This window comes from Acidiphilium sp. AL, assembly GCF_025499445.1.
GTDB lineage: Bacteria > Pseudomonadota > Alphaproteobacteria > Acetobacterales > Acetobacteraceae > Acidiphilium > Acidiphilium iwatense.
The window spans coordinates 1-50,241 of record NZ_JAIMBZ010000018.1 but is presented as its reverse complement, the minus strand read 5'-3'; the positions used below and the strand labels follow the sequence as shown (position 1 = coordinate 50,241).

Below are 50,241 nucleotides of genomic sequence, written 5' to 3'. Positions count from 1 at the left end.
GGTGCCGGAGCCGGCCCGCCCCTTGAAAGCTTGCTCCTCCTTTACGCCGTTGCGGCGTCTTTCGCCCAACGGAACTCGGTTGCGTCAACCCACATCCGGTGCAGCACCACCGCGAGCTTGCGAGCGAGCGCGACTTTCGCCCGCTTCATGCCACGCCGCTTTGCCACACCCATCGCCCATCGCTTCAAGGCAGAAAACCGCGTTGCCCGTGTCAACATGATGTGCGCCGCCTCAAAAAGCGCTGTCCGCACCATGGCATCGCCGACCTTGCTGACCCCGCCGTCGATGTCGGTTTCGCCGGATTGGTATTTCTTCGGTGTTAATCCGAAATACGCGCCAACCATCCGGGATTTGCAGAACCGCTCGGGTTCGTCGACCGCGGAGCGATAGGTGATCGCGACGAGGGCGCCGACCCCGGGCGCACTCATCAACCGCCGGCAGACATGGTCTGCCCGTGCGATCTTCAGCATCGCGCGGTGCAGGCGGGTGAACTCACTCCATAGCGTAGCCCTGGCCTGCAGCATTGCGCCGATCACCGTCTCGAGCATGGCATGCCCGTCAGCAAGCTCCCGGATACGAACTTCAAAACGCCCGCGACTGACCTCGCCAACTTTTAGACCGAAGCCACGCAGGATACCGCGAATGCTGAGCTCCACATCCAACAGCTTGGCTTGCAGCAGCTTGCGTCCGACAAGCAGGGCGCGCACTTCCTGAGCGCCGGCCGACTTGGCATGCACTGGCCGATACCACCCCATGCGAAGCAGCTGAGCGATCCCGCGCGCATCTTTCCGATCGGTCTTCACCGTCATCGCCGACAGCGCCGCCTTCACATGCCGCGTCTCCAGCAGCACCACCTCGAAGCCGGCATCCACCAGCCCCTCACGCAGCCATTGCGATAGCGGACCCGCCTCAAGACCAATCCGGGTCAGCGGCAAGCCGATCCCGCCGACAAGTCGGCAAAGCGCTTCAGGCTCACTCGCCACCTTCGCCTCGCGAACGATCTTCCCCTTGCCATCCACCACGCACACGCTGCTCTCTTTCAGCGAGACGTCAATTCCAACATAATACTCCATGGCTGTTCCTCGATGATGCTTGGGGCCGACCCATTCGGACCCCCGTTCAACACACCATCACTCTGGGGGACAGCCACCACGCCGCCTATAGCTCGGCCACAGGCCCATTACGGCATCTAATCTTTGACGGGAGAAAGCCCGGCGCTTGCGCGCCGGGTTGGAGCAAAATCAGCTCATTTTCATCGTCTTGAGGTCGAAGTTCACCACGCTCTGGGTGCCTTGCGTGCCGTCGTCCTTCATCGGGATGCTGACGAAGCTGATCGACGAATAGTTGAGCGAGAGGGATTCGCTCGGCTTATCACCGCCCGAGCTCATGCTCAGGCCCGACATGATGACGTCCTTCAGTTTCACTTCGAGATATTTATCGACGCCGGAGCCAGATTTGTTGGTACGGGTGAAGACGATATCGACATCCTTCGCACCGCCGCTCAGCCCTTCCTTCAGGAGGTCGGGGCTCGAAACGTCATAATCCTTGGTGACGGTCACTTCGGACAGACTCGGCAGGCTGGATTCGCGGCCTTCGCCGCTGCCCGACTGCATCGCGACACCACGGCCGACACCCCATTGCACGCTGTTCAGCTCGATATATTTCGAATATCCCTCGGTGGTCACATCGCCGTCGATCGATGCGTATTTCATATAGATAGCCATAGTCTCTCTCCTGCTGGGTTGTGAAAAGCCTAGCCAAGCTCGTAACGGAACGATCCCTGCGGATCGATGCCGACAGTCACGCGGGAAATCGTCTCGCCCTCCGCCAACCGGGCCAGCACCTCCGCCGACAGCTCCGGCAGCAGGCTGCGCGAGAGGATGTTTTCCACGTTGCGCGCGCCGGACGAGCTTTCCTTGCAGCGCGCCGCGATGGTCTCGACCAGTTCGGGAACGTAATCGAAGCTCGCCTTGTAGGATTCGCGCACCCGGCGCGCGATCCGGTTGAGCTGCAGCCCGACGATCTGGCGGATCACCGCGTCCGATAGCGGGAAATACGGCACGAGCGTCACCCGGCCGAGAAAGGCCGGCTTGAAATATTTCATCAGCTCCGGGCGCAGCGCCTCGGCCAGCCCCGCCGCGTCGGGCGCGGTTTCGGGATCGGCGAACAGCTTGTCGATCAACTCGGTGCCGGCGTTGGAGGTCATGATGATGACGGTGTTCTTGAAGTCGATGTCGCGCCCTTCGCCGTCCTTCATGTTGCCCTTGTCGAACACCTGGAAGAACACGTCCTGCACGCCGGGATGCGCCTTTTCCATCTCGTCGAGCAGAATGACCGAATAGGGCCGCCGCCGCACCGCCTCGGTCAGCACGCCGCCCTCGCCATAGCCGACATAGCCGGGCGGGCTGCCCATCAGGAGCGAAACCTTATGCTCCTCCTTGAACTCGGTCATGTTGATCGTGGTGACGTTCTGCTCGCCGCCATAGAGCAGGTCAGCGAGGGTCAGCGCGGTTTCGGTCTTGCCGGTGCCCGAGGTCCCGACCATCAGGAACACGCCGATCGGCTTGCGCGGATCGGTCAGGCGGGCGCGCGAGGTGCGGATCGCCTGGGCGACGGCTTCCAGCGCGTGCGGCTGGCCGACGATGCGGCGCTCCATCGCCGCGCGCAGGTTGAGCACCGTGTTGATCTCATCGGACTGCATTCGTCCCGCCGGAATCCCGGTCCAACTTTCGACGATTTCCGCGACCGCCTGGCCGTCGACCACCGGAAAGATCAGCGGTTCCTCGCCCTGCAGGGCCTTCAGCGCGGCGGTTCGCTCGGCAAGTTCGGCGCGCAGTGCGTCCTTGTCCTCGGCGGAATCAGGGGTTTCGAGCTTGCCGCGCAATTCGGCTATCTTGGCCGCGAGGGTCTTTTCCTCGGCAAAGCGCGCGGTGAGCGCGGCGAGTTCGTCGGTCAGTTTCGCGCGTTCCTCGGCGAGTTCGCCGCGCCGCGCCGCGTGGTCGCCGCCGCTCGCCATCTCGCGGTCGAGAATGCCGGTTTCGGTGTCGATCAGGGCAATGCGGCGCCGGCGATCCTCGATCGGCGCGGGCTCGGTCACCTGGCTCATCGCCACGCGCGCGCAGGCGGTGTCGATCAGGGAAATCGCCTTGTCCGGTAACTGGCGCGACGGGATGTAGCGTGCGGAAAGCCGCACCGCCTCGCTGACCGCTTCGTCGAGAATGCGCACTTTGTGGTGTTTTTCCAAAGTGCCGACCAGGCCGCGGATCATCGCGGTCGCCATCGGTTCGGCCGGCTCCTCGACCTTCACCACCTGAAAGCGGCGGGTGAGTGCCGCGTCGCGCTCGAAATATTTCTTGTATTCGGCCCAGGTCGTCGCCGCGATGGTGCGCAATTCGCCGCGCGCGAGGGCGGGTTTCAGGATATTGGCGGCGTCGTTCTGGCCGGCCGCTCCGCCGGCGCCGATCAGCGTATGTGCCTCGTCGATGAACAGGACGATCGGCTTGGGCGAGGCTTTCACCTCGTCGATCACCGATTTCAGCCGGTTCTCGAATTCGCCCTTCACCCCCGCGCCGGCCTGGAGCAGCGTCATGTCGAGCGTGCGGATGGTGACGGGCTTCAGCGCCTCCGGCACGTCGCCCTCGGCGATCTTCAGCGCCAAGCCTTCGACCACGGCGGTCTTGCCCACCCCGGCCTCGCCGGTGAAGATCGGATTGTTCTGGCGCCTGCGCGTGAGGATGTCGATCGCCTGGCGGATTTCGAAGTCGCGGCCGAGGATCGGGTCGATCTTGCCGACGCGCGCGCGGGCGGTCAGATCGTCGGTGAACTGGTCGAGCGCCGCCGAACCGCCGGGGCGCGCCGCGCCGTCCTCGCCGCCAGCGGCGGGCGCGCCGTCCGCCGCGAGGGTCGCGCTCTGCGCCTCGGCGGAATTGCCGGTAATCGCGGCGAAATCGCGTTTCAGCGCGTCGGGCTGGATTTTCAGCAACTGGCCCGATGCGTCGCGGGCGCGGCGGGCCAGCCCTTCATCGGCCAGCAGCGCCCAGAGCAGATGGCCGGAGCGGGTGCGCGACAGCCCGTGCTCGATGGAGGCGAGCAGCCAGCCCTGTTTCGCGAGATCGACGATGTCGGGCGACAAAGCGGGGGCGCGGGCATTGCCGGTTTTCATCCGGTCGAGCCCGCGGTTGAGATCGATCAGGAAGCGTCCGTGATCGATCTCGTAATGGCGCAGGATGAGCGGAATGTCGGTGTCGGTGCCGTCGGCGAGCTTGAGCAGCCAGTGCTCGATCTCGACATTGTAATGGCTGCGCGACAGGGTAAGCCCCGCAGCGGCCTCCAGGCTGCGACGGCAATGATCATCCAGCCGTGCGATCAACGATTTCAGATCAATCGCCGCCATGACCTCCCTCTCGAATTTTTGCAGACCGAAACCATCCCGCGTCGTTCCGGCGCAAGAATAGTCACGTTCGATGTTATGTGTTAATGGTCTGCTTGTCCAGATCGGATCGGAAAACTTCGCTTTCGTATGACCTGTGTTACCTTGGAGACGCGTGGGCATGGCGCTCGACCTTACCGTTTTGTTAGAACCGATCGAGGGCGATGCGCCCTGCGGCGCCGATCTGCGCGCGGATTACGCGCCTCAGTCGCTTTACTACCGGCTGCGCGACGCGCGCTCTGACGCGCGGGCCGCCGAACGTGCGGCGGACGCCGATCCGTCGCTGGAGCCGGATGCCGCGCAGCATTGGCGCACTGTCCTGCAAGTTTCACAATCGGTGCTCGGGAAAACCCGCGATCTCGAGGTCGCGGCGTGGCTGACCGAGGCGCTGCTGCGCGAGGAGGGGCTTGGCGGTCTCGCGCAGGGCGCGCGGCTCATCGAAGGGCTGGCGAGAGGCTTCTGGGACGGTTTGCATCCGCTGCCCGACGAGGACGGGATGGAGACGCGGCTTGCCCCGGTCGCCGGGCTGAACGGGGTGGGCGGCGACGGCACGCTGATGCAGCCCTTGCGCAAGCTGCCGCTGTTCGCGATGCCCGACGGGACGCCGGTGGCGCTGTTCCAGTTCCAGCAGGCGGAGGAAACCGCGGGGCTCGGCGACGAGAAGCGCAAGGCCGCGCGAATTGCCGCGGGCGTTCCCGAATTCGCCAAGCTGGAGGTTGCGGCGCGCGCCGCCGGTGCGGCGCATTTCGCCGGCCTCGCGCGCGCGGCGCAGGATGCGGCGACCGCATGGCGCGCCATGGCTGCGGCGCTCGACGAGGTGGCCGGCGCGGATTCGCCGCCGACCGGGCGGGTGAGCGAATTGCTCGACCAGATTGCCGCGATCGCCCGGCGTTACGCGCCGGCGGTCGTGCCCGAAGCGGCGGCGCCCACGGAAGCCGAGGCTGAAACGATGGCAATGCCCGATCAGGCCGGCGGTGTGCCGCAGGCGCGCGGCCCGGTGCGCTCGCGCGAGGACGCGCTGCGCCAGCTTAGCGAAATCGCCGAATTTTTCCGCCGCACCGAGCCGCAATCGCCGATCCCGCTCACCATCGACGAGGCGGTGCGCCGCGCGCGGCTATCCTGGCCGGAACTGATCGAGGATATCCTGGCCGATCCGGCGACCCGGCAGGCGATGCTGACGGCGCTCGGGATTAAGCCGGGGCAGTGAGGAAAATTTAGGATTTTATTAGATCGAAACTCGCTCTCACTGATCGGCTGTCGCGAGTTGGAAGTATTGCGAGCCGGAGGCGAAGCAATTTATCTTGCCAACCCCGGAATGGACCGCTTCGCTTTCAGCTCGCGATGACGCAACGCGGGGAAACGGCGGAAGGAGAGCATTTGTCATGAGAAAAATCCATTGGCCAAATGGTAACGCTATTATCAAATTTATTGATTCAGGGGGCGTTGAATCCATCATATTTGCATTTTCAACGTTGTCATTCTTTTTTGTGACATTCCGCTCAATAATTGTTCGTGGTGCTGTGTTTAACTATTTGGCCTACTCAATCAATTTTACAATAATCCTGTGGAGCGGCGCTTATGTATTAATTAAAAATGATATTACAGCCCAAAACAAATCAAAAATTTCTGAAAAACTACATCAATTAGAACTTCGTTTAGAAAAATTAGAAAAAACTAAAGAACAATAACAATCTTGGAATACCATTTCGGACTCGTCTCGTTCAAAAATATTGAACAAATCAACGAACGCGTCTTACCCAACGCCCGGAGCAGACAGTTCGGTGACCAGCCGGAACGAGGCGGCGATGTCGTCGAGCTGATAGTGCGGCTGCAACAGGATGGTGCAGCCGAACGAGCCGGGTTTCGCCGGCAGTTCGCGCACCTGGACCGACGCGTCGAGCAGCGGGTAGCGCGCCCTGGTTTCCGCCCCGGCATCGCGATTGGCATTGGTGTAGCGGCGCAGCCAGGCGGACAATTCGCGCTCGATCTCGGCGGCGGTGCGGAACGCGCCGGTCATGTCCCGGCCCATCACCTTGATGAAATGGGCGAAGCGGGCGACGCAGACGATGGTGTTGAACTGCGCGGAGAGGCGCGCATTCGCCTCGGCGGCCTCGCCGCGCGGACCGGCATAGCGGCGCGGGGTTTGCAGGCTGCGCGCGGCGCCCAGCACGGTCTGGCCGCCGAAGCCGAGGGATGACAGCGCCATCAGCCCGGCATCGACCAGGGCGCGCTCCTGCGCGTCGGTCAAGGCAAGCTCGGTCTCGAACCGATCGAGCCCTTCCGGCGGATCGGGCGAGAAATGCGGCGCGGTGCCGGCCTCGATCAGGCCGCTGCCCGGCCAGTCCTGGATGTAGCCGCGCATGTCGGCCGGCCACTCATAGGTCGTCATCGCGCGGGCGACGGCGAAGGCGATGGCGTAGCCGGCGGCGAACCAGACGATGTCGTCGCCCGTGTCCACCTGCTCGGCATAGCGAAAGCCGCGCTGCGCCGCCGGCGCCTCATCCCAGAGCGGGCGGGCGCGCAGGCGCGGCAGGGCGATGCCGACGAAGCGCATATCCTCCCGGTTGCCGAGATTGCGGAACCGCTGATAGTCGGGCCCGGCGAAAATCGCCGCCGGGTTGAGCACGCCGGACAGCTCGTCGATCCGGTCCACCCCTAACAGCGCGGGTGCCGCGCCGAACACCATGGGCGAGAACGCGGCGGCGGCGACCGCCGACAAGGCGGCGAGGGCGGCGACATCGTCGGTCGCGGCACCAGGGCCGGGACGGTGGCGGATATCGTAATCCATCACCATCAGCCCATAGGGCTCGCCGCCTGGGCTGCCGAACTCATCCTCGTAGATCCGGCGAAACAGGTTGCTCTGGTCGAATTCCGGCGCGCGTTCGAGGTCGCGGCAAAGCTCCGGCCAGGACGCGTGCAGAACGCGCAGCCGGACGCGCCCGTTCACCTCGATCCGCGATGCGAGCCAGTCGAGGCCGCGCCAGCTTCCTTCGAGCCGGGTGAGGCGCGGATGGTGCAGGATCGCGTCGATCTGGCGGTTCAGCATCGCGTCGATCGTCGCGATGTCGTGGTCGAGGATCGCGCCGAACCGGTCGGGATCGCGCAGGATGCCGGCGGTATCGGCGCCGAGCCAGAGCGACAGCGCCGCCGGGGCCGAGGCGGTGAGAAATCGCGCGAGATCACCGGCCGCCGCCTGATGCCGGTCGCCGAAATAGCGGCCGGACAAAACGGCCTCGCGCAGCATCTTGATTAGAGAGTGTTGGGGAATTCGCTCTGGCGAGTGAGCCGGCGGTGTTTTGCGAGCACCGGAGCGGAGCGTACGTCAGTACGTGAGCACCGGAGCGCGGCAAAACGCCGTCGGATCGCCGCCAGAGTAGGATTCATGCCTTTTGCGGGATGCGGGCGACCATCCGCATCGACGTGGTCAATTCCTCCATCTGCAGCCAGGGGCGCAGATAGGCGACCGCGTTGTAGGAGCCGGGCTTGCCGGGGATTTCCTTGACCTCGACCTTCGCCTCGCGCAGCGGATACTTGGCCTTCATTTCCGGCCCGGCATCGGGGTTGCCGTTGACATAGTTGCCGATCCAGCGATTCAGCCAGTTCTCGCAATCCTTGGCTTCCATGAACGAGCCGATCTTGTCGCGCGCCATGACCTTGAGGAAATGGGCGAACCGGCTGGACGCCATGATATAGGGCAGGCGGGCGGAAATCGCGGCGTTCGCGGTGGCGTCCGGCCGGTCGTATTTCTTGGGTTTCTGCGCCGACTGCGCGCCGAAGAACACGGCATAGTCGGTGTTCTTGTAGTGGCAGAGCGGCAGGAATCCGAGATTCGAAAGCTCGAACTCGCGCCGGTCGGTGATGCCGATTTCGGTCGGGCATTTGGCGTCCATGTCGCCATCGTCGGACTGGAAGACGTGGAACGGCAGGTTCTCGACCTTGCCGCCGCCCTCGGCGCCGCGGATCGCCACACAGAAGCCCGACGTGGCGAAGCTCGCGGTCAGCCGCTCGCCCATCATGTAGGCGGCGTTCATCCAGCAATAATCGTGATGCCCCATCGGCCGCGCCGCACCCGACGGGTCCTGCGGCGCTTCCTCGTAATTGAAGTCCTCGACCGGCGCGGTCGCGGCGCCGTAGGGCATCCGGGCGAGCACCCGTGGCATCACCAGCGAGACGAAGCGGGAATCCTCGGTGTCGCGGAAGCCGCGCCATTTCGCGTATTCCGCCGTGTCGAAGATCTTGGCGAGATCGCGCGGTTTCGACAGCTCGTTCCAGTCCGAGAAGCCGAACATGCCGGCGCCGGCGGCGGAGATGAACGGCGCGAAGGACGCGGCGGCGACGTTGGAGATCAGCCGTAGCGATTCGATGTCGTCCGGGTGGTTGGTCCATTCATAGTCGCCGATCAGCGCGCCATAGGGCTCACCGCCCGGCGTGCCGAATTCGTTCTCGTAGAGCTTCTTGAACAACTGGCTCTGGTCGAACTCGACCGCCTTGGTCAGGTCGCGGTTCAGCTCCCGCTTGGTCATATTCACGACCTTGATCTTGAGCGAGGTGCCGGTTTCCGAGTTCATCACCAGATGATGCAGGCCGCGCCAGCTTCCTTCGAGCTGAAGGAAGCGCGGATTGTGCATCACCTCGTTGAGCTGGACCGAAAGTTTGTGGTCGATCGCGGCGATCGCGCGGTCGATCGTGCGGGTCAGGTTCTTGTCGAAGGTGACGGTGCCGGTCAGCGCTTCCTGGACCAGCGTTCTCACCAATTCCTGCGCGCGATCGGGCTCGGTCTGCTTGGTCGCGCCCACCACCTGGTCGAGCAGGCTGACGGTTTCGGTCGTCGTCGTCGTGGCGGCGGCGGGGTCTGACTGGGTGCCGGACATCGATCAACCCTCCTGCTTGCCGAGGCCGAGTTCGCCGGACAGCGCCTTCAGCTCCGCATCGTTCTGCAGCACCTGTTCGAGCAGGGATTCGAGCTGCTCGGAACGGTCGGCCTTGCTCATCAGGTCGCGCAATTTGTTGCGCGTCTCCAGCAGCGCCTTGAGCGCCGGCACCTGCTGCACCACCCGCTCCGGGTCGAAATCCTCGATGCCGTTGAATTTGAGATCGACCGCCATCTGGCTGCCGTCGTCGGCGAGCTTGTTGTCGACCTTGAGCTTGAGGCCGGGCGTCATCCGCGCCATCACGTCGTTGAAATTGTCGCGGTCGATCTGGATGAATTTCCGGTCGGCCAGCGGCTTCAGCGGCTGGGTCGGATCGCCGGAGAAATCGCCCATGACGCCCATGACGAAGGGCAGTTCGCGTTCGATCTGCGCGCCTTCGGTTTCGACATCGTAGGTGATATGCACGCGCGGCTTGCGCACGCGTTTGAGTTTTTCATGAATACTGCCGCTCATCGTCCGGTCCCCCAAAAGGCGCCTGTGTCGCGAGCCGTCACTGTTTCGGGTGAAACATCGGCCATAAGTCGTGCCGGATCGCACGACCCGGCCGGTTCCGTTCTTTTGCCGGATCGTATGCCGCCGCCGCACGCAAGGTCAACCGTAATCGGCTCGGCTTCGATCGTCGCACGGTCCCGCCGGGATGTTAGCGCACCCTTGCGGGGCCGTAAACATCACGATTGCGATGGCATTGCGCCGGCGCCGGTGTTTCAATACGATCGTTCGTAACGTAACGGGCAGGGGCGTTGACAATGCAGGGCAACACGATACCGACGGAAGGCAGTGCGGGAGCCGCGTTCCGGGCCGGGCGTCTCGACGATGCGATCGCCGCCGCGACCGTTGCGGTGAAGGCGAAGCCCGCCGATGTCGCCGCACGGGTTCTGCTCGCGGAAATGCTGGTCTTCGCAGGCAATTTCGAACGCGCCGACGTACTGCTCGACGCCGCCGGCCAGCTCGATCCCGGCGCCGCGGTGGTGGTTGCCGAGTTCCGCCAGTTGCTGCGCGCCGAGATGGCGCGCCGCCAGCTTTATCGCGACGGGCGGGTGCCGGAGTTTCTGGACGAGCCGGGGCCGGTCGAACGCGCATTGCTGGAAGCGCTGGTCGCGCTCCGGGCCGGCGACGCGGCGGCGGCACGCAAGGCGGCCGATGCGGCCGAAGCCGGCCGCAAGACAATGACGGGCGAAGCCGACGGCGTTAAGTTCGAGGATTTCCGCGACGCGAGCGATATCACCTCCGGCATTCTCGAAGTTCTGACCACGACCGGGAAATATTTCTGGGTGCCGATCGCCCGCGTCGCCGAGATCACCTTCCATAAGCCCGTGCGGCCGCGCGACCTGATCTGGCGCCGGGCCAGCCTTGCCGTCGCGTCCGGGCCGGACGGCGATGTCTATATCCCGGTCACCTATGCGTCGGATGATCCGGCACTCGGCGCGGAATACCGCCTCGGCCGCGCCACGGTCTGGACCGAAGGCGACGGGCCGGTTGCCGGGGTCGGTCAGCGCGAGTTCCTGGTGGGTGACGAGGCGGTGCCGATCATGGAACTCGGCGCGCTGCGCTTCGCCGAATGATGAGCGCCGGATTTCCGTGAGCGGCAAGGCCGCCTTCAATGACCGGGTGCGCGATGCCGGGGCGCGGGTGCAGCTTTCGCCGCTCGACCGGCTGCTCGACGACGCGCCGGACCGCGACCGCGACCGGCCGATTTCGCCCGGCGAGGCGCTCGCCGTGCTGCGCCGCGCGGTGCGGCGCGATCTCGAAGCCCTGCTCAACGCCAAGCGCCGCTGGCGGTCGCTGCCGCCTCTGCTCGGCGAGTTGCAATCCTCGATCGCCGGCTACGGGTTGCCCGATTATACCTCGGGCAGCATGGCCGATCCGGGGGCGCGGGAGGCGTTCCGCGCCGAGGTCGAGCGCACGATCAAGCTGTTCGAGCCGCGTTTCGCGCAAGTGACGGTGCGGCTGGTGCCGGCGGAAAATCCGCTCGACCCGACACTGCATATGCGGATCGACGGGTTGCTGCACGCCGATCCGGCGCCCGAGCCGATCAGCTTCGATACCGTGGTGGACGCGACCTCTGCCGAGATCGAAGTGAAAGGCGAGCGTTTTGTCTGACGCGCTGCTGCCTTATTTCAACCGCGAACTGCTCGCGATCCGCAAGCTCGCGGCGGAGTTCGCCGAGACCCATCCCAAGATCGCCGGACGGCTGCGGCTGTCGCCGGATGCGGTGGACGATCCGCATGTCGCCCGCCTGCTCGACGGCGTCGCGTTCCTGTCGGCGCGGGTCCATAAACGTTTGGACGACGAGTTTCCCGAGCTGACCGACGCGCTGCTCGGCGCGCTCTATCCGGGATTTCTGGCGCCGATCCCCTCGGCGGCGATCGCACAGTTCGAATGCCGGCCCGATTTGCAGGCGAATGTTCATCTGAAAGCCGGTTTCGTGCTGGAGACCGAGCGGGTGCGCGGCCAGGCGTGCCGGTTCCAGACCGCCTATCCGGTTTCGCTCTGGCCGGTACGGATCGAGCAGGTCCGGCTCGCCGGCCAGCCTTTCGTGGCGCCGGTCAATCCGCTCGCGCCGGGTGCGGCGTCGGTGCTGCGCATCGTGCTCGGCACCATGGCGCCGGAGCTGAGCTTCGCAGCACTCGGGCTCGACCGGCTGCGGTTTTATCTGCGCGGCGGTCCGGCGATCGCGCCGCATCTGTACGAATTGCTTGCCGCCCATACGATCGGGGTGGCGCTGGCCGAGGCGCCGGGCGATCCGAACCCGGTGATCCTGGGGCGCGAGGCGGTGGTGCCGGTGGGTTTCGCCGAGGACGAGGCGCTGTTGCCCTGGCCCTCGCGCGGCTTCACCGGATTCCGGCTGCTCGCCGAGTATTTCGCGTTTTCCGAAAAATTCATGTTCTTCGATCTCGACGGGCTCGACCGCAAGACGCTCGCGCATTCGGGCAACCGGCTGGAGATTTTCATCTATCTCGACCGTTCGGCGATCGAGCTGGAGCGTGCGGTGAGCGCCGAGCACCTCGCCCTCGGCTGCACGCCGGTGGTGAACATCTTTTCCCAGCATTGCGAGCCGATCCGCCTGGATCACACCGATACCGAATATCGGGTGGTGCCGGACGCACGGCGTGCCACCGGCATGGAGGTCTGGGGCATTACCGGCGTGCGGGAGACCGATCGTGAAGGCAATGTGAAGCCGTGGCTGCCCTTCTATCGCGCCGGTCATGGCGAGGGCGCGGCGCCGGGCGGGTATTATCTCGAAGCGCGCCGCCCGGCGACGGCGGCGCTGGGGGGAACCGAGACGTTCCTCGCACCCTTCGCGCCGGAATTCGACCCGCAGACCAGCGCAGATACGGTGCTGTCGGTCGAGGCGCTGTGCGTCAATCGCGATCTGCCGGCGGCGCTGCCGTTCGGCGGCGGCCATCCACATCTGACGCCGCTATCGCCGCATGATGGGGTTTCGCGCATCGCCTGCCTGACGCCGCCGGGGACGACGTTACGGCCGCGCCTTGCCGAGCGCGGCGCGTGGCGGCTGATTTCGCATCTCTCGCTCGGGCATTTGTCGGTGGTCGGCGGGGCGGAGGGTGCGGCGGCGCTGCGCGACGTGCTGCGCCTGTACGACCGGGCGGAGACGGCGGAAACACGGGCGGCGATCGAGGCGCTGATCGGCGTTTCGGCGAAGCCGGGCATCGCGCGGGTGCCGGGCGGGCGGCTCGGCAGCTTCTGCCGCGGGCTCGACGTGACGCTCGAATTCGACCCGAAACCCTACCAGGAAAACGGGCTGTTTCTGCTCGGCGCGGTGCTGGAACGGTTTCTCGCGCTGCACGGCACGATCAATTCCTTCGTCCGCACCACGCTGCGGCTGCGCGGCCGGACCGATCCAGCGATGCGGTTTCCGCCGCGCGCCGGGCATCGCACCCTGTTATGACGGAAGGGCCGTTCGCCCGGCTGGTGCGCGTGCCGGCGCGGTTTCGCTTCGGCGCGGCGGTGCGGCTGCTCTGGATCGCGTCGGGCAGGCGCGATGCGGGCGAGGCGATCGGCTTTTCGGCGCCGGTGTCGCTCGCGCATCCGGTTGCCGAAGTCGATGCGGCGGCACCGGGACGGCTTTCGACAAGGCTGATCGGGCTAATCGGCGCATCGGGGCCGCTGCCGCGCTGGTATACCGAGCTGGTCGCCCAGGCGAACCGGGCCCGCTCGCCGGCGATGGCGGATTTCCTCGCGCTGCTGGCGCAGCGGCTGGTTGCGGGCTTCGCCGTCGCGGGGGTGAAATATCGTCCGCATCTCGCGGCGGAGATCGGGCACCGGACGGTGATGCGCCACAACGGGGCGGCGGACGATCCGGCGGCAAGCGATCCCGCCGGGCGGATCCTGCTGGCGCTGACCGGGTTCGATACCAGGCACCTGATCGGGCGCCTGGCCGCCGGGGCGCCGGCGATCCAGCATTACGCGGGTTTCTTTGCGAGCCGGCCGCGCTCGGCGGACCGGCTGCGGGCGCTGGTGTCGGACTGGCTGGAACGGAAGGTGGAGATCGAGGAATTCGCCGGGAGCTGGCTCCGGCTCGATCCCGACGAGCAGAGCCGCATGCCGCGCGGCCGCTCGCCCGGCCAGTTCAACCGGCTGGGCGTGGATTGCGCGGCGGGCGCGCGCGCCTTCGACCAGCAGGCGCGATTTCTGCTGCGCATCGGTCCGCTGTCGCGGAGCGAATTCGAGGCGCTGCTGCCGGACAAGCCGGTGCTGCGGCGGCTGGTCTCGATGGTGCGCGCCTATGTGGGCATGGAGGCCGATTTCGCGGTGAACCTGATTCTCGACCCCGCCGAAATCCCGGTGATGAAGCTGGGCGGCGCTTCGGCGCCCAGACTGTCCTGGACCGGCTGGCTGCCCTCGCCCGCTTCGGCGCTGACCGGGCCGCCGCGCGCCGATCAGGCGACCTTCAGTGCGGCGACGATCGAATCCGCGAGGACGGCATGAGCTGGGGGGGCGGCTATGTGACCGATATCGCCTATGCGCCCGGATTTTATGCCGAGCAGTCGCCGCGCCAGATGGCGCTGACCGCGCTGGTCGCGGGATTCGCGGCGCCGATTCCGAACCGGGATGGGGCGTTCCATTTCGTCGATATCGGCTGCGGGCGCGGTTTCACCGCGCTGATCCTGGCGGCGGCGAATCCCGGCTGGCAGGTGACCGGGCTCGATTTCAACCCCGCCCATGTCGCGGCGGCACGCTCGCTCGCCGCGCGGGCGGGCATCGCCAATTGCCGGTTCGTCGAGGCCGATCTTGCGCGGTTCGCCGAAAGTCCCACCGCGATGGCGCTGCCCGAGATCGATGCCGCGAGTCTACACGGGGTCTGGACCTGGGTGGCGCCGCCGGTGCGGGACGGCGTGCTGCGGCTGCTCGATGCGAAGTTGAAGCCGGGCGGCCTGTGCCATGTCAGCTACGACGTGCTGCCGGCCTGGCGCGGGATGCTCGGGCTGCAGCGGCTGATGCGCGAAAGCGGGTCGCGCCTCGCGTTTCGCGCCGATCGTCAGGCCGAGCGCGGTTTCGGTCTGGTGCGGCGGCTGGCCGAAGCGGGGGACGACGTGGTCGAACCCTGGGCGCGGCGGATCATCGAACATATCGCCGACAAGCCCGCCGCCTATCTCGCCCATGAATTCATGAACGAGAACTGGGCGCCGTGCTTTCATATCGATGTCGCGGTGCGGTTCGCCGAAGCAAAACTGTCCTATGCCGGCTCGGCGCGGCTGCTGGAGAATTTCCCGGATCTGATCATCGGCGATGTCGCGCGCGCGATTGCCGCCGAGTTCGAGGACCCGGTGATGCTGGAGCTGATCAAGGATGTCTGCACCGGGCAGCCGCTGCGCCACGACGTGTTCATCCGCGGCGCGATGCGGCTGGAGCCGGCGCGGCGGGACGCGATGCTGAGCGGGATATGGCTCGGCCTCGCAGTGCCTCATGCGCGCCGGAAGCTGGAATTCAACACGTCGTCAGGCCGGGCGACGATGAACGAAGCCCTCTACGAGCCGGTTTTCGCGCGGCTTGCCCAAGGGCCGGCGAGCATCGGCGAGTTGCTCGATGTCGCGCGGCGCGGCGATCCGGCCAGGACGACCGTGACGCAGCCGGCGGAGCTTGCCGCCATGCTAGTCGGCACCGGGCAGGCGGTGGCCGTGGCCGATCCGGCGGCGCGGATGGACCCGGCCTCGGTGCGGCTGAATGCCGCGATGTTTGCCGAAATCGCGCAGGGCGGCAGCGTGATGCAGCCGGTCGGTTTGGCGGTGCCCGCGCTCGGCGGCGGGTTCACCCTGCCGGGCCTCGCCGCCTTCGCCGTGTTGCGCCAGCAGGATTGGCTGAACGAGGCGACGATCGGACAGGCGCTGCCCCGGCCGGACCGTGCGACCCTCACGCGCTGGGCCGAGGATGTCGCCGAGCGGACGGACGCCGAGACCCACGAAAAAATCACGGACGCCTTCGCCTCGTTTTTCGAGGATCAGGCTGAGATGCTGAACGCGCTCGGGCTGGTGTGCTGAAGGTGCGCGGGTGGTTTTTTGGCGGCGCTGAGGTTTCGGTTGTTTGATCTGGAAGGGTCAAAAGAGGCTATTTGGGTAGATTGGGTGGAACGAAGTTCGGGACATTCGTTCTGGCTACGTATTATCGTGACATAGGCAATGAAACGATTGCCATGCCGAGCGGCCTTCGAGAGCTTGTCCGCTCCAGTACCGCGCCTTTGGGATCGCGTGACGTGAGTGAGGTTCCGGGGCGGTACTGGCAAGACCAACGGCGGAAACAGTCACCGTTTCCGTCGCATCCGCATCTGGAGTTGCGCGACGGGCTCGATGTCTATCTGGTGCTGCCGCATTCGTTCGACACCCACGAAGCGCGGCGGTTCCAGGTGTTCGGGGATGGGTGGCACCAGGATTACATCGGCGGGATCGGCCTCGATCGTCTGCTGGATGCCCTGAAGCACGGCCACCGGGTCAGCGGGAGCGTTGGCAACGAGATCGACGCGATCCGCGACTTCTACATGGACTGGCAGCATGTCTGGTCCATGGATCAGGCGCCGCAACTGATCGACCGGCTGAAGCGGGACGTCGAGAACCGGTCCGTCGCGGTGTTCTGTTTCCGGCGCTCACCGCACCAGGGCATCATCCGCCGGGACCCCGGCCGGCCGATCCCGCCGGCGGCCGGCGCGGTTTCCGGCTGGAGCGGGCGGCAGAAGATCGTCGCGATGTTCAAGGCGATCCCCGACTGTCTGGTCGGCGCTGCGAAGGGCGAGTTCGAGGCGTTTCTGACGCCTGAGAACCTGACCATCATGGCGGTGTTCCTTGGTGGCATCGGGGCGCTCCAGGCTGTTCCGGGGGCAGATGCTGCCGTGGATATGATGATCGCGAGTCTGGCCTGGTGGCAGTTCGGCTGGGCGGGGGTGATCGCCGGCAAGGATTTCATCGAGGCGGTGATCAAGGCCGACCGAGCGACCACGCGAGACGAGATTTTGCTGGCGGCCAAGCTGGCAGCGGCGGCGCTGGTTTCTCTCGGTATTACAGTCCTGCTCAAAAAAATCACCGAGAATGTGCATGAGGTCCGGTTGGCCAAGGACGAGCCACAAGAAGAACCGCCGTCTAATCCGGTGCAAAAGGACAAAATTCGCACAGAGCGATCTCCAATTAAGAGTCCAAAACTTCGTTCAGATCTGTCGAATGAATGGTTTGATCCGAAGACTGGAAAATTATCATGGCCACCGAACGACGGGTTTTCATCGGACCAGGTTGGTCAAACACTTGATCCCGGAACGCAAATTGACCGGTATGGATCGAATTTTGGTAGATTTTTGTCACCGAAAGGAGCTTCTTTCGGAGCGCGCGCACTTCCGTATGACGAGGCTTCGATGCCATATCATGCGTTTGAGGTTCTGAAACCACTCACTGTTCAGTCTGGACGGGCTGCGGCATGGTTTGATGAAGAAGGCGGGGCAACACAATATATGACATCCAGTTCGGTTGATGAATTGATAAAAAATGGCTTTCTAAAGGAGATCGCTCCATGAATAAGAATGACATGAAAAAAATATTAGAAAAAAATGGGATAAAAGAAAACGTCGTATACGAAATAACAGACACTAATATTGGTGATCTTTTTGGTGTTGAAGAGACCATACAAGGATGGTCTGTGTATTATAGCGAGCGTGGAAAAAAACAAATATTAGCAACATTTGATAATGAGGATTCTGCGTGCAGAGCAATGCTACAGAAGGTTTCGCAGAGAATGATGGAAGACTATGGGGAAGAGGTGGATTTTCAAAAATGAGATTTTCAGAAAATTTGCTTGATCCAATGGCAATGGGTTGATCCATCTCGGGGTATAGAAAATTATTTTGCACCGGACGGAACAACGCCATACCAACTTGGTATAAATAATGTTGGCCGTATTTTACAAATAACCGATCCCGGAAACCACGGCAAGCCGTTTCAGGGCCATGATCGCGGCGAACAGGTTGGCCAAATCGTCCTTGTCGGTCAGGTAAATGCTGACCTGGACCCGATCGAAGCCATAGCCCGCCAAGATGCCACCGATATCGGCATAGGTTTGCGACACCCTCTTGGGATAGTTCGCGACCGAGGCAATCCACCGGTTGGAAAGACCGGATTGCTTCACCCGCAGCGCGGGTTCGCAATGACGCGTGCCGAAAACCGCGACGCTCTCGATTCTTTCCCGCGGTTGACAGGGCTTGGTTGGGCGGATCGACTGGCGTGGTTTCGGGAGATCGCGCTCATGCTGGAAACCCTGTTGGCCCTGCTCGCGGCGACGGTGATCACCGTGCCGATCGCCCGCCGCCTCGGCGTGGGCAGCATCGTCGGCTATCTCGTCGCCGGCCTCGCGATCGGCCCGGCCGGGCTGCGGCTGGTCACCGGCGTCGCGCAGATCCAGAACGTCACCGAACTCGGCGTGATCATGCTGCTGTTCCTGATCGGGCTGGAAATCCGGCCGCACCGACTCTGGATTCTGCGCAAGACCATTCTCGGCCTCGGTTTCGGTCAGATGCTGCCGAGTGCGGCGATTCTCGCTTTGCTCGGCCATCTCGCCGGTCTCGCCTGGCTGGTGGCCGCGCTGATCGGGCTCGGCCTTGCGTTGTCATCCACAGCCATCGTCCTGCCGATGCTGAAGGAGCGCAGCTTGCTCAGCGCCGCTTCGGGGCGGGACGCGTTCGCGGTCCTGCTGTTCCAGGACATGGCGTTCATTCCGCTGGTGGCGTTGGTGCCGCTGTTCGGTGCCGCGCATCTGCCGAGCCATCTTCCGGCCCATCTGCCGTGGCTTGCCGCCGGGCGGGCGGTGCTCGCCGTGATTGCCATTCTGGCGGGCGGGATGTTCCTGGTCGAGCGCATTTTTCGGCTGATCGGCGGCGCGCGGAACCCAGAGGTGTTTACCGCGATGACCTTGCTGATCGTGATCGGCACCGCGGTCCTCGCTCATTGGTCGGGGCTGTCGGCTTCGCTCGGCGCCTTCATGGCCGGGGCGCTGCTGTCCGATTCCGAGTTTCGCCATGCGATCCAGGCCGATATCGAACCGTTCGAAGGGCTGCTGCTCGGGTTTTTCTTCATCTCGGTCGGCATGTCGGTCGATGTCCATTTGCTGGCGGCACAGCCTTTGACGATCCTGGCCGCCGTCGCGGCGATGCTCGCGGTGAAAGCGCTGGTCGGGTTCGCCGTCTCCTTCGTCAAGCGCCGCAATGGGCCCACCGCGCTGCGCTTCGCCGCCGCCCTGCCGGAAGGCAGCGAATTCAGCTTCGTCCTGTTCGGGGTCGCCGTGACCGCCGGCGTGCTGCCCAAGACCACCGCCGATCTCGCGACGCTCGCGGTCGCCGCGTCGATGATCGTAACCCCGCTTATCTTTGCCGCGATCGAGCGGCTGGCGATTCCGCGCATGGGAAAGCGGCCCGCGCCGGCGGACGACATCGCGTCCGGTGCGCCGGCGCCTGTGATCATCTGCGGGTTCGGCCGGGTCGGGCAGATCGTCGGGCGGCTGCTCTCGGTGCGCCGGATTCCGTTCACGGCACTCGATCAGAATGCCGGGCAGGTCGCTTTCGTGCGTCGGTTCGGCGCGCGCGTGTTTTTCGGTGACCCGACGCGGCTTTCCGTGCTGCGCGCGGCGGGGGGCGATGCGGCGCAAGTGCTGGTGATCGCGCTGGACGACGCCGAGGCGGCGCTGAAACTCGCTGAGCTCGCGCGCCGGTATCTGCCGCATCTCACCATTCTCGCCCGCGCGCGCAACCGCCGCCATGCCCAGCTCCTGCTCGATCTCGGCGTGTCGCACATCGTGCGCGAAACCCTGCTCTCCAGCCTGAAACTCGGCGAAATGACGCTGACCGCGCTCGATATTGGCGCCGGCGAGGCGGCGCGGACCGTCGAGGCATTCCGCGAGCACGACGAACGGATTCTGACCGACACCAGGAGTTTCGCCGCCGATGAAGGCCGGGTGATCGCGAGCTTGCAGCAGAGTATCGCCGAATTGCAGGAATTGTTCGAGGCGGATCGCCGATAGCCCTCGTGGGTATACGCTGGCGCCGGCCCAGGCGAGAATGTCAGAGTATCGCATGATGCATAACGCGGGGTCAGTTAGGGAATTTTCAAGGCGGTTCCACCCGCCGGCAGGAATCTCGCTGCCTGATCGGCGGCCCAGAAATCGCTTGCGTGCCAACTCATATTGCCGCTATCGTCCTTAACCGGATTGAATAAAAATGCTGGCCTGGACGATGGCGATCCGATCTGGGTCGTAGCAGAGGGCGGCTGTGTGGGTAAAGGGCCGAAGCAATGCTTGACAAGCGATTCACCCGCCGCGTATTTCTCGTATCCTCGACCTCCTGTGCGGCACTTCTCGGCAGTTTAACACGAGCGAGCGCCGATACCTATCACGGCGCGCTGCCCTGGTCCCCTGACCAGGATCATGCGCCGGTGCCGGTTTCGGAAAGTGGGTGGACCTATTTCACGCCGGCGGAAGCGGCGACGATCGAGGCGCTGGTGGACCGGCTGATTCCGGCGGACGATCTTTCCCCCGGCGGCAAGGAGGTCGGCATCGCCGTCTATATCGACAGGCAGCTTTCGGGCGCGTTCGGCCAGGATAAGGGGCTCTACATGGCGCCGCCGTTCGCCGAGGGATTGCCGGGGCAGGGGTCACAAAGCCCGATCACGCCGGCGCAGCGCTATCGGAAAACCATCGACGCGCTGAATGAATATTGTGCCGATGCCTATTTCGGCAAGTCATTCGCTCAGCTCGCCGCAACCGAGCAGGACAAGATCATCGTCAAGATGGAATCGGGAATGCTTCGACTGAAAGGGCTCAGCAGCAAGGCGTTTTTTCAGATCCTTTGGCAGAACACCAAGGAAGGTTTTTTCGCCGATCCGGTCTATGGCGGCAATCGCGGCATGGCGGGATGGAAGATGATCGGGTTTCCAGGCGCGCGCTATGATTACCTGGATTGGGTCGATCGGCACAACGAGCATTATCCCAAGCCGCCGATCGGCATTGAATCGCATCCCGACTGGTCCGCTCACTCCTGAGCCGAGGTATACATCCATGGCGCGTACTCTTCCACGAACGGACGTCGCAATCATCGGGTTGGGCTGGACCGGAGCCATCATGGCCTATGAGCTGACCGGTGCGGGATTGAATGTCGTCGCACTCGAACGCGGCGTCTGGCGCGACACCGCGACCGATTTTCCGCCTTCCTGGGCGCCGGACGAATTGCGCTACGCGATCCACCTCGACCTGTTCCAGAGGCCGGAGCAAAGCACTGTGACCTTGCGCAACAAGATCGGACAGACCGCCTTGCCGGTGCGCAAGTTCAGCTCGTTTCTACCCGGCAATGGCGTGGGCGGTGCGGGTGTCCATTGGAATGGCATGACCTACCGGTTTCTGGAAACCGATTTCAAGCTTCGCTCGCATCTGACCAAGCGTTACGGCAGCAAGATCCTGCCCGAGAACATGACCATTCAGGATTGGCCGGTCAGCTATCAGGATCTCGAACCCCATTACGACAGGTTCGAGAAACTCACTGGAATTTCAGGTACGGCCGGCAATCTCGATGGCAAGATCCAGCCCGGTGGCAACCCGTTCGAGGGGCCGCGTAGCTCGGAATATCCGACGCCCGCAAACAAGCAGCCGCTGGGTTCCACGCTCTATGGCAAGGCTGCGCAGTCGCTCGGCTATCATCCGTTTCCGGTGCCATCGGCGAATCTGTCGCAAACCTACACCAATCCGCTGGGCGTCGCGATGGGGCAATGCACCTATTGCGGCTTTTGCGAGCGGTTCGGCTGCGGTAATTATTCGAAAGCGAGCCCGCAGACCTGCGTGCTGCCGGCCCTGATGCTGCGCAAAAATTTCGAGGCGCGGACCAACTGCAACGTAACGAAGATCAATCTCGACAGCACGGGGAAGAAAGCCACCGGCGTCACTTATGTCGATCAGGCGGGTGAAACCTTGATGCAGCCGGCCGACATGGTGCTGGTATGCGCGTTTTCGTTCAACTGCGTCCATCTGCTTCTGCTTTCCGGTATCGGCAAACCCTACGATCCGAAGACCAATACCGGTGTCGTCGGACGCAATTACGCCTATCAGTGCACCTCCGGCGTTCTGGTGAAGCTGAAGGACACGATCCTTAATCCGTTCATTTCCGGCGGCGCGATCGGCGTGTCCGTCGATGATTTCAACGGCGACAATTTCGATCATTCCGGGCTCGGTTTCGTCGGCGGCGGCGTGATGTCGGCGACCCAGACCGGCGGCCGGCCGATCGGCCAGATTTCGTATTTTCCAGACGATCCGAAATGGGGCTCGGGCTGGAAGAAGGCGACCAAGGAAAATTATCAATCGGTCTATGCGCTGGGCATTCAGGGCAGCGTTTACAGTTATCGGGATGCCTATCTCGATCTGGACCCGACCTATAAGGATCCGTATGGCAGCCCGCTGCTGCGCATGACCTTCGACTGGCACGAGAACGAGCTGAAAATGTCCGCGTTCGTGACGAAGAAACTGGCCGGGATCGGCAAGGCCATGGGTGCGTCACGGCTGGCAGCCTATCCGCGAACCGCGCCCTATTCCGTGGTTCCCTATCAGACGACACATAATACGGGCGGCGCGGTGATGGGTGACAATCCATCGAACAGCGTGGTCAACAGATATCTGCAAAGCTGGGACGTATCGAACGTCTTCGTTTTCGGAGCCAGCGTGTTTCCGCAAAACGCCGGATATAATCCCACCGGAACCGTGGGAGCGACGACCTATTGGGCGCTGGACGCGATCAAGACGAAATACCTGAAAAATCCTGGGCCGATGGTGCCCATGTGAAAGCGGAAGATCATGAGACAGGCCATTTCGTCATGCCTATTCGTTCTGATGTGCTTCGCTTTCGAAGCCGTACTGGTTCCGCCGACTTCGGCGGCGTCGTCGCAGTCGGGGACCGCGAGCGCGCAAACGCTCGCGCAGGGCAAAAAGCTGGTCATGTCGAATGGCTGCGCCGGCTGTCATAACGCTCCGGGCGGAGCTACGCTGGTGGGTGGGCGGGTTATCGGCGGTTGGACCGCTCCGGGACTGACCAACGACAAGCGCACTGGCCTCGGGAACTGGTCGGCCGGGGAAATCGCGGATTATCTGAAGACCGGGCGGAATTCCTATGCTGCGGCGGCTGGGCCGATGGCAGGGATTGTGACCAATGTGACCGCAAAAATGAGCGAGGCGGAGGTCGACGCCATCGCGGCGTATCTGAAATCCCTGCCGGGTAAAGCGGCTAACATCCGTCCGGTCGCGGCCAGCAACCCGGCGATGATAAGGGGCGGGGCGGTATACGCCGACGAATGCGCGGCGTGTCACACGCTTCGGGGCGTCGGCCAGGCGCGGCTTTTCCCGGCCCTGAAGGGCAGCCCTGAGGTTCAGGCGGATAATCCGACGACCTTACTGCGCGTGGTTCTGCAGGGCGCTCAAAGCGTCGGCACCGAGGCGGCGCCGACGGCAAGCGCGATGCCCGCCTTCGGAAAGCTGTTGAACGATCAACAGATCGCCGATGTTCTGACCTATATCCGCAATGACTGGGGCAATGCGGCGGCTCCTGTCGCCAAGGATGCGGTGGCGGCCGCGCGCAAGACGCTGCAGAAAACCCCGTGAGAATAGCTGCGTGTTTTCTGCGTGCGGGTCATCATGCGGCGTTCGCCTGGTTTTCCGTCCACGTTCCGGTATTCTCCGTGGTGGGTGCATAGTTCAGGAAAGCCCAGCGCAGAGGCAGCACGCCGCGCCGGCGCCATCCGTGAGAGACTTGCAGGCGCCAGAGCCGTTCGGCGCCCTTGAACCGGCGCACCGGCGACGAGATGAGGGGCGATCGGATCGTCCGGGTCTGGACGCGCGCCGATGCGCAGGGTTTGCGGGTCGGGGCTGGCGACGAAACCCGGAGATCCGGTCAGAATCGTCGCGACCGGCCAGCCCGCGCCGTCGAGCGTCGCGATGGGCAGGAACGGCAGCATGGCGAAGAAGGCCCGGTGCTGGTCCGGCATGAAATTGCGGATCGCGGCGCCGGAAAGCCGGGTGCCGGCAAGACGCTGCGCCTCGCGCTCGCCCGCATGGAACGGATCGGCATTCATGGCCGGCATCTATGCGGCGGATGGAACCGGCGAGCGCGGCACCGATGCGGCCTCGTACGGATCGTCAGGCAGCCAGATTTCCCCGGAATCATAGCGTTTCGCCAGATGAACCAGATCGCGTTCGAATCCGCGGGCACGCGCGTGCCGTCCTCGGAACCGGAATCTGACCCAGCGGATTCAAGGCCAGAAAGCCGGGCTCTGCCGGAATTCGGCCGGCGCTGCGACGATCCGATAGGGTAACCCCAGCATCCGCAGCAGCAACTCGACCCGGTGGCAATGGCCGGACAGCTTGGTGGCGTAGAGCGTGATGTCGGGTTGAGGCATGGTCGGTTTCATCCTTCGCGATAGTCGCGAAGGTAATTCTTGTTGTTTTATTGTAGAATGTACAAATATCGAAATTGAATCTTCCATTATTCGGAACAATCATGGACCGCCTGGACGAACTCGCCGTTTTCATCGCCATTCTGGATGCCGGCAGCCTCGCCGCGGCGGGCCGGCGCCTGCGCCGCTCGCCCCCGGCGATCACCCGCCTGCTGGCGGGGCTGGAAGAGCGGGTCGGCGCGCGGCTGTTCGAGCGCACCACGCGGCGGCTGGCCCCGACCGATGCCGGGCGGCGTTTCGCCGAGCAGGCGCGCCGGCTGCTCGGCGATTATCATGCGGTGATGCAAGGCGCCGCGGATTCGGATGTGTCACTGCATGGGATGTTGCGGCTGACGGCTCCCGTGGTGTTCGGACGCCGGCATGTAACGCCGGTGGCGACTTCCTTTCTCGATATGTGGCCTGCACTGCGCATCGAAATGCTGCTGTCGGATCGCAATCTCGATCTGATCGAGGAGGGGTTGGATGTCGCGGTGCGGATCGGCCGGCTGGCCGATTCCGGGCTGATGGTCCGGCGGGTCGGCGAGGTGCGCCGCGTGCTGGTGGCGAGCCCGGCTTACCTCGCGGCGCGCGGGCAGCCGCGACATCCTGACGACCTCGCGGGCCATGACATCATATTCACGTCCAGCCTGCTCGGCCCGCTGGTGTGGCGGTTCCATGTCGACGGACAGGAGCGTGCGTTCCGGGTCGAACCCAGGCTGATGGTGAACGACATCGAGGCCAAGCTGGTTGCGGTGCGCGCCGGCCAGGGCATTGCCGCGGCATTGTCCTACCAGGTGGTGGACGATCTCGCCTCCGGTACGCTCATCCGCCTGTTGGAGGCTTTCGAATCGCCGCCGTTGCCGGTTCAGCTCGTCGTGCCCAGCGTGCGCCACATGCCCGCGCGCGTGCGGGCTTTTCTCGACCATGCGGCGCGGCAACTGGGGGCACTCGCCGTCCTGACATGACGGCTTCGCGGGGTTAGCGCGGTCGCGAGACGCTTGGCACCGGCGAACCCATTCTTGTCGCCCGCTTGATCGCCTGCGGCGGCTGACCGAACCGGCGGAGGAAAGCGCGCCGCATCCGCTCGGGATCGGCAAAGCCGACGGATGCCGCGATCGCCTCGATCGGTTCGGTGCCGGCCTCCACCCGCATCCGCGCGGCCTCCGCCCTGAGACGCTCGACCGCCCTGGCGGGGGTTTCGTCGGTTTCGGCGCGGAACACCCGGCCGAATTGGCGGGGACTGAGGCAGGCGGCTTCCGCCAGGCGCTCGACAGGCAAGGCTTCGCCCAGATGTTCGCGGGCGAAGCTCAAGACTTGGCGTACCCTATCGGAGTCCGGTTCGAGATCGAGCATGGCGGAGAATTGCGACTGGCCGCCGGGCCGGCGGTGATAGACCACCAGTTCCCGAGCGACGGTGCGCGCGAGCGCGCTGCCGTGATCCTCCTCGATCATGGCGAGAGCCAGATCGATGCCCGCAGTAATGCCGGCGGAGGTCCAGACCGGACCGTCCTTGACGAAGATCCTGTCGCCATCGACCCGGATCGAAGGATAATGCCGCTGGAGCGATGCCGCGTGGCGCCAATGCGTCGTGGCGGAGCGTCCGTCGAGCAGGCCGGTCGCCGCGAGAATGAACGCCCCGGTGCAGACGCTGGCGACACGGCGCGCCCCGGAAGCCGCCGACCGGACAGCGGCGAGACGGCCGGGCGGTTGCGCTGCGGGCCGGGTGCCGCGCCCGCCGGCAATAATCAGCGTGTCGAGGCGTCGCGCGTCTACCGGCTTCGTTACGACCTCCAGCCCCGCCGTCGCCGTCACGCCGCCGCCGTGCTGGGACAGCACGTGCAGCCGGTAATGCTCGGCTTCCGCGACCATGCCAGCGATCTGGAACGCCGCGAGCGGTCCGGTCAGGTCGAGAATCTGGAAATCCGGGAAGATGAAGAAGCCGATATCGCGAGTCATGGCGTGAATTGAGGGATCTGCGTCATTTGAGCCGAAAGCCTGCGGCCTCATGATGCGGATGTCAACCGAAAGGATTCTCCATGACCGAACAAATCACCATCGTTTTTCCGATCTATACCGGCGTTACCCACCTCGATTTCACCGGGCCGCACCAGTTCGTCTCCCGGCTTGCGGGGGCGAAAGTGATCGTAGCATCGGTTGGCGGTGCATTGGTGACTGCCGACGGCCTGACTTTTGCCGATCTGGCCGATCTGGGCGCGATCGGACAATGCGACGTGCTGTGCGTGCCGGGTGGCGTCGGCTGCGTCGCCGCCATGCGGGACGCGGTCTACATGGATGCCATAAGGTGGCTGGCCGCCACGGCGCGGTACGTCACCTCGGTCTGCACCGGCTCGCTCATTCTCGGCGCGGCGGGATTGCTGAAGGGCAGGCGCGCCGCCTGCCACTGGGCCTGGCGCGACATGCTGCCGGCATTCGGCGCCATTCCCGATCCGGGCCGGGTGGTTCGCGACGGCAGCATCCTGACCGGCGGCGGCGTGACCGCTGGCATCGATTTCTCCCTGGCGCTGATCGGCGAACTCGCCGGAGCGGAGGTTGCCCAGTCGATCCAGTTGGGGCTCGAATACGCGCCAGAGCCGCCCTTCCATGCCGGACGGCCGGAAATCGCGCCGCCTGCGATCCTTGAGGCGGTTACGGCCCGGATGGCGCCCGCGATGGCGGACCGGCGCGACGCCGTTCAGCGCGCGGCAGAAGCGCTGCGCGCCGGCGCCCGGCCCGCCGGTGCCTGATCAGGGCAGGAGGGTTTGGGCGGTGTCCCAGATATCGCGGGCCACCTCGGCCGCCGGTTTCGCTTCGGCCAGGAACGCCGCCTGTCCGGCCCAGGCCTGCATGCGCTGGATGTCGCCCGCGCGTGCCGCCTCCGCCCGCATCGGCGCGGTCAGGCCGCGCTGCACCGGGTAGGGCGCGGGAGGTGCGATCGCGGTCGCCGCCGCGCGAACGTAATCGGTCGCGATCGCGCGCCCGAGTCGCCCGCTGAAGGCGCGGGTCAACCTTGTGGCTTCCGGCTCGACCGAGGCCAGCGCGTCGGCCCAGGCTTGATTGGTTTTGGCCTCCGGGCAGCGCAGGAAGGCGGTGCCGATCTGCACGGCGCTGGCACCCAGGATGAGGGCGGCCGCCGTGCCGCGCCCATCCGCGATGCCGCCGGTGGCGATGACGGGTATCGAGAGCCTGTCGGCAAGCCGCGGCAGCAGGGCGAAAAGTCCCACGCTTTGCTGTTCCGCCTCGGCGGCCTCGAAGCTGCCGCGATGACCGCCGGCTTCGGCGCCCTGCGCGACGATGGCGTCCGCACCGGCGGCCTCGGCCGCGAGGGCTTCGTTGAGAGTCGTGGCGCAGGCGAACCAGGCGATCCCGCGCGCTTTGAGCGCGGCGACGAAATCCGGCGGGTAAAGGCCCATGATCGAGGACACCACCGGCGGCGCGGCGGCGAGCAGGGCCTCGCACTGCGCGGCGAAATCGGGCGGCTTGGCCTCGGCCGCTTCGGGCGGAACCGGGGGCCCCCAGCCGCCGAGAAATTCCCGCACCCGCGCTTCCGCCGCCGCGTCGCGCCGGGGCGGAGGGTCCGGCACCCAGAGATTGACCTGGAACGCGCCGTTGCTGCCGCCGCGGAAATCGGCGGCCCAGTCGGCGATCTCGTCCGGTGTCGATAACAGGGCACCCATGCCGCCCATGCCGCCGGCATTGGCGACCGCACTGGCGAGGCTTGCCGGGCAGGCCCCCGCCATGGGGGCCTGGAGGATCGGCATATCGAGGCCAAAGCGCTCGCAGAACGCCGCCGCACGGTTACGAGGGGTCAGGTTCGGCATCTGGCGTCTCCGAATGATCGGTTGCTCGAAAGCGGGATAAGCCAAAGCGGCGATTCGGCAAAATGAACGTATGAGGTCGTTAACCCGGCGCTCGCGATGCGGTTTTCGGTGTCGCGCGCCCGGCTTCGAGCCGGGCGCGGGTGCGCGCATCGGCCGCGGGTCCTGGGGCGGTGCGGAAACGGGATGTCGCGAGCGGCTTGCCGCTGAGTTTGTCGATCATCATCGGCTGCGCTTCGGCGCCGGTTTCGCGGTCCAGCAGAACGACACTCGGCCCCTCTGGCGCGAAATGCTTGTTGCCCCAGGCGAGCAATGCCAGGAGTATCGGGCTGAAATCGCGTCCGCGTTCGGTCAATACGTAATCATGGCGCGGCGGATGCTCGCTGTAGAGGCGGCGCTCCAGCAGGCCGGACTCGACCAGCGCATTGAGCCGTCGCGTCAGCATGTTCGGCGCGATGTCCAGGCTTTTCTGGAACTGATCGAACCGCGTCAGGCCGTGGAAGGCGTCGCGCAAGATCAGGATGCTCCACCATTCGCCAACCCGTTCGAGGCTGCGGGCGATCGGGCACTGCATGGTGCCGAAGCTCTTGCGCTGCATGGCAGACCCTTGCGCGGTTTCTGAGGGTGACAAGCATTTACGCTTGCGACTATTATAATGCAAGTGATAGATCGACATGATCAACCCGGAGAGGAAAACCATGATGAACGACATCGCTCTTGATGCCCGGCCAAGCGGCCTCGATCAGTTGCGCGCCCTGATGGACGCGAAGCTGAGGGTTGGAATCGGGCAGACTCTCGGTTTCAATCTGGTCGAGATTGAAGCCGGCCGCGCCGTGTTCGAGGGAAGGCCGGGCCATGGGGTTTATAACCCGATCGGCACGGTGCATGGCGGCTACGCCGCGACCCTGCTCGATTCCGCCTGCGGCTGCGCCGTGCACTCGAAGCTGATGCCGGGGCAAGCCTATTCGACGCTGGAATTGAAGATCGCCTATCATAAGGCACTCACAGCGGAAACCGGGACGGTGCGCGCCGAAGGCATGGTTGTTTCGATGGGGCGGCGCGCGGCCTTCGCCGAAGCGCGGCTGACCGATGAAGCGGGACGACTTTACGCCTCGGCGACCTCGACCCTGATCGTCATGGATCGCTGAGGCGATGCGCATTCTTGTCGTCGGTGCCGGCGGTACCGGTGGTTATTTCGGCGGCAGGCTTTTGCAAGCCGGCGCCGATGTGACGTTTCTGGTGCGAGCCGGGCGTGCCGCGTCGCTCGCCCGTAACGGCCTCGTGATCCGCAGCGCGCGCGGCGACGTCGATCTGCCGGCGCCGCCGGTTGTTACGGCTGACGCATTGCGGGAAAATTTCGATCTGATTCTTTTGAGCTGCAAAGCCTACGATCTCGAAAGCGCGATGGATGCTTTCGCCGCGGCGGTCGGGCCGCAAACGGCGATTCTGCCGCTGCTGAACGGTATGCGCCATCTCGATGCGCTGGACGCCCGTTTCGGTGCCGCGCACGTGCTTGGCGGGCAATGCGCGATTTCGGCCGCACTCGGCTCCGAAGGCGAGATTCTGCATCTCAACGATGCTCACACGCTCACCTTCGGCGAACGCGACGGGGTGCGCACTGCCCGCGCGGAAGCAATCGAAGCCGTGTTCGCCAAGGCAAATTTCGACACTCGCCACAGTTCCGTGATTCTCCAGGAGATGTGGGAGAAATGGATATTCATCGCGACGCTCGCCGGCATCACCTGCCTGATGCGGGCGGCAATCGGCGATATCGTCGCGGCGGGGAACGCGGATCTTGCCGCCGCGCTGTTCGATGAGTGCGCCGTCATCGCGGAACGAAACGGTTTTCCGCCGCGTGCGGCCATGATTGAGCGCAGCCGCGCCATGCTCACGGCGGCGGGGTCTCCTTTCACCGCATCGATGCTGCGCGACATCGAACGCGGCGGGAGGATCGAGGCCGATCATGTCGTCGGCGATCTGCTCGATCGCGGCGAACCACATCGCGGCGGTGCGCTGCTGCGCATCGCCTATGCTCACCTCAAATCCTACGAGGCGCGGCGGACACGCGAGGCGGTAGTGCCGGCATGACCGATTCCGTCGGTGCGCGTTCATGAACCTTGCGGCCGGCGACATAGGTTGCCTTGACGGCGGTTTCGCTGCCCAGCGTCATCAGAACGAATAACTGTTCCTCGAGCGATTCCGAAAATTCCTGACGGGCGGCGAGCAGCGGCGTAGCCTTCGGGTCGAGCACGACGAGGTCGGCGTCCTTCCCGGCTTCGATGCTGCCGATATGCGCGTCCTGATAGATCGCGCGGGCCGATCCGAGTGTTGCCAGATAGAAGGCCTGATGCGCGGATAGCGCGTAGCCGTTCAACTGGGCGATCTTGTAGGCTTCGTTCAGCGTGGTGAGCGGCGAAAAACTGGTGCCGGCACCGAGATCGGAACCGAGCGCGGTGCGCACCGGGTTGGCGGAAACCAGCGCCCGCTTCAGATTGAACAGGCCCGAGCCGAGAAACAGATTGGAGGTCGGGCAGTGGACCACGGTGGCGCCGGCCTGGGCGAGGCGCCGCCATTCGCGTTCGCAGAGATGCACGGCGTGACCGAACAGGCAGCGTGGGCCGACGAGATTATGCCGGTCATAGACATCGAGATAGTCGTGGCTGCCTGGAAACAAGGCGGCGACCCATTGCAGTTCGCTGGTGTTTTCCGCCAGATGGGTCTGCATGTAGAGGCCTGGAATTTCGCGCAATAGTGCGCCCGCCAGGTCGAGTTGCGCCTCGGTGCTGGTGGGTGCGAAGCGCGGCGTGACCACGTAGAAGAAGCGGCCGTCGCCATGCCAGCGTTCGGCAAGCCGTTTCGATTGATCGTAGCCCGATTGCGCGGAATCGCGCAAAGCCTCGGGCGCGTTCCGGTCCATCAGAACCTTGCCGGCGCCGGTCCGCAGACCCAGGAGCGACGCTTCCTCGAAATAGGCGTCCACCGATTCAGGATGGACCGTGCAATAGGTGATCGGCGTGGTGACGCCCGCTCTTATCTGTTCGCGCAGGAACAGCTTTGCGATGGCCCGTGCGAAGACTTTATCGTTGTAGCGCTGTTCGATAACGAAAACATAGTTTTCCAGCCATTCCAGCAATTGCTTGCCGAAGGCGCCGATCATCGGGGTCTGCGGATAATGCACATGGGCATCGATAAAGCCGGGCAGGATCAGCGCATCGGGGTGATGGTCCGGCACCACTCCGTGCGGCACATGATCGGCCGTGAAGGCTCCGGCATGGATGATCCTGCCGTTATCGATCACGATCAAGCCGTCGGACTCGTATCGATAACAGGAGGCAGGATCATCCTGGAACGGATTGCCGGTATAGGTCAGGAACGGGCCGCGCAGCGCCGATTTCATCACGGTGTTTCCAGATCGACGCTTGACGGAACGGCTTCGCGCGCTTCGGCGAATTTCGGCGCGGTCAGCACGAGATAGGCGATCGTCGTCGCGAAGGCGCCGACGAAGAAGGAGATATCGCCGCATTGCGGATAGGCGCGGGCAAACGGTCCGACGAACAGCGGATACTGGTTGAAGAACGGGATGCTGCATAGCACGCCGATCAGCCAGGCGAAAAATCCGAGATGGCCGATCCCGATGCCGGACCAGCGCGACCGGCGCGGCCAGAAATGGGCGATGATCATGACCGGGAAGCGGGGAATGATGACATAGCCAAGGAAAAACAGCAGAAGTTCATAGTGCTTGTAGAAATTGTTGTGTCCGAAAATGGCGATCGCCAGACCCACCAAGCCGGTCAAAAGCGCTGCCTGATATTGCTTCAGTTTGATGCCGGATGCCAGCGCGGACAAGGACGCCGAATAGATGTTCAGGATGTTCGGGCTGACCGTGCCGACGATGATGGCAAGGATCAGAAGCGGACGGAACCATTCGGGAATCCAGGCGGTGAACAGGTCGGACGGGCTGTTGAGCTGAACCGTTGCACCGATGAACGCACCGAGGCATTCCAGCCACACGCAGGAGATGAAGGCACCGAGGAAGGTGTTGAGAAAAACCCGGCGCTTCATCTGCGGGCGGTTCTCCCGGAAGCACAGATAACGCGTATAGTCGGACGAATAGAGAATCCAGCCGCCGAGCCATGACAGCATGATCGAGACGGTGAGCAGGAAAGCGCCCGAGACGCCGCCGACTTCGGCGAGACTTTTCGTATTCGGCACCGGGAAATGGGTGATGTGCAGAAACGACAAAACGGTGAGAATGACGAAAACGGCGGTAAGGAAATAGAAGAACCAGCGTTCCGCCGCGACGATGAAATCATGGCCGATCAGCGCGATGAAGACCTGGACGATGGTGAGCACGATGATGGTTTGGTCGATATTGGTGCCCAAGGTCGCGTGCAGCGCGTAGCTGCCGATGACCGTGTTCACCGCGAACCAGGAAAATCCGTTTAGGAAGTTCAGGAACGACAGAAACCGATTGCCGGGCTTGCCAAACCAGTTCACGCACTGAATCATCTGCGGCAGGCCGTATTCGACGCCATAGGTCGAAAACAGGCCGAGCAGGGTACAGCCGATGAGATTTGCCACGACGATGGCAGCGATTGCGTCGAATGCGGACAAACCGAAGACGCCGGTGGCGATCGCGCCGGTGGTGATGGTTGCGAATTCGACATTCGCCGCCGCCCATAGCCTGAACAGGGCGCGCGGCGTGCCATGGGCTTCGTCGGGATCGATGCGTGCGATCCCTTTTGATTCAACTGTTAGTATGTCGGCGGTTTTCATGGTCGTCGTTTCCCTCGTTCGTATTGTTGCTTATGCTACCGGTTGTTGTGGATCGTGGATGCGGCGCCGCAGCCGGAAGTTGGCGATCCTGATCACCTCGTCGAGGGCCAGCTTCGCTTCGGCGGATTGATCGTGGGCAAGGCGTTGTTGCAGTCTTTCGATGATGGCTTCGGCATTCTTCTGACCCCGCACCGCGATGATGAACGGAAAGCCGAAACGGGTCCGATAGGCGCGATTGAGTGTCGCGAGCCGTTCGGCATCACCTTGCGTCATGCGATCGAAGCCGGCGAAGCGCTGCTCGATCGTCGATGCCGAGGTCAGGGTGCCGGACTGGCCGAGTTCGGGATGCGCGTTCAGGAGTGCCAGTTGCTTTTCTTGATCGGCGGTGAGAACGATCTCGGCCATCGCTTCGACGAGATCGTCGGTGTCGACGAAAGGACGCTCGGCGGCGGCTTTCGCCGCGATCCATGGCGAGTGCTCATAGATATCGGCGAGCGCTTCGACGAACATCGTCTCCGCCATCCGGTTGAGCGCATCGATCGTCAGCGGAGCCTCGGCGACTGCTTTGTTTATGACGGTCATTTCGCACCACCCTGAAACCACCGGCCTATCTTGGCACGTTCGGCCTTGGTGATGTGCGTGATGTTGCCTGGCGGCATCGATTTTGCCTGCACCGCCTGCTGATAGATCAGCGCGGCGTGCTGATGGATTTCGCTCGCCGTGTCGAAGATCAACCCGTCCGGTGCGCTGGACATCATTGTCGGGTGCGCCGAGTGGCATTTCCCGCAGCGATCCTGGATGATCGGCGTGACCGCGGCGGTGTCGACGGTCGGACCAGGTGCGTTGGCCGCAGCGGTCTGGGCGTGCACTGCCCCGCCGATCAGGTGGGCGGGTGCGACCAGGACCATCACGATGACGATCAGTCCGGCCGCCATCGTGGGCAATTGCCAGATCTCGCTCTTGGTATGGCGCATGACGAAATACTGACGGATCAGCGCGCCCGCGACCATCACCAGCCAGAGGCTGAGCCAGTTGGCGGCACCGCCGTAGAGCATGCTGAAATGGCTGCTCAGCATCGCGAACACGACCGGCAGGGTGAAATAGGTATTGTGCACGGATCGCTGTTTGGCGCGCTTGCCGGGGATCGGATCCGGCGTTTCACCGCGCGCCAGGGCGTTCACCATCTTCTTCTGTCCTGGAATGATCCAGAAGAAGACGTTGGCGGACATGATCGTGCCGATCATCGCGCCGACGATGAGGAAGGCCGCCTGCGGCGCGAACAGATGAGTCGCGAGGAAGGCGGCGGCCGCCACGAAAATCGCGATCACGACGCCGAGCACAAAATCGTTCTTGCCGAGCAGCCGGCACGCGATGTCATAGACGACCCAGCCCGCGAGCAGAAAGCCAAGCACGCAGATGATTGCGAGAGACGGTGTGAGATGGGCAACCGACGGGTCGATCAGATAGGTGCCCGGCTGCATCAGATACATCACTGTCAGCAAGGCGAATCCCGAAAGCCAGGTCGCATAGGATTTCCATTTCGACCAGTGCAGATCGTCCGGCATACGTGCCGGCGAGACGAGATATTTCTGCGAATGATAGAATCCGCCGCCATGCACGGCCCACAACTCGCCGAACACGCCTTTGCGCCGTTCGGCCTCCTCTTCGGGTTCGTGCAGGCTGTTGTCGAGCATGACGAAGTAGAACGACTCGCCGATCCAGGCGATCGCCGCGATCACGTGCAGCCAGATCAGCAGGCCCATTGCCCAGCCAGTTAGATATGAAAACATGGAATTCAGCTTCCGCGATAGGTTGTGTAGCTCCAGGGCGAGACCAGAAGCGGGATATGATAGTGAGGTTCTTCGGCGTTCATGCCGAAGCGCAGCACGATGTCGTCGAGAAAGGTTTGGGGTGCGGGCTCTCGGCTTTGCGCCGCGAAATAGGGACCGATCGAAAAGACCAGATCATAGACGCCGCTGGGCAATCCGGCCGCGTCCTGGGGCGTGCAGGCGGCGCGGCCGTTCGCGTCGGTGACGGCTTCAGCGAGTAGCTTGCCCGGCTGCGCCTGCGCATAGAGGCGGATGCGCACGCCGGAAGCCGGGCGGCCATTCGCCGTGTCGAGAATATGGGTGGTCAGACGTGTCATTGTCCTCTCCGATCCGCGATACCGGATTAAGTGATAAATCGATCAGGCTGGAGGCGATAACCGAAATGCGCGTCATAGCGCCTGGATTATGATGCCCCACACAGGGTCGTCGCGGATGCGCATCCGGCGCAGGAATGCTCGGCGAGTAGCGGCTCTCTGCGTGGCGCCGCGGCGGGGCCGCCAGCCTGCAGCAGCAATTGCGCCGCGACCGCGACGGCCAGAACCTCCGGCTGCTTGCCGGCAATGCCGCCGATTCCGATCGGGCAGGTCAACCCGGCAATCGCCTCTGCCGAAAGACCTTGACGCCGCCAGCGATGTTCGAATCGCGCACGCTTGGTCGCCGAGCCGATCAGACCGATATAGGGGAGATCGTCACGGCGCAGCGCCGTTTCGCAGATGGCGGCGTCGAGTGCATGGCTATGGGTCATCACCAGGATCATGCAGCCGGACGGTGCCGCCTCGATCATGACTTCCGGCTCATCGACACGGTGACAGTCTATTGCCGCTGTCGTGTCGCCCGGTGCGATCGGCGGGAACGCGTCGGGGCGGACATCCACCCAGTCGATCGTGCAGGGGAGATCGCACAGCACGCGCACGAGGGCGCGCCCGACATGACCGGCTCCGTGCAACTGCAAACGGAACAGGGAAGGCGGCGGCGGCAGATGGGGTTCGAGCCAGGGGGTATAGGCGAGCGTCACGACGCCGCCGCAGCATTGGCCGAGATGCGGGCCCAGCGCACGGGTTTCGACATCGTCGATGATCGGGCCGTTGCCCGAAACCCAATCGGCGAGAATGTCGCGGGCGCGGGTGGTCGCAGTGTGTTCGAGCTGGCCGCCGCCGATGCTGCCTTCTGTCCCGTTCGGCTTCACCAGCATCCGTGCGCCGACCTCGCGCGGCGCCGAGCCGCGCACCGCGCGCACCTCGACGCAGACCCCGTATGGGAATCGGGCGATCATGTCGCGGCACTCCTTACGGCGTCGACCGCGTCCAGGATCGCTTCGGGCGTTGCCGGCGCGCGCAATGGCGGGTCCGCACCTTGGCCACCGGTCGCGGCGATCGCGTCGCGGATCGCGAGCAATACTGAAAACGCGAGGAGCATCGGCGGTTCGCCGACCGCCTTCGAGCGATGGATGGTCGGTTCGGCGTTGGGATTGTCGAACAGCCGGACGTTCAGCGCGTCCGGGCAGTCATTCGCGGTCGGGATTTTGTAGGTGCTCGGGGCATGGGTGAGCAGCATGCCGGATTGCGGATGCCAGACCAGTTCCTCCATGGTCAGCCAGCCCATGCTCTGGATGAAAGCGCCCTCGATCTGGCCGATATCGATCGCCGGGTTCAGCGAACGTCCGGCATCGTGCAGGATATCGGCGCGCAGCAGCGAAAACTCGCCGGTCAGCGTATCGACAACGACCTCGCTGACCGCCGCGCCATAGGCGAAATAGTAGAACGGCCGGCCGCGCAGGGTTTTCGGGTCCCAGTGGACCTTCGGTGTCGCGTAGAACCCGTCGCTCCAAAGCTGCACCCGCGCTTCGTAGGCCTGACGGACCAGGGTGGCGAAGGGCAGGATAGTCGTGCCGATTTTCACCTCGTCGTTAGCGAAACGAACATTTTCGGCGCTGCCGCCGTAACGCTGTGCGGCAAAGCCAGCGAGGCGGGCGCGGATGGTCAGCGCGGCATCCTGCGCGGCCATACCGTTCAGGTCCGCACCGGTGGAGGCGGCGGTTGCCGAGGTGTTGGCGACTTTCGACGTATCGGTCGCGGTGCAGCGCACGGCGGCGAAGCCGACACCCAGCGCGTCGGCGACGATTTGCGCGACCTTGGTGTTAAGCCCCTGGCCCATTTCGGTGCCGCCGTGGTTCACCAGGATGCTGCCGTCGACATAGACGTGAACCAGCGCGCCGGCCTGGTTGAGATGCGGCACGTTGAACGAAATGCCGAATTTCACCGGGGTGAGTGCGATTCCCTTTTTCAGGACTTCGCTGTGGCGGTTGAACGCCTCGATGGCCGCGCGCCGCTTGCGATAGTCGCTGTCGGCAACGAGATCATCGACGATCTTGTGGACCACGTTGTCTTCGACGACCTGACCGTAGGGGGTGACGTTGCGCTCGTCGGTGCCGTAGAAATTTGCCCGCCTGACATCGAGCGGGTCGCGGCCAAGGGCGCGGGCGATCCGGTCCATCACGATCTCGATCAGCAGCGCGCCCTGCGGGCCGCCGAAGCCGCGAAACGCGGTGTTGCTCTGGGTGTTGGTGCGCGCGTTGTAGCCGTGGATCGCGACCTCGGGCAGGAAATACGCATTGTCGAGATGGCAGAGCGCGCGGGTCATCACCGCACCCGACAGATCGGCGGAGTGGCCGGCATTGGCGATCAAGTCAGCCTCGATCGCAAGAATCCGGCCGGTTTCTTCGAAGGCGACGTCGTAATCGTATTCGAACCCGTGACGCCGTCCGGTGATCAGGAAATCGTCGTCGCGGTCGAGGCGCAGCTTCACCGGGCGCTGCAGCCGATGCGCGGCGAGGGCGGCGGCGCAGGCGAACAGCGCGGATTGCGATTCCTTGCCGCCGAAACCGCCGCCCATGCGGCGGCATTCCACCAGAACCTGATGGCTGCGCCAGCCGAGCGCATGAGCGATGACGTGCTGCATCTCGCTCGGGTGCTGGGTGGAGCAGAGCACGCGCATCCCGTCGTTTTCCGCCGGGATCGCATAGGAGATTTGCCCTTCGAGATAGAATTGCTCCTGGCCGCCGAGGCTGAACTGGCCGCGCAGGCGGTGCGGCGCCGCGACGCGCGCCCGTTCGAGCGCACCCTCGGTGGATTCGCGGATCAGATGGGCGGGCTTGAGCACGTAATCGCCGCGCGCGTGAGCGGCGCGCTGGGTCAGGACCGGCGCGGCAGGTTCGATGATCAGGCAGTCCTTGATCAGCGCGGCGGCGCGCCGGGCCAGATCGCGTTCGGTGGCGACGATGAGGGCCACCGGCTGACCGAGATAGCGCAACGTGCCGTCGGCAAGGATCGGATCGTCATGGACGACGGGTCCGCAATCGTTGACGCCCGGTAGGTCGGATGCGGTGAACACCGCGACCACGCCGGGCATCGCCATCAGTCTTTCCCGGTCGATGTTAACAAGCCGCCCGGCGGCAACGGGCGACAGGCCGAGCGCCGCGTGCAGCGTGCCGGCGGCTTCCGGGATATCGTCGATATAGGGCGCGGCGCCGGCCACATGGAGATGGGCCGATTCATGCGGCGGGCTGACGCCGACGCGCGCGCCCGCGCTCAAGGCTGCCGCATCGGCGTCGGCCCAGGAGGCTGGAATATGGCCGGCGAAGCCGGGCTTCAGGGCGACATCCTGGTTCATGCGACGGCCTCCCGATGCTCGATGCGCTGCGCGCGGGTCTCTTCTTGCGGCAAAGGCGCGATCGGGCGGTTTTCCACCCAGAAGCGCCAGAGCAGGTTGCGTGCGACCCGTAGCCGATAATCCTTGGAGGCGCGCAGATCGGTGAGCGGTGCAAAGTCGCGTCCGAGAGCGTCCATCGCGGCGCGGATAGCGGTTTCGGACCAGGTCTCGCCGAGCAGAGCGGCCTCGGCCTCGCGGGCGCGCCGGACGGTCGCGGCCATGCCGCCGAAGGCGAGGCGGATCGACGCAACCTGATCGTCCCGCAGCGTGAGCGCGAAACCGCAACTGACGGCCGAGATATCGCAATCGGTTCGTTTGGAAATCTTGTAGGCGCGCAAATGTGTTTCCGGTGCCGGCAGAGCAACGTCGATGCTGTGGAGGAATTCGCCTGGCTCAAGCGCGTTGCGCATATAGTCGAGGTAGAAATCGGTGAGAGCCAGGCGCCGGATGCGCACGCCTTGTTGCAGCACCAGGGTTGCGTCCAGTGCCATCAGCACCGGCGCTGCATCGCCGATCGGCGAGCCGTTCGCGACATTGCCGCCCATGGTGCCGGCGTGGCGCACCGGCGGCCCGGCGAAGCGGAGCGCCATCTCCTCTAGCTCGGGCATGGTCTCGATCAGGGCGCCCCAGGCGTCTTCCAGCGGAACGGCGGCGCCGATGCGCAGCAGCGAACCGTCCCGCTCGATCGCGCGCAGTTCGACGACATCGCCGAGATAGATCAGATCGCCGACATCGCGGAACAGCTTGTTCACCCAGAGGCCGATATCGGTAGCGCCGGCGAGCAGCCGCGCCCGCGGCTTTTCGGCATAGAGAGCGGCTAGGCCGGCGAGGGTTTTCGGCGCGTGGAAGTGATCGATCCGTGCGCCATCGGCCACCGGATAGGCCGGGTTGGGCGCCGCATAGACGAATGGCTCCTCGGTTTCCGCAGCGATGGCGCGCAGGGCGGAGGCGATCGGCGCGGCGTCGACATGCTCGGCGGGAAACTCGAACATTTTGGCAGCGGCATCAAGGATCGGGCGGTAGCCGGTGCAGCGGCAGAGATTGCCGGCAAGATCGTCGGCGACCTGCTGGCGGGTCGGGCGGGTGCCGGCCTCGATATGCTTCGTGTAGGTCGCGAACAGCGACATCACGAAACCGGGCGTGCAGAAGCCGCATTGCGAGGCGTGGCAATCGACCAGCGCCTGCTGCACCGGGTGCAGCGCCCGATCGGTAAGCGAGCGCAGGTCTTCGACCGTCAGCAACGCCTTGCCGTGCAGCGTGGGCAGGAAGCGGATGCAGGCATTGATCGGGCGCAGCGCCAGATCGCCGACGCGAATCGCGCCTTGTGCCGGGTCGGCGGCGTCCGCCAGCTCGGCGACGACGATCGTGCAGGCGCCGCAATCACCTTCGGCGCAGCCTTCCTTGGTTCCGGGGCGGCCGGCATGGATGCGCAACCAGTCCAGCACCGTGGTCGTGGTCGGCAGCCCGTCGACGCGGGCGATTTGATTTCTGAAATAGAACTTGATCGGTTGCGGCGTCATGACCTGATTTTCTTGGATAAAGCGGAACGGAAACGCCCTTGAGGAGGCGCCTTCCAGCCAGCTTAATCAAGTGAAATCAGGGATATGAGCGCAAATGTCGCCCATAAGCGGGAGGTTATGGCGCGGTGCGCCGATTCAGGTTGGTTTTTTCACCGCGAGCTTCAGCAGAACCGGCAGTGCCAGCAGAACCAGCGGGAACTGCACGATGAAGCCGGAGATGATCGCGATCGCCAGCGGTTGCTGCATCCCCGAGCCTTCGCCGATATCGAGAGCGAGCGGCAACAGCGTTAGGATAGCGGCGAGCGTGGTCATCGCGATCGGGCGCAGCCGGTTGCGGCTGGCGGTGACGAGCGATTCGAGCGGGTCGTTGTGTTCCGCGAGAGACTGATATTCCGAGACGTAGAAAATCGCCATTTCGGTGGCGAGCCCGACGATCATCGTCATGCCCATCAGGGCGGTGATGTTGAGCTGCACGCCGGAGACGAACAACCCGATAAATACCGCGAGGCTGGCGAGCAGGGCGGTCGAGAGGATTGTCCCGGCAATGATGAAGCTGCGGTACAGGAACAAGAGGAGAATGAATTCGGCGGCGATCGCCGCGACGAAGACCTTGGCGAGGCCGAGAAAGGCGATCTGCTGCTGCTTGTAGAGTCCGCCGAGCGTGTAGTGCATTCCGGGCGGCAGCATGCCCGGCCTGGCGAGGGTGTGCCGCACATCGGCGATCACCCCGCCGATGCCTCGTCCGCTGATCCGCCCGGTGACCGCGACGATGCGCTGGAGATTGTCGCGGTCGATCTCCGGCTGGCCGGACACCACGTTGAACGTTGCGAAATCGCCCATCGGGATCAGCGCGCCGGATGGTGTCGCCACCGGGATGCGCGCGAGATCGCCGATATGCCGCTTGGCATCCTGCGGCAGGGTGACGCGGATGCCGGTGAAGCGATACTGGCCGGGTAACGCCGACACAACGCTGCCCTGAAGCGCGGTGCGCAGGGTCTGGCGCACCGAGGCGGGGTCGAGACCGAGCATCGCGGCCCGCGCGGTATCGACATGGATGTCGATCGCATCGCCGGCGAGGACGACGCCGTTGTTTACCGAAACCACGCCCCGGATGCCGCCGATCGCTGTCGCGACGCGTCGCGCGGTCGAGAGCAGTTGGGCGGGCGCGCCGCTCAGCTTGATCTCGATCGGTTCGGGCACGCCGGTGAGATCGCCGAGCAGATCGCTCAGCATTTGCGATTCGTCGAAATCGATTCCCGGCACCTTCGCTTCGATGTTTCGCCGGACCCGGTCCATCACCGGCCAGATCAACGGCCGGTCGCCATGCGGCTTGAGCTGGACGAAAATATCGCCCTGGTAGGGCTCGTTCAGATCGCCGCCGAGCCCCGCGCCGGTGCGCCGCGAGAAGGTTTTCACCGCCGGATCGGCACGCAGGATTGCCTCCACCTGGTTCACCTCGCGCACGCTTTCGGCGAGCGAAGTTCCCGGCCGGGTCTGATAGTTCAGCACAAAACCGCCTTCGTCGAGATGCGGCATGAATCCGGTGGGCACCGCGCGATAGGTAAGGAAACCGGCGACGATAAGTGGGGCGATGCCCAGAGCGAGCAGTCCGGGCCGGGCGATCAGCCTGGGCAGCAGTGCCGCGTGCGTGCGGGTGAGCCAGCCCGTGTGGTCGGCGGCATCGTGCGCTTCCAACGGGTCGTGCCATTTGTCGAAATCGATCAGGGCGCGGGCGAGCACCGGTACAGCGAAGGCCGACAGCAGCCACGAGGCGGCGAGGGTGGCCGCCATGGTGATCGACAGCGCCTTGAAGAATGCGCCGGTCACCCCGGACAGAAGGGCGAGCGGGGCGAACACGATGAGCGTGGCCATCGAGGAGCCGGACAGCGGCGGCAGGAACTCGGCGGCGGCGGCGAGAACCGCCCCCTTCGCGGCATTGCCGGCGGCATGGCCAGCGCGGCGCGCGACATGCTCGATCATGACGATCGCATCGTCGATCACCAGACCGACCGAGGCGGCCAATCCGCCGAGCGTCATGATGTTGAAGCTCATCCCCGCAAACGACAGCAGCAGAACCGCTGATGCCATCGAGGCGGGGACGACGAGGAGCGCGATCAGCGTGACGCGCCAACTGCGCAGAAAGCCGATCAGCACCAGGCCGGCGAGCATCACGCCGATCAGGATGGCATCGCGCACCGAACCGGCGGCGGCGCTGACCAACCGGCTCTGGTCATACCATTTTACCAATGTCACGCCGTGCGGCAGATTGGCTTTATAGGTGGTGAGTGCCTTGCGCACCGCCGCGTCGACCGCGACCGCATTGCCGTTCGGCTGCTGGAACACCTGGAGCGTGACTGCCGGAACGCCATTCTGGGCGACCCGGTAATAGACCGGCACGGTGCCCATGCGCACCGTGGCGACCTGATCGAGCCGCACCACGCCGTCTGGCCCGGCGCGCACCACGATGCGTTTCACCGCGCGCACCGAGTTCAGCGTGTTGTTCTGGACCAGCAGATAGAGCCGGTCGCGATCCGCCATGCGGCCGACGGCGGCGAGGACGTTCGATTTGCTGACCGCCTGCTCGACCTGCGCCAGCGTGACATGCATCGCGGCGAGGCGCTGCGGCGCGACCAGGACATGCACCTCGGGCGTCGTACCGCCCTGCACGCTGACCTTGGCGACGCCCGGAATCCGCGTCAGCACGGGAACGATGTGGTATTGCGCGATGGTGCGCAGCCTGGTTTCCGAAATACTGTGCGAGGTCATCGCATAGGCGATGATCGGGAACACGGTCGGGTCCATCCGGCGCACGACATAGGTGGTGCCCGGCGGGAAGTCGGGCAGCTTCCGGGCGATCGCGGCGTCGACCTCGGTCGTCGCGTGGCCCATGTTCTGGCCCCAGTTGAAGTCGACATAGATCTGCGCCGAGCCGCGCGAGGTCGACGACCGCACCGAAACCACACCTGGGATGGCGCGCAGCGCCTGCTCCGCCGGCTTGGTCACTTGCAACACCATCTGTTGGGCAGGACGTGCGCCGGCATCGATATTGACGCGCACGCGGGGAAACGAGGTGCGTGGGAACAGGCCGACGGGCAGGGACATCGCCGCGACCGCGCCAGCGAGGGCGAGGCTCGCCATCAGGAACAGGATCGCCCGCTGGTGGCGCGCGAGGAACCGGGCGAAACCCATTACCGCTGTACCCGGACCGCGATTCCCGGCGTGAGCTGATAGTTGCCGGTCGTCACGATGGGCAAAGCGGGGTCGATCCTGCCGCTGACCACCGACGAATTTCCGGCGCTGGCGCGAACGTCCACCGGAACCGGCGTCGCATGGCCGCTTTTCACCTGCCAGAGCGTATAGCCGTGCCCGTCCGGCAAGGCCGCGTCGCGCGGCACGATGATGCCGCGCGCCGAGCCGATATCGATCCGGGCGGTGACCTGCTCGCCTACCAGGACGTGCGCCGGAGGCAGCTTGATCGTGGCATCGACGAGGCCGCTTTGCGGATTGACCATGGTGGATACCGCGAGCACCACGCCGCGCAGCGTGCCGCGCCCGTTGCCGGCGACCGGGATGACCGCGACCTTGTCGCTCGCGCGCACCTGTCCGGCCTGAAACGGATCGAGTCCGACGGTGGCGACGAGGGCATCGCCGCGCAGAACGGTGGCGATCGCCGCGCCCGGCAGCAACTGCGCGCCCGGCGCCACTGCGATGGCGGCGACGATCCCGTCATAGGGTGCTACGATCGGTGCTGTGGCGCGATCGGCGCCCTCGCGGCGCAGTGCGTTCCGCGCCGAAAGCGCTGAGGTTGCCGCCTGTTCCGCCTGGCCGAGCTGCATCCGGGTCGCGAGGTGGGAGGCGACCAGGGCTCTGGTGTGCGCGAGCGTCTGCTTCGCCGCGCGCAACGCGGCTTCGGCCTGGACATAGGCGGATTGCGCGCTCGGCGCGGTGCCGATCAGCGCGATGGCCTGGCCGCGATGCACCGAGGCGCCCGGCACCACATCGACCCGCTTGACGATGCCCGCATAGGCGACGGCAAGCGTATCGGACGCTCCGGGACCGGCCTGGACCGTGCCGTAGGCGGTGATGCTCCGCTCGATGCTGCCGGATTTGACCGGTGCTGTGGTAACCAGGACGCTGGGCGCGGGTTCGGCCAGCGCGGACGAGGATATCGCCAGGATCAGCGCGAGTGGGAGCATCATCCGCGTCATGGCGCACCTCCGGTATGAGAAACGACGGGCAGGCCGGCACCCAGCAAACTCGCCAGCGCGATGCGCCCGGCCGCGTTTTTCTGGTCCAACGCGATCAGTTCGGTCTGGCGGGTCGCGGCCTGGTCGATCAGGTCGGTTTCGATCCGCGCATCGATCAGGCCTGCGCGATAGGCGCGGCGCGCGGCGTGCGCGGCGGTTGCGGCGGAAACCAGACGGGCTTTGGCGGCTCGCCGCTCCGCCCCGAGCAGTGCCAGCGCCTGTTCGGCGGAATCGGTCTGGCCCTGGGCGACGCCAAGTGCGGCGGTAAAGGCCGCGTCGAGCTGCCGCCGCGTCGCTTTCGCCACCGCGATATTGCCCCGGTTGCCGTTGAAGATCGGCAGGTTGAGCGAGATCGTCGGCCCCAGGCTGGCGACCCGGCTGGTATCCGACCCGCCATTGACCGAGAGCGAGAGCAGCGGGAATTGCGCGAGAATCGCCGCGCGCAGATCGGCGTCGGCGGCGCGATAGCCATAGCGGAGCGCGATCAGGTCGGGCCGGCGCCGCGCGAGCGTGACGACGAGGTTTCGCGTCACACCGTGCGGCAGGCGCGGGATGCGCGGCCGGGCGAGCGGGATCGGGGTGTTCGGCGTGACGCCGAGCAACGCGGCCAAGGCGGCGTGGTCGGTCTGTTCCTGCTGAGCAACGGCGTCGTGCGCCGTATCCAGGCTAGCGAGGCTGGCTTGCGCCGCCGAGGCCTGATCGATCGCGAGATTGCCGGAAGCGACCGCCTGGCGGGAGGTCGCGACCAACCCTCGCAAAGTCGAACGCGCGGCATCGAGCGTGGCGAGGCTGCGCCGGTCCGCCCAGAGCGACACCGCTAGGGTTTCGGCCTGAGAGGCAACCTGCCATTCTTGCCACATCACATTGGCGCCGATTTCCGCCGCGCGCGCTCGTGCGGCGTGCAGCCTCGCGCCGCGGGTGATCAAAGAAGCGAGATCCTGCGCGAGCGCGCCGCTGATCGAAGGCGCCGTTCCCGGACCGCCGAGCAATGCGCCGAATCCGCCCTGGATATTGGGGTCGGGCAACAGGCCGGCGGCGAAGATCTGAGCACGGCCGATGCCGATTTGTGCCCGTGCGGCGGCGAGCGCGGGGTCGTTCAGCACGGCGAGGGCGGCGAGCGCCTGCGGCGAAAGCGGGCGCGTCGCATCGATCACCCGCCCACCTTGCGGGGTGCGGTCGAGCGATGCCAGATCGATCCTGAGCGGCGGCGCGAGCGAGAGCGGCCGCGCCCGATAACTGGCGCAGCCGGCGAGAGTCATGGCGGCAGCCAACAGGATCGCGCTCGGGATGAAGGGATTGGTCGGATTGCGGAAAATCATGATGCGTGCGGTTGCTGAGCGGGAGGGTTTGGCGGCGCCCGCTTGCCCTGCGGTTTGCGTGGCGTTTGTCGTTTTGTAATTTTGCCGAAATCGGCTTGACCCAGCTCTCGAACGGCCGATCCTGCGATGTCATGGACCCGAAACGAGAACTGCGCATCCTGTTGATCGAGGACGATCCCCGCACCGCTGAACTCGTGCGTGCCGGGCTGGAGCCCGAAGGCCATGTGGTCTCGGTCGCGCCCGACGGGCGGCCCGGCCTGCTACGGGCCGCCGGAGAATCCTGGGACATCCTGATCGTGGACCGGATGCTGCCGGGGCTTGACGGGCTGGGGCTCGTCAGGACGCTGCGCAGCGCGGGCGTGACAACGCCGGCGCTGTTTCTGACCGCGCTCGGCGGTGTGGATGACCGGGTGGACGGTTTGCGCGCCGGCGGAGACGACTATCTGGTCAAGCCCTTCGCGGTGGCGGAGTTGAGCGCGCGGATCGCGGCACTTGCCCGGCGCGGCGCACTAAAGCCGGAGGATGCGGTCCTGCGCGTCGCCGATCTCGAACTCGACCGGCTGAGCCGCGAAGTGACCCGCGCCGGCCAGACCATTCCCCTCAAGCCGCGCGAATACGCGGTGCTCGAATATCTGATGCGCCATGCCGGCCAGGTGGTGACCCGCACCATGCTGCTCGAAGATGTCTGGGATTTTCATTTCGACCCGCAGACCAGCGTGGTCGAGTCTCACATTTCACGGCTGCGCGCCAAGATCGATCGGGGGTTCGGGCGCGAACTCGTGCAGACGATCCGCGGCGCAGGCTATCGGCTGGGCGATGCTGCCTAAGCTGTTCCAGACCACCAGCGTTCGGCTCGCGGCCCTTGGCCTGGGCCTCGCCTCGGCCAGCGCGGCGGTGGTGTTCGCGGTGATTTATTACGGCACGCTGGGCACGATGCGGGCGACGCTGGATGCCGACATCGCCAACGAGATATCCGAGATTTTGATCGCCGGGCCGATGACCCCGCGAAGCATCGTGATCGCCGGCGTGCGCGCGGCGCTGGCCCAGCATCCCGCCAATATATTTTTCCTGCTCGACGACGCGGGTGGGCGGAAGATCGCCGGCAATCTTCGTCTCGCCATGCCGCGCCCCGGCTGGCACACGCTCGCCGCGCCGCCGGGCCAGGTTTTCGCGCCGCACACCCATGTGCTGCGCGGTCGCGCCGTGCCGGTCGCCGGAGGCGATCGTCTGTTCGTCGCCGCCGATGCGACCATGCTCGACGAGCTGAACGAGCTGATCCGGCGCAGCTTCATGATCGGGTTCGGCATCACTCTCGCGATCGGGCTGGCCGCCGGCATCGGCTTCGGCCGGCGCGCGCTTGCCCGCGTCGAGGCGGTGAGCGCCGCGAGCCGGGAGATCATGGCCGGCGATTTCACCCGCCGGATTCCGCACTCCGGTTCGGGCGACGAATTCGATCATCTCGCCGCCAGCATCAACGCGATGCTCGCGCGCATCGAGCAATTGATGGCCAACATTCGCGCGGTCGGCGACGAGATCGCGCATGATTTACGTTCGCCCCTGGCGCGCTTGCGCGAATCGCTGGAACTCTCGTTACGCGCGGCCGATCCGGCGGTCATGCGCGCGACGATGGAGGACGCGATCGGTCAGGTCGATGCGGCGCTCGGCCTGTCGGCGGCGATATTGCGGCTCGCCCAGATCGAGAGCGGGGCGCGGCGGGCATCGTTCACCCGGATCGATTTTTCGCTCCTGCTCGAAGAGATCGCCGAGACTTACGAGACGGTTGCCGAGGACGCCGGCGGGCGGTTTACCGCGACGATCGAGCCGGGATTGATTCTGACCGGCGATGCCGCATTGCTCAACCAGATGGTCGCCAACCTGATCGAGAACGCGATCAGGCATGGCGGGGAGGGTCCGGCGATTGTGCTCGCTGCCGCTCGCGTCGGGCGGGATATCGAAGTGACAGTGACTGACGACGGCCCCGGCATTTCGGCCGAGCGCCACGCTTTGGCGCTGCGCCGGTTCGGCCGGCTGGATGCGAGCCGGGCAACCGACGGTCACGGGCTCGGGCTGCCGCTCGCCGCCGCGATCGCGGCACTGCACGATGCGACGCTCACCCTGTCCGCCGAGCGGGACGATCCGGTCCGGCCAGGATTGCGGGTGGCTTTACGATTTGCCAACCCTTCGCCACGCTGAGGCAGAAAGCAAGGATCAGGCGGCCTTCTGCTCGACGCGCGCGGCTTCGGCCCGGAACCCATCGACAATGAAGGCCGCGAGCGCATCCACCGTCTTGGTATTCTCGCTAACCCCCTTCATCAGCAGGATGCCGTATTCCGGCAGCGGCGGCAGGCCGAATTCGCCGGGGCGCAGCAGCCGGACGCCGGCCGGCATCAGGGTCGGCACGACGACGGTGACCGCCAGCCCGGCGATCACCGGCACGAGTGTGCCGACATGGGTTGCCGACGTATATGCAACGCGATAGCGGCGGCCGGCGGATTCGAGCGCGCGGGTCGCGGCGCGGCGCCACGTGCAGCCCTCATGCGCGAGCGCAACCGGCAAGGGATCGCAGAGGTGCGGATCATGCAGGGCCGATGTCGCCCAGGCGAGCTTGCCGCGCCAGAGCAGGGTCATCGCCGCATGATCCGGCTCAAATCCTTCGGAAAGCAGGGCGAGATCGAGCTTGCCGTCCGCCACGGCTGGAGCCAGCTTCTCGGATTCCGCGCAATGGACGGCAATCTGGACCGCGGGATGCGCATCGGCGAAGCGCCGCAGAATCTCGGGAAGGAATTCCAGCGCATAATCGTCCGGCGTGCCGAGCCGGACTTCGCCGCTGATCTCCGGCGCCCGGAACGTGGTCCAGACCTGATCGTTGATCGCGAGCATCTCCTTGGCGCGTCCGAGAAGATAGACGCCGTGGGCGGTCAGCTCCACACCCTCGCCGCGCCCGCGATGGAGCAGCCGGTGGCCGAGCACATCCTCGAGCTTGCGGATCTGCATGGATACGGCGGATTGCGTGCGCCCGATGCGGGACGCGGCGCGGGTGAAGCTCCGCTCCTCGGCGACGCAGACGAAGGCACGCAGAACGTCGGATTCGAGGGTAGGGGTCAATTGCATGGAATCAGAATAGCTGATTTCTCAGATAATAAAAATTCGTTTTACTAATACCTGCCATCGCCCCAAGTTCAGCGCAACCCCGGATGCGGGGGTCTTCGCCCAGGCGACACAAGCGTCTCGCCCTCCGGCGATAACGGGAATGGAGAATAATCATGTCGCGTCTTTCAGTCTTTTTGCGGTCCCTGCTGCGCGCCGCTGGGCACTTCGTTCGCGAGACCAATCATTCCAGCCTGATGTACTGGGCTCGGGTCGGGGGATTCAGCGCGGCGAATGGCGAGCTTCAATCGATCCTCTCCGCGTGGGAGGATGAAAGCAGGCGCGCTTCGGAAACACGCCATGGCAAGCCGCCAGTCGGAGTTTCGTGACACTGGCACCGGATCGCTATGACCTCGTCGTGTTCAACATACGTACGCGGCGGAACACTCGCCCATCGATCGCGACGAGGCCGAGAGCGATCAGCGCCATACCGGCGAAGGCGTTGGGACGGAGGGTTTCGCCGAGCAGGAGTGCTGCCAGGATCAGCGCGCTCACCGGCACCAGCAACGTCACCAGCAGCATGTTGGTGGCGCCGGCGACGCGCATGATCCGAAAATACATGACATAGGCCAGAGCCGTGCAGGCGAGGCCGATGGCGGCGAGCGAGAGTAGCGCCGCCGGCCCCGGCATCGGCATTGTCCAGGGCCGGTCGAAGACGACGACAAGCGGGATCATCACCAGCGCGGCGGCGGTGGCCTGGCCGGTCGCGATCCGCAACGCCGAATGCCCGGACAGCCGGCGGCTGAACACGCCGCCGAACGCGTAAGCCACCGCCGAGCTGAGACAGGCGGCTTCGGCGAGCAGCCGCCCGCCCGAGCCGGCGGCGCCGGAATCGAACAATCCGGGGCCAAGCAATACCGCGACTCCGCCGAAGCCGAGCAGCACCCCGGCGAGACGTGGGCCGGTCAGTCGTTCGTTGTGGGTCAGCATATGGGCGACCAGGATGCCGAAAATCGGCGTGGTCGCGTTCAGGATCGAGGCGAGCCCGGCGCTCAGCCGGATTTCGCCGAACGCGATCAGGCTGAACGGCAGGGCGTTGTTGAGAATGCCGCAGATGAGAAACCAGAACGCGTCCCACCGGGTCGCGGCAATCCGCTCGCCTCGTGCGCGCAGCACGAGATTGAGTGCCAAGGCGGCGATCGCGGTGCGGCCGAGCGCGATCGTCATCGGCGGTATCTGGGCAACCATGATCTTGTAGAACGGGAAGCTGGAGCCCCAGATCGCGGCGAGGCCGAACAGCAGCAGCCATTCCGATCGTCCCATCCGAAGCTCGCCAGTCATCGTCCACCCGCCCGATTCCGGCTCCAGGGTAGGAGACGGGACGCCGGCTTGTCGCGTGCGCGGCGCGCAAGCCTGCCCGGCGCCAGGGGGATCGGTTCAAAACCTATCTTGCTTCTAGCAGCGTGTCGGACTTAACGCGACGCGGAAGTGTCTGGTAGGGTCGAGCGTGGATCGATCATCTTTCACCCCGGACCTCCTGCGCATGAGCAACTTCCGCCCGATTGACCGCGATACGGACTTCCTGATGCCGCGGTCGGTGGACGAGTGGTTGCCGGAGCGGCACCTGGCACG

44 protein-coding genes are annotated in these 50,241 nt (G+C 65.0%); 20 read left to right on the top strand and 24 right to left on the bottom strand.

Annotated elements, in window-relative coordinates:
• Positions 1-41 precede the first annotated feature (41 nt).
• The 3 genes from AiwAL_RS11845 to tssH form a co-directional block, all read right to left on the bottom strand.
• Entirely contained in the window at positions 42-1,073 is a 1,032-nt protein-coding gene (locus AiwAL_RS11845) for an IS110 family transposase (RefSeq protein ID WP_262312744.1), read from the bottom strand.
• 168 nt (positions 1,074-1,241) lie between these two features.
• Positions 1,242-1,724, bottom strand: a complete 483-nt coding sequence (locus tag AiwAL_RS11840) for a type VI secretion system tube protein Hcp (RefSeq protein WP_235704871.1) — start codon at positions 1,722-1,724, stop codon at positions 1,242-1,244.
• A gap of 29 nt (positions 1,725-1,753) precedes the next feature.
• Positions 1,754-4,393, bottom strand: a complete 2,640-nt coding sequence (gene tssH, locus AiwAL_RS11835; RefSeq protein WP_235704870.1) for a type VI secretion system ATPase TssH — start codon at positions 4,391-4,393, stop codon at positions 1,754-1,756.
• A gap of 157 nt (positions 4,394-4,550) precedes the next feature.
• Here tssH and tssA point away from each other — a divergent pair, with 157 nt between their 5' ends.
• Both tssA and AiwAL_RS11825 read left to right on the top strand, forming a co-directional pair.
• Entirely contained in the window at positions 4,551-5,636 is a 1,086-nt protein-coding gene (gene tssA, locus AiwAL_RS11830; protein ID WP_235704869.1) for a type VI secretion system protein TssA, read from the top strand.
• Positions 5,637-5,730: 94 nt separating this feature from the next.
• Positions 5,731-6,117 (top strand): hypothetical protein, encoded by a 387-nt coding sequence (locus AiwAL_RS11825; protein ID WP_235704868.1) that lies wholly within the window; start codon positions 5,731-5,733, stop codon positions 6,115-6,117.
• Between the two features lie 65 nt (positions 6,118-6,182).
• Here the strand turns inward: AiwAL_RS11825 and tssC (AiwAL_RS11820) are convergent, their stop codons facing one another.
• The 3 genes from tssC (AiwAL_RS11820) to tssB all read right to left on the bottom strand — a co-directional run bounded on the left by tssC (AiwAL_RS11820) (position 6,183) and on the right by tssB (position 9,813).
• Positions 6,183-7,655: a type VI secretion system contractile sheath large subunit gene (gene tssC / locus AiwAL_RS11820; RefSeq protein WP_262312743.1), complete on the bottom strand. Its 1,473-nt coding sequence runs from the start codon at positions 7,653-7,655 to the stop codon at positions 6,183-6,185.
• Between the two features lie 154 nt (positions 7,656-7,809).
• On the bottom strand, positions 7,810-9,300 hold the full coding sequence (tssC, locus tag AiwAL_RS11815) for a type VI secretion system contractile sheath large subunit (RefSeq protein ID WP_235704866.1): 1,491 nt from the start codon (positions 9,298-9,300) through the stop codon (positions 7,810-7,812).
• A 3-nt stretch (positions 9,301-9,303) separates the two neighbouring features.
• Complete coding sequence (gene tssB / locus AiwAL_RS11810) at positions 9,304-9,813, bottom strand: type VI secretion system contractile sheath small subunit (protein WP_235704865.1); 510 nt, start codon at positions 9,811-9,813, stop codon at positions 9,304-9,306.
• 293 nt (positions 9,814-10,106) lie between these two features.
• On the opposite strand from tssB, the gene AiwAL_RS11805 reads away from it, so the two are divergent.
• From AiwAL_RS11805 to AiwAL_RS11775, 7 genes are all read left to right on the top strand, one after another.
• Entirely contained in the window at positions 10,107-10,922 is an 816-nt protein-coding gene (locus AiwAL_RS11805; RefSeq protein WP_235704864.1) for a type VI secretion system accessory protein TagJ, read from the top strand.
• 16 nt (positions 10,923-10,938) lie between these two features.
• Positions 10,939-11,460, top strand: a complete 522-nt coding sequence (gene tssE / locus AiwAL_RS11800) for a type VI secretion system baseplate subunit TssE (protein WP_235704863.1) — start codon at positions 10,939-10,941, stop codon at positions 11,458-11,460.
• Positions 11,453-13,270: a type VI secretion system baseplate subunit TssF gene (gene tssF / locus AiwAL_RS11795; RefSeq protein ID WP_262312742.1), complete on the top strand. Its 1,818-nt coding sequence runs from the start codon at positions 11,453-11,455 to the stop codon at positions 13,268-13,270. The genes tssE and tssF overlap by 8 nt, the downstream gene beginning before the upstream one ends.
• Complete coding sequence (tssG, locus tag AiwAL_RS11790) at positions 13,267-14,310, top strand: type VI secretion system baseplate subunit TssG (protein WP_235704861.1); 1,044 nt, start codon at positions 13,267-13,269, stop codon at positions 14,308-14,310. The genes tssF and tssG overlap by 4 nt, the downstream gene beginning before the upstream one ends.
• Positions 14,307-15,860 carry a class I SAM-dependent methyltransferase gene (locus AiwAL_RS11785; RefSeq protein WP_235704860.1) on the top strand — a complete coding sequence of 518 codons (1,554 nt, stop codon included), beginning with the start codon at positions 14,307-14,309 and terminating at the stop codon, positions 15,858-15,860. Before tssG ends, AiwAL_RS11785 begins: the two co-directional genes overlap by 4 nt.
• Before the next feature lie 212 nt (positions 15,861-16,072).
• The gene (locus AiwAL_RS11780; protein ID WP_235704859.1) at positions 16,073-17,374 is read left to right on the top strand and encodes a TNT domain-containing protein; all 1,302 of its coding nucleotides are present in this window, start codon (positions 16,073-16,075) and stop codon (positions 17,372-17,374) included.
• The gene (locus AiwAL_RS11775; protein ID WP_235704858.1) at positions 17,371-17,634 is read left to right on the top strand and encodes a hypothetical protein; all 264 of its coding nucleotides are present in this window, start codon (positions 17,371-17,373) and stop codon (positions 17,632-17,634) included. The genes AiwAL_RS11780 and AiwAL_RS11775 overlap by 4 nt, the downstream gene beginning before the upstream one ends.
• Before the next feature lie 123 nt (positions 17,635-17,757).
• Here AiwAL_RS11775 and AiwAL_RS11770 read toward each other — a convergent pair whose 3' ends face one another.
• A complete protein-coding gene (locus tag AiwAL_RS11770) occupies positions 17,758-17,922 on the bottom strand; it encodes a hypothetical protein (RefSeq protein ID WP_235704857.1) in 165 nt (54 codons plus the stop codon).
• A 177-nt stretch (positions 17,923-18,099) separates the two neighbouring features.
• On the opposite strand from AiwAL_RS11770, the gene AiwAL_RS11765 reads away from it, so the two are divergent.
• From AiwAL_RS11765 to AiwAL_RS11745, 5 genes are all read left to right on the top strand, one after another.
• Positions 18,100-19,866 (top strand): monovalent cation:proton antiporter-2 (CPA2) family protein, encoded by a 1,767-nt coding sequence (locus AiwAL_RS11765; protein WP_235704856.1) that lies wholly within the window; start codon positions 18,100-18,102, stop codon positions 19,864-19,866.
• Between the two features lie 269 nt (positions 19,867-20,135).
• Positions 20,136-20,882: a gluconate 2-dehydrogenase subunit 3 family protein gene (locus AiwAL_RS11760; RefSeq protein WP_235704855.1), complete on the top strand. Its 747-nt coding sequence runs from the start codon at positions 20,136-20,138 to the stop codon at positions 20,880-20,882.
• Between the two features lie 16 nt (positions 20,883-20,898).
• Positions 20,899-22,665: a GMC family oxidoreductase gene (locus AiwAL_RS11755; RefSeq protein WP_262312741.1), complete on the top strand. Its 1,767-nt coding sequence runs from the start codon at positions 20,899-20,901 to the stop codon at positions 22,663-22,665.
• Positions 22,666-22,677: 12 nt separating this feature from the next.
• The gene (locus AiwAL_RS11750; protein ID WP_262312740.1) at positions 22,678-23,478 is read left to right on the top strand and encodes a cytochrome c; all 801 of its coding nucleotides are present in this window, start codon (positions 22,678-22,680) and stop codon (positions 23,476-23,478) included.
• Positions 23,479-23,718: 240 nt separating this feature from the next.
• Positions 23,719-24,042: a hypothetical protein gene (locus AiwAL_RS11745; RefSeq protein WP_235704852.1), complete on the top strand. Its 324-nt coding sequence runs from the start codon at positions 23,719-23,721 to the stop codon at positions 24,040-24,042.
• A gap of 83 nt (positions 24,043-24,125) precedes the next feature.
• Here AiwAL_RS11745 and AiwAL_RS11740 read toward each other — a convergent pair whose 3' ends face one another.
• Positions 24,126-24,272, bottom strand: coding sequence for a hypothetical protein (locus AiwAL_RS11740; RefSeq protein WP_262312739.1), 147 nt, complete (start codon positions 24,270-24,272; stop codon positions 24,126-24,128).
• 101 nt (positions 24,273-24,373) lie between these two features.
• On the opposite strand from AiwAL_RS11740, the gene AiwAL_RS11735 reads away from it, so the two are divergent.
• Complete coding sequence (locus AiwAL_RS11735) at positions 24,374-25,273, top strand: LysR family transcriptional regulator (protein WP_235704850.1); 900 nt, start codon at positions 24,374-24,376, stop codon at positions 25,271-25,273.
• Positions 25,274-25,286: 13 nt separating this feature from the next.
• Here the strand turns inward: AiwAL_RS11735 and AiwAL_RS11730 are convergent, their stop codons facing one another.
• Positions 25,287-26,264 (bottom strand): GlxA family transcriptional regulator, encoded by a 978-nt coding sequence (locus tag AiwAL_RS11730; RefSeq protein ID WP_235704849.1) that lies wholly within the window; start codon positions 26,262-26,264, stop codon positions 25,287-25,289.
• A gap of 80 nt (positions 26,265-26,344) precedes the next feature.
• Here AiwAL_RS11730 and AiwAL_RS11725 point away from each other — a divergent pair, with 80 nt between their 5' ends.
• Entirely contained in the window at positions 26,345-27,052 is a 708-nt protein-coding gene (locus AiwAL_RS11725) for a DJ-1/PfpI family protein (protein WP_235704848.1), read from the top strand.
• On the opposite strand, the gene AiwAL_RS11720 is transcribed toward AiwAL_RS11725, so the two are convergent.
• Both AiwAL_RS11720 and AiwAL_RS11715 read right to left on the bottom strand, forming a co-directional pair.
• The gene (locus AiwAL_RS11720) at positions 27,053-28,126 is read right to left on the bottom strand and encodes a nitronate monooxygenase family protein (protein ID WP_235704847.1); all 1,074 of its coding nucleotides are present in this window, start codon (positions 28,124-28,126) and stop codon (positions 27,053-27,055) included.
• A gap of 79 nt (positions 28,127-28,205) precedes the next feature.
• Positions 28,206-28,721: a helix-turn-helix domain-containing protein gene (locus tag AiwAL_RS11715; RefSeq protein WP_235704846.1), complete on the bottom strand. Its 516-nt coding sequence runs from the start codon at positions 28,719-28,721 to the stop codon at positions 28,206-28,208.
• Between the two features lie 100 nt (positions 28,722-28,821).
• Between AiwAL_RS11715 and AiwAL_RS11710 the strand changes: the two genes are divergently transcribed.
• Positions 28,822-29,271, top strand: a complete 450-nt coding sequence (locus tag AiwAL_RS11710; RefSeq protein ID WP_262312738.1) for a PaaI family thioesterase — start codon at positions 28,822-28,824, stop codon at positions 29,269-29,271.
• Between the two features lie 4 nt (positions 29,272-29,275).
• Positions 29,276-30,211: a 2-dehydropantoate 2-reductase gene (gene panE / locus AiwAL_RS11705; RefSeq protein ID WP_235704844.1), complete on the top strand. Its 936-nt coding sequence runs from the start codon at positions 29,276-29,278 to the stop codon at positions 30,209-30,211.
• On the opposite strand, the gene guaD is transcribed toward panE, so the two are convergent.
• From guaD to AiwAL_RS11650, 11 genes are all read right to left on the bottom strand, one after another.
• Positions 30,162-31,520, bottom strand: coding sequence for a guanine deaminase (gene guaD, locus AiwAL_RS11700; protein ID WP_235704843.1), 1,359 nt, complete (start codon positions 31,518-31,520; stop codon positions 30,162-30,164). The genes panE and guaD overlap by 50 nt on opposite strands.
• A complete protein-coding gene (locus AiwAL_RS11695) occupies positions 31,520-32,899 on the bottom strand; it encodes a cytosine permease (RefSeq protein WP_262312737.1) in 1,380 nt (459 codons plus the stop codon). The genes guaD and AiwAL_RS11695 overlap by 1 nt, the downstream gene beginning before the upstream one ends.
• A gap of 30 nt (positions 32,900-32,929) precedes the next feature.
• Positions 32,930-33,481 carry a 2-oxo-4-hydroxy-4-carboxy-5-ureidoimidazoline decarboxylase gene (gene uraD, locus AiwAL_RS11690; RefSeq protein WP_262312736.1) on the bottom strand — a complete coding sequence of 184 codons (552 nt, stop codon included), beginning with the start codon at positions 33,479-33,481 and terminating at the stop codon, positions 32,930-32,932.
• Positions 33,478-34,689, bottom strand: coding sequence for a urate hydroxylase PuuD (locus AiwAL_RS11685; RefSeq protein ID WP_235704840.1), 1,212 nt, complete (start codon positions 34,687-34,689; stop codon positions 33,478-33,480). The genes uraD and AiwAL_RS11685 overlap by 4 nt, the downstream gene beginning before the upstream one ends.
• 5 nt (positions 34,690-34,694) lie before the next feature.
• Positions 34,695-35,045 carry a hydroxyisourate hydrolase gene (gene uraH, locus AiwAL_RS11680; protein WP_235704839.1) on the bottom strand — a complete coding sequence of 117 codons (351 nt, stop codon included), beginning with the start codon at positions 35,043-35,045 and terminating at the stop codon, positions 34,695-34,697.
• Positions 35,046-35,131: 86 nt separating this feature from the next.
• Positions 35,132-36,001, bottom strand: a complete 870-nt coding sequence (gene xdhC, locus AiwAL_RS11675; protein ID WP_235704838.1) for a xanthine dehydrogenase accessory protein XdhC — start codon at positions 35,999-36,001, stop codon at positions 35,132-35,134.
• Positions 35,998-38,397, bottom strand: coding sequence for a xanthine dehydrogenase molybdopterin binding subunit (gene xdhB, locus AiwAL_RS11670; protein ID WP_262312735.1), 2,400 nt, complete (start codon positions 38,395-38,397; stop codon positions 35,998-36,000). The genes xdhC and xdhB overlap by 4 nt, the downstream gene beginning before the upstream one ends.
• Complete coding sequence (gene xdhA, locus AiwAL_RS11665; protein ID WP_262312734.1) at positions 38,394-39,956, bottom strand: xanthine dehydrogenase small subunit; 1,563 nt, start codon at positions 39,954-39,956, stop codon at positions 38,394-38,396. The genes xdhB and xdhA overlap by 4 nt, the downstream gene beginning before the upstream one ends.
• A 135-nt stretch (positions 39,957-40,091) precedes the next feature.
• The gene (locus AiwAL_RS11660) at positions 40,092-43,145 is read right to left on the bottom strand and encodes an efflux RND transporter permease subunit (RefSeq protein ID WP_262312733.1); all 3,054 of its coding nucleotides are present in this window, start codon (positions 43,143-43,145) and stop codon (positions 40,092-40,094) included.
• A complete protein-coding gene (locus tag AiwAL_RS11655; RefSeq protein ID WP_262312732.1) occupies positions 43,145-44,164 on the bottom strand; it encodes an efflux RND transporter periplasmic adaptor subunit in 1,020 nt (339 codons plus the stop codon). The genes AiwAL_RS11660 and AiwAL_RS11655 overlap by 1 nt, the downstream gene beginning before the upstream one ends.
• The gene (locus tag AiwAL_RS11650; RefSeq protein WP_262312731.1) at positions 44,161-45,522 is read right to left on the bottom strand and encodes a TolC family protein; all 1,362 of its coding nucleotides are present in this window, start codon (positions 45,520-45,522) and stop codon (positions 44,161-44,163) included. Before AiwAL_RS11650 ends, AiwAL_RS11655 begins: the two co-directional genes overlap by 4 nt.
• Before the next feature lie 131 nt (positions 45,523-45,653).
• Between AiwAL_RS11650 and AiwAL_RS11645 the strand changes: the two genes are divergently transcribed.
• On the top strand, positions 45,654-46,349 hold the full coding sequence (locus AiwAL_RS11645; protein ID WP_316044779.1) for a response regulator transcription factor: 696 nt from the start codon (positions 45,654-45,656) through the stop codon (positions 46,347-46,349).
• Positions 46,339-47,715 carry a HAMP domain-containing sensor histidine kinase gene (locus AiwAL_RS11640; RefSeq protein WP_235704832.1) on the top strand — a complete coding sequence of 459 codons (1,377 nt, stop codon included), beginning with the start codon at positions 46,339-46,341 and terminating at the stop codon, positions 47,713-47,715. Before AiwAL_RS11645 ends, AiwAL_RS11640 begins: the two co-directional genes overlap by 11 nt.
• Positions 47,716-47,730: 15 nt before the next feature.
• Here AiwAL_RS11640 and AiwAL_RS11635 read toward each other — a convergent pair whose 3' ends face one another.
• Together AiwAL_RS11635 and AiwAL_RS11630 are read right to left on the bottom strand one after the other, a co-directional pair.
• Complete coding sequence (locus tag AiwAL_RS11635; protein ID WP_235704831.1) at positions 47,731-48,633, bottom strand: LysR substrate-binding domain-containing protein; 903 nt, start codon at positions 48,631-48,633, stop codon at positions 47,731-47,733.
• Between the two features lie 381 nt (positions 48,634-49,014).
• Positions 49,015-49,950 carry a DMT family transporter gene (locus tag AiwAL_RS11630; RefSeq protein ID WP_262312730.1) on the bottom strand — a complete coding sequence of 312 codons (936 nt, stop codon included), beginning with the start codon at positions 49,948-49,950 and terminating at the stop codon, positions 49,015-49,017.
• Positions 49,951-50,241 lie beyond the last annotated feature (291 nt).

Excerpts from the sequence above, each read along its gene's own strand:
- AiwAL_RS11660 (WP_262312733.1), bottom strand. The coding sequence starts at position 43,145 with ATGGGTTTCGCCCGGTTCCTCGCGCGCCACCAGCGGGCGATCCTGTTC.
- AiwAL_RS11745 (WP_235704852.1), top strand. The coding sequence starts at position 23,719 with ATGCGCAGGGTTTGCGGGTCGGGGCTGGCGACGAAACCCGGAGATCCG.
- xdhA (WP_262312734.1), bottom strand. The coding sequence starts at position 39,956 with ATGACGCCGCAACCGATCAAGTTCTATTTCAGAAATCAAATCGCCCGC.
- AiwAL_RS11735 (WP_235704850.1), top strand. The coding sequence starts at position 24,374 with ATGGACCGCCTGGACGAACTCGCCGTTTTCATCGCCATTCTGGATGCC.
- AiwAL_RS11635 (WP_235704831.1), bottom strand. The coding sequence starts at position 48,633 with ATGCAATTGACCCCTACCCTCGAATCCGACGTTCTGCGTGCCTTCGTC.
- AiwAL_RS11760 (WP_235704855.1), top strand. The coding sequence starts at position 20,136 with ATGCTTGACAAGCGATTCACCCGCCGCGTATTTCTCGTATCCTCGACC.
- xdhB (WP_262312735.1), bottom strand. The coding sequence starts at position 38,397 with ATGAACCAGGATGTCGCCCTGAAGCCCGGCTTCGCCGGCCATATTCCA.
- tssG (WP_235704861.1), top strand. The coding sequence starts at position 13,267 with ATGACGGAAGGGCCGTTCGCCCGGCTGGTGCGCGTGCCGGCGCGGTTT.
- tssC (WP_235704866.1), bottom strand. The coding sequence starts at position 9,300 with ATGTCCGGCACCCAGTCAGACCCCGCCGCCGCCACGACGACGACGACC.
- AiwAL_RS11840 (WP_235704871.1), bottom strand. The coding sequence starts at position 1,724 with ATGGCTATCTATATGAAATACGCATCGATCGACGGCGATGTGACCACC.
- AiwAL_RS11750 (WP_262312740.1), top strand. The coding sequence starts at position 22,678 with ATGAGACAGGCCATTTCGTCATGCCTATTCGTTCTGATGTGCTTCGCT.
- AiwAL_RS11710 (WP_262312738.1), top strand. The coding sequence starts at position 28,822 with ATGATGAACGACATCGCTCTTGATGCCCGGCCAAGCGGCCTCGATCAG.
- uraD (WP_262312736.1), bottom strand. The coding sequence starts at position 33,481 with ATGACCGTCATAAACAAAGCAGTCGCCGAGGCTCCGCTGACGATCGAT.
- AiwAL_RS11730 (WP_235704849.1), bottom strand. The coding sequence starts at position 26,264 with ATGACTCGCGATATCGGCTTCTTCATCTTCCCGGATTTCCAGATTCTC.
- AiwAL_RS11740 (WP_262312739.1), bottom strand. The coding sequence starts at position 24,272 with ATGCCTCAACCCGACATCACGCTCTACGCCACCAAGCTGTCCGGCCAT.
- AiwAL_RS11725 (WP_235704848.1), top strand. The coding sequence starts at position 26,345 with ATGACCGAACAAATCACCATCGTTTTTCCGATCTATACCGGCGTTACC.
- AiwAL_RS11805 (WP_235704864.1), top strand. The coding sequence starts at position 10,107 with ATGCAGGGCAACACGATACCGACGGAAGGCAGTGCGGGAGCCGCGTTC.
- panE (WP_235704844.1), top strand. The coding sequence starts at position 29,276 with ATGCGCATTCTTGTCGTCGGTGCCGGCGGTACCGGTGGTTATTTCGGC.
- AiwAL_RS11785 (WP_235704860.1), top strand. The coding sequence starts at position 14,307 with ATGAGCTGGGGGGGCGGCTATGTGACCGATATCGCCTATGCGCCCGGA.
- tssA (WP_235704869.1), top strand. The coding sequence starts at position 4,551 with ATGGCGCTCGACCTTACCGTTTTGTTAGAACCGATCGAGGGCGATGCG.
- AiwAL_RS11755 (WP_262312741.1), top strand. The coding sequence starts at position 20,899 with ATGGCGCGTACTCTTCCACGAACGGACGTCGCAATCATCGGGTTGGGC.
- AiwAL_RS11630 (WP_262312730.1), bottom strand. The coding sequence starts at position 49,950 with ATGACTGGCGAGCTTCGGATGGGACGATCGGAATGGCTGCTGCTGTTC.
- xdhC (WP_235704838.1), bottom strand. The coding sequence starts at position 36,001 with ATGATCGCCCGATTCCCATACGGGGTCTGCGTCGAGGTGCGCGCGGTG.
- AiwAL_RS11720 (WP_235704847.1), bottom strand. The coding sequence starts at position 28,126 with ATGCCGAACCTGACCCCTCGTAACCGTGCGGCGGCGTTCTGCGAGCGC.
- guaD (WP_235704843.1), bottom strand. The coding sequence starts at position 31,520 with ATGAAATCGGCGCTGCGCGGCCCGTTCCTGACCTATACCGGCAATCCG.
- AiwAL_RS11845 (WP_262312744.1), bottom strand. The coding sequence starts at position 1,073 with ATGGAGTATTATGTTGGAATTGACGTCTCGCTGAAAGAGAGCAGCGTG.
- AiwAL_RS11715 (WP_235704846.1), bottom strand. The coding sequence starts at position 28,721 with ATGCAGCGCAAGAGCTTCGGCACCATGCAGTGCCCGATCGCCCGCAGC.
- AiwAL_RS11695 (WP_262312737.1), bottom strand. The coding sequence starts at position 32,899 with ATGAAAACCGCCGACATACTAACAGTTGAATCAAAAGGGATCGCACGC.
- tssH (WP_235704870.1), bottom strand. The coding sequence starts at position 4,393 with ATGGCGGCGATTGATCTGAAATCGTTGATCGCACGGCTGGATGATCAT.
- tssB (WP_235704865.1), bottom strand. The coding sequence starts at position 9,813 with ATGAGCGGCAGTATTCATGAAAAACTCAAACGCGTGCGCAAGCCGCGC.
- uraH (WP_235704839.1), bottom strand. The coding sequence starts at position 35,045 with ATGACACGTCTGACCACCCATATTCTCGACACGGCGAATGGCCGCCCG.
- AiwAL_RS11640 (WP_235704832.1), top strand. The coding sequence starts at position 46,339 with ATGCTGCCTAAGCTGTTCCAGACCACCAGCGTTCGGCTCGCGGCCCTT.
- AiwAL_RS11775 (WP_235704858.1), top strand. The coding sequence starts at position 17,371 with ATGAATAAGAATGACATGAAAAAAATATTAGAAAAAAATGGGATAAAA.
- AiwAL_RS11765 (WP_235704856.1), top strand. The coding sequence starts at position 18,100 with ATGCTGGAAACCCTGTTGGCCCTGCTCGCGGCGACGGTGATCACCGTG.
- AiwAL_RS11685 (WP_235704840.1), bottom strand. The coding sequence starts at position 34,689 with ATGTTTTCATATCTAACTGGCTGGGCAATGGGCCTGCTGATCTGGCTG.
- AiwAL_RS11645 (WP_316044779.1), top strand. The coding sequence starts at position 45,654 with ATGGACCCGAAACGAGAACTGCGCATCCTGTTGATCGAGGACGATCCC.
- AiwAL_RS11655 (WP_262312732.1), bottom strand. The coding sequence starts at position 44,164 with ATGACGCGGATGATGCTCCCACTCGCGCTGATCCTGGCGATATCCTCG.
- AiwAL_RS11650 (WP_262312731.1), bottom strand. The coding sequence starts at position 45,522 with ATGATTTTCCGCAATCCGACCAATCCCTTCATCCCGAGCGCGATCCTG.